The 56,177-nt window shown below is 62.7% G+C and carries 54 protein-coding genes and 1 pseudogene (1 of these 55 running past the window's edge); 23 read left to right on the top strand and 32 right to left on the bottom strand.

The annotated features are described in order from the left end of the window. Window positions 1-326: 326 nt before the first annotated feature. The 3 genes from NKJ94_RS05095 to NKJ94_RS05085 all read left to right on the top strand — a co-directional run bounded on the left by NKJ94_RS05095 (window position 327) and on the right by NKJ94_RS05085 (window position 3,646). Window positions 327-1,991 carry a Na/Pi cotransporter family protein gene (locus tag NKJ94_RS05095; protein WP_352523331.1) on the top strand — a complete coding sequence of 555 codons (1,665 nt, stop codon included), beginning with the start codon at window positions 327-329 and terminating at the stop codon, window positions 1,989-1,991. 135 nt (window positions 1,992-2,126) lie between these two features. Next, window positions 2,127-2,336, top strand: a complete 210-nt coding sequence (locus NKJ94_RS05090) for a DUF2061 domain-containing protein (protein WP_352523330.1) — start codon at window positions 2,127-2,129, stop codon at window positions 2,334-2,336. Between the two features lie 128 nt (window positions 2,337-2,464). Then, complete coding sequence (locus NKJ94_RS05085; protein ID WP_352523329.1) at window positions 2,465-3,646, top strand: MFS transporter; 1,182 nt, start codon at window positions 2,465-2,467, stop codon at window positions 3,644-3,646. 2 nt (window positions 3,647-3,648) lie between these two features. Here the strand turns inward: NKJ94_RS05085 and NKJ94_RS05080 are convergent, their stop codons facing one another. Further along, window positions 3,649-4,206 carry a GNAT family N-acetyltransferase gene (locus tag NKJ94_RS05080; protein WP_352523328.1) on the bottom strand — a complete coding sequence of 186 codons (558 nt, stop codon included), beginning with the start codon at window positions 4,204-4,206 and terminating at the stop codon, window positions 3,649-3,651. A gap of 60 nt (window positions 4,207-4,266) precedes the next feature. Next, entirely contained in the window at window positions 4,267-4,716 is a 450-nt protein-coding gene (locus NKJ94_RS05075; protein WP_292658734.1) for a GatB/YqeY domain-containing protein, read from the bottom strand. Window positions 4,717-4,978: 262 nt separating this feature from the next. Here NKJ94_RS05075 and carA point away from each other — a divergent pair, with 262 nt between their 5' ends. After that, on the top strand, window positions 4,979-6,184 hold the full coding sequence (gene carA / locus NKJ94_RS05070) for a glutamine-hydrolyzing carbamoyl-phosphate synthase small subunit (RefSeq protein WP_352523327.1): 1,206 nt from the start codon (window positions 4,979-4,981) through the stop codon (window positions 6,182-6,184). Between the two features lie 79 nt (window positions 6,185-6,263). On the opposite strand, the pseudogene NKJ94_RS05065 reads toward carA, so the two are convergent. After that, window positions 6,264-7,542, bottom strand: a pseudogene (locus tag NKJ94_RS05065) (TCR/Tet family MFS transporter). 151 nt (window positions 7,543-7,693) lie between these two features. Beyond that, window positions 7,694-8,617, bottom strand: a complete 924-nt coding sequence (ypfJ, locus tag NKJ94_RS05060; RefSeq protein WP_352523326.1) for a KPN_02809 family neutral zinc metallopeptidase — start codon at window positions 8,615-8,617, stop codon at window positions 7,694-7,696. Between the two features lie 228 nt (window positions 8,618-8,845). On the opposite strand from ypfJ, the gene NKJ94_RS05055 reads away from it, so the two are divergent. Then, a complete protein-coding gene (locus NKJ94_RS05055; RefSeq protein ID WP_352523325.1) occupies window positions 8,846-10,873 on the top strand; it encodes a hypothetical protein in 2,028 nt (675 codons plus the stop codon). Window positions 10,874-10,927: 54 nt separating this feature from the next. Here the strand turns inward: NKJ94_RS05055 and NKJ94_RS05050 are convergent, their stop codons facing one another. Further along, on the bottom strand, window positions 10,928-11,116 hold the full coding sequence (locus NKJ94_RS05050; protein WP_352523323.1) for a hypothetical protein: 189 nt from the start codon (window positions 11,114-11,116) through the stop codon (window positions 10,928-10,930). Between the two features lie 104 nt (window positions 11,117-11,220). After that, a complete protein-coding gene (mntR, locus tag NKJ94_RS05045) occupies window positions 11,221-11,676 on the bottom strand; it encodes a manganese-binding transcriptional regulator MntR (protein WP_352523321.1) in 456 nt (151 codons plus the stop codon). Between the two features lie 236 nt (window positions 11,677-11,912). On the opposite strand from mntR, the gene NKJ94_RS05040 reads away from it, so the two are divergent. Beyond that, on the top strand, window positions 11,913-13,280 hold the full coding sequence (locus tag NKJ94_RS05040) for an Nramp family divalent metal transporter (protein WP_352523319.1): 1,368 nt from the start codon (window positions 11,913-11,915) through the stop codon (window positions 13,278-13,280). Between the two features lie 146 nt (window positions 13,281-13,426). Further along, complete coding sequence (locus NKJ94_RS05035) at window positions 13,427-14,080, top strand: dihydrofolate reductase family protein (RefSeq protein ID WP_352523317.1); 654 nt, start codon at window positions 13,427-13,429, stop codon at window positions 14,078-14,080. Window positions 14,081-14,135: 55 nt separating this feature from the next. Here the strand turns inward: NKJ94_RS05035 and NKJ94_RS05030 are convergent, their stop codons facing one another. Continuing rightward, window positions 14,136-15,005 carry a LysR family transcriptional regulator gene (locus NKJ94_RS05030; protein WP_352523404.1) on the bottom strand — a complete coding sequence of 290 codons (870 nt, stop codon included), beginning with the start codon at window positions 15,003-15,005 and terminating at the stop codon, window positions 14,136-14,138. A gap of 92 nt (window positions 15,006-15,097) precedes the next feature. Between NKJ94_RS05030 and NKJ94_RS05025 the strand changes: the two genes are divergently transcribed. After that, window positions 15,098-15,697 (top strand): LysE family translocator, encoded by a 600-nt coding sequence (locus NKJ94_RS05025; RefSeq protein WP_352523315.1) that lies wholly within the window; start codon window positions 15,098-15,100, stop codon window positions 15,695-15,697. Window positions 15,698-15,712: 15 nt separating this feature from the next. Here NKJ94_RS05025 and NKJ94_RS05020 read toward each other — a convergent pair whose 3' ends face one another. Continuing rightward, window positions 15,713-16,504: an SDR family NAD(P)-dependent oxidoreductase gene (locus NKJ94_RS05020; protein WP_352523313.1), complete on the bottom strand. Its 792-nt coding sequence runs from the start codon at window positions 16,502-16,504 to the stop codon at window positions 15,713-15,715. Between the two features lie 190 nt (window positions 16,505-16,694). On the opposite strand from NKJ94_RS05020, the gene NKJ94_RS05015 reads away from it, so the two are divergent. Then, entirely contained in the window at window positions 16,695-17,153 is a 459-nt protein-coding gene (locus tag NKJ94_RS05015) for a MarR family winged helix-turn-helix transcriptional regulator (protein WP_352523311.1), read from the top strand. A 38-nt stretch (window positions 17,154-17,191) separates the two neighbouring features. Here the strand turns inward: NKJ94_RS05015 and NKJ94_RS05010 are convergent, their stop codons facing one another. Beyond that, the gene (locus NKJ94_RS05010) at window positions 17,192-18,370 is read right to left on the bottom strand and encodes an MFS transporter (RefSeq protein WP_352523309.1); all 1,179 of its coding nucleotides are present in this window, start codon (window positions 18,368-18,370) and stop codon (window positions 17,192-17,194) included. 193 nt (window positions 18,371-18,563) lie between these two features. Between NKJ94_RS05010 and NKJ94_RS05005 the strand changes: the two genes are divergently transcribed. Both NKJ94_RS05005 and NKJ94_RS05000 read left to right on the top strand, forming a co-directional pair. Continuing rightward, window positions 18,564-18,920 carry an ArsR/SmtB family transcription factor gene (locus NKJ94_RS05005; RefSeq protein WP_352523307.1) on the top strand — a complete coding sequence of 119 codons (357 nt, stop codon included), beginning with the start codon at window positions 18,564-18,566 and terminating at the stop codon, window positions 18,918-18,920. 94 nt (window positions 18,921-19,014) lie between these two features. After that, a complete protein-coding gene (locus NKJ94_RS05000; RefSeq protein WP_352523305.1) occupies window positions 19,015-19,761 on the top strand; it encodes a metallophosphoesterase family protein in 747 nt (248 codons plus the stop codon). 28 nt (window positions 19,762-19,789) lie between these two features. Here NKJ94_RS05000 and NKJ94_RS04995 read toward each other — a convergent pair whose 3' ends face one another. After that, the gene (locus tag NKJ94_RS04995) at window positions 19,790-22,213 is read right to left on the bottom strand and encodes a DNA/RNA non-specific endonuclease (RefSeq protein ID WP_352523303.1); all 2,424 of its coding nucleotides are present in this window, start codon (window positions 22,211-22,213) and stop codon (window positions 19,790-19,792) included. Between the two features lie 300 nt (window positions 22,214-22,513). Between NKJ94_RS04995 and NKJ94_RS04990 the strand changes: the two genes are divergently transcribed. Together NKJ94_RS04990 and carB are read left to right on the top strand one after the other, a co-directional pair. Continuing rightward, window positions 22,514-23,341: an SH3 domain-containing protein gene (locus tag NKJ94_RS04990; protein ID WP_352523302.1), complete on the top strand. Its 828-nt coding sequence runs from the start codon at window positions 22,514-22,516 to the stop codon at window positions 23,339-23,341. 399 nt (window positions 23,342-23,740) lie between these two features. Continuing rightward, a complete protein-coding gene (gene carB / locus NKJ94_RS04985; protein ID WP_352523301.1) occupies window positions 23,741-27,244 on the top strand; it encodes a carbamoyl-phosphate synthase large subunit in 3,504 nt (1,167 codons plus the stop codon). A 52-nt stretch (window positions 27,245-27,296) separates the two neighbouring features. On the opposite strand, the gene NKJ94_RS04980 is transcribed toward carB, so the two are convergent. From NKJ94_RS04980 to NKJ94_RS04945, 8 genes are all read right to left on the bottom strand, one after another. Then, window positions 27,297-28,271, bottom strand: coding sequence for a hypothetical protein (locus tag NKJ94_RS04980; protein ID WP_352523300.1), 975 nt, complete (start codon window positions 28,269-28,271; stop codon window positions 27,297-27,299). A gap of 9 nt (window positions 28,272-28,280) precedes the next feature. Next, entirely contained in the window at window positions 28,281-28,688 is a 408-nt protein-coding gene (locus NKJ94_RS37550) for an AAA family ATPase (protein ID WP_502904161.1), read from the bottom strand. A gap of 292 nt (window positions 28,689-28,980) precedes the next feature. After that, the gene (locus tag NKJ94_RS04970) at window positions 28,981-29,769 is read right to left on the bottom strand and encodes a hypothetical protein (RefSeq protein ID WP_352523299.1); all 789 of its coding nucleotides are present in this window, start codon (window positions 29,767-29,769) and stop codon (window positions 28,981-28,983) included. 150 nt (window positions 29,770-29,919) lie between these two features. Continuing rightward, window positions 29,920-30,381 carry a hypothetical protein gene (locus NKJ94_RS04965; protein WP_352523298.1) on the bottom strand — a complete coding sequence of 154 codons (462 nt, stop codon included), beginning with the start codon at window positions 30,379-30,381 and terminating at the stop codon, window positions 29,920-29,922. Further along, window positions 30,382-30,771 (bottom strand): DUF6152 family protein, encoded by a 390-nt coding sequence (locus tag NKJ94_RS04960; RefSeq protein ID WP_352523296.1) that lies wholly within the window; start codon window positions 30,769-30,771, stop codon window positions 30,382-30,384. It lies immediately after the preceding gene. 125 nt (window positions 30,772-30,896) lie between these two features. After that, window positions 30,897-31,643: a DUF899 family protein gene (locus tag NKJ94_RS04955; protein ID WP_352523295.1), complete on the bottom strand. Its 747-nt coding sequence runs from the start codon at window positions 31,641-31,643 to the stop codon at window positions 30,897-30,899. 353 nt (window positions 31,644-31,996) lie between these two features. After that, complete coding sequence (locus tag NKJ94_RS04950; RefSeq protein WP_352523293.1) at window positions 31,997-32,485, bottom strand: GNAT family N-acetyltransferase; 489 nt, start codon at window positions 32,483-32,485, stop codon at window positions 31,997-31,999. Continuing rightward, entirely contained in the window at window positions 32,478-33,299 is an 822-nt protein-coding gene (locus tag NKJ94_RS04945; protein WP_352523292.1) for a transglycosylase SLT domain-containing protein, read from the bottom strand. Before NKJ94_RS04945 ends, NKJ94_RS04950 begins: the two co-directional genes overlap by 8 nt. A gap of 160 nt (window positions 33,300-33,459) precedes the next feature. On the opposite strand from NKJ94_RS04945, the gene NKJ94_RS04940 reads away from it, so the two are divergent. Beyond that, window positions 33,460-34,029, top strand: coding sequence for a methylated-DNA--[protein]-cysteine S-methyltransferase (locus NKJ94_RS04940; protein WP_352523290.1), 570 nt, complete (start codon window positions 33,460-33,462; stop codon window positions 34,027-34,029). A gap of 160 nt (window positions 34,030-34,189) precedes the next feature. Here NKJ94_RS04940 and NKJ94_RS04935 read toward each other — a convergent pair whose 3' ends face one another. Then, on the bottom strand, window positions 34,190-34,516 hold the full coding sequence (locus NKJ94_RS04935) for a hypothetical protein (RefSeq protein ID WP_352523289.1): 327 nt from the start codon (window positions 34,514-34,516) through the stop codon (window positions 34,190-34,192). A 298-nt stretch (window positions 34,517-34,814) separates the two neighbouring features. Here NKJ94_RS04935 and NKJ94_RS04930 point away from each other — a divergent pair, with 298 nt between their 5' ends. Next, window positions 34,815-35,027, top strand: a complete 213-nt coding sequence (locus tag NKJ94_RS04930) for a cold-shock protein (protein ID WP_023678332.1) — start codon at window positions 34,815-34,817, stop codon at window positions 35,025-35,027. 472 nt (window positions 35,028-35,499) lie between these two features. Here NKJ94_RS04930 and NKJ94_RS04925 read toward each other — a convergent pair whose 3' ends face one another. The 4 genes from NKJ94_RS04925 to NKJ94_RS04910 all read right to left on the bottom strand — a co-directional run bounded on the left by NKJ94_RS04925 (window position 35,500) and on the right by NKJ94_RS04910 (window position 38,651). Then, entirely contained in the window at window positions 35,500-36,108 is a 609-nt protein-coding gene (locus tag NKJ94_RS04925) for a glutathione S-transferase family protein (protein ID WP_352523287.1), read from the bottom strand. A gap of 190 nt (window positions 36,109-36,298) precedes the next feature. Beyond that, the gene (locus NKJ94_RS04920; protein WP_352523286.1) at window positions 36,299-36,844 is read right to left on the bottom strand and encodes a tetratricopeptide repeat protein; all 546 of its coding nucleotides are present in this window, start codon (window positions 36,842-36,844) and stop codon (window positions 36,299-36,301) included. A 65-nt stretch (window positions 36,845-36,909) separates the two neighbouring features. Beyond that, complete coding sequence (locus NKJ94_RS04915; protein ID WP_352523285.1) at window positions 36,910-37,764, bottom strand: EAL domain-containing protein; 855 nt, start codon at window positions 37,762-37,764, stop codon at window positions 36,910-36,912. Next, window positions 37,761-38,651, bottom strand: a complete 891-nt coding sequence (locus NKJ94_RS04910) for an EAL domain-containing protein (protein WP_352523284.1) — start codon at window positions 38,649-38,651, stop codon at window positions 37,761-37,763. Before NKJ94_RS04910 ends, NKJ94_RS04915 begins: the two co-directional genes overlap by 4 nt. A 208-nt stretch (window positions 38,652-38,859) precedes the next feature. Here NKJ94_RS04910 and NKJ94_RS04905 point away from each other — a divergent pair, with 208 nt between their 5' ends. Next, window positions 38,860-40,062, top strand: a complete 1,203-nt coding sequence (locus NKJ94_RS04905; RefSeq protein ID WP_352523283.1) for a pyridoxal phosphate-dependent aminotransferase — start codon at window positions 38,860-38,862, stop codon at window positions 40,060-40,062. Window positions 40,063-40,123: 61 nt separating this feature from the next. On the opposite strand, the gene NKJ94_RS04900 is transcribed toward NKJ94_RS04905, so the two are convergent. Both NKJ94_RS04900 and NKJ94_RS04895 read right to left on the bottom strand, forming a co-directional pair. Beyond that, window positions 40,124-40,519, bottom strand: coding sequence for a (R)-mandelonitrile lyase (locus NKJ94_RS04900; RefSeq protein ID WP_352523282.1), 396 nt, complete (start codon window positions 40,517-40,519; stop codon window positions 40,124-40,126). A gap of 63 nt (window positions 40,520-40,582) precedes the next feature. After that, window positions 40,583-41,182 carry a methyltransferase family protein gene (locus NKJ94_RS04895; protein WP_352523281.1) on the bottom strand — a complete coding sequence of 200 codons (600 nt, stop codon included), beginning with the start codon at window positions 41,180-41,182 and terminating at the stop codon, window positions 40,583-40,585. Between the two features lie 144 nt (window positions 41,183-41,326). Between NKJ94_RS04895 and NKJ94_RS04890 the strand changes: the two genes are divergently transcribed. The 3 genes from NKJ94_RS04890 (at window position 41,327) to NKJ94_RS04880 (ending at window position 45,734) form a co-directional block, all read left to right on the top strand. Continuing rightward, on the top strand, window positions 41,327-42,193 hold the full coding sequence (locus tag NKJ94_RS04890) for an alpha/beta fold hydrolase (protein ID WP_352523279.1): 867 nt from the start codon (window positions 41,327-41,329) through the stop codon (window positions 42,191-42,193). A 156-nt stretch (window positions 42,194-42,349) separates the two neighbouring features. Then, window positions 42,350-44,401: an elongation factor G gene (locus tag NKJ94_RS04885; RefSeq protein WP_352523278.1), complete on the top strand. Its 2,052-nt coding sequence runs from the start codon at window positions 42,350-42,352 to the stop codon at window positions 44,399-44,401. An 835-nt stretch (window positions 44,402-45,236) separates the two neighbouring features. Further along, window positions 45,237-45,734, top strand: coding sequence for a methyltransferase family protein (locus NKJ94_RS04880; RefSeq protein WP_352523276.1), 498 nt, complete (start codon window positions 45,237-45,239; stop codon window positions 45,732-45,734). A 169-nt stretch (window positions 45,735-45,903) separates the two neighbouring features. Here the strand turns inward: NKJ94_RS04880 and NKJ94_RS04875 are convergent, their stop codons facing one another. Both NKJ94_RS04875 and trxB read right to left on the bottom strand, forming a co-directional pair. After that, a complete protein-coding gene (locus NKJ94_RS04875) occupies window positions 45,904-46,800 on the bottom strand; it encodes a LysR family transcriptional regulator (RefSeq protein WP_352523275.1) in 897 nt (298 codons plus the stop codon). A gap of 98 nt (window positions 46,801-46,898) precedes the next feature. After that, window positions 46,899-47,873, bottom strand: a complete 975-nt coding sequence (gene trxB, locus NKJ94_RS04870; protein WP_352523274.1) for a thioredoxin-disulfide reductase — start codon at window positions 47,871-47,873, stop codon at window positions 46,899-46,901. Between the two features lie 254 nt (window positions 47,874-48,127). Here trxB and NKJ94_RS04865 point away from each other — a divergent pair, with 254 nt between their 5' ends. Then, window positions 48,128-48,604 carry an Lrp/AsnC family transcriptional regulator gene (locus NKJ94_RS04865; RefSeq protein ID WP_352506729.1) on the top strand — a complete coding sequence of 159 codons (477 nt, stop codon included), beginning with the start codon at window positions 48,128-48,130 and terminating at the stop codon, window positions 48,602-48,604. Window positions 48,605-48,953: 349 nt separating this feature from the next. Here NKJ94_RS04865 and NKJ94_RS04860 read toward each other — a convergent pair whose 3' ends face one another. From NKJ94_RS04860 to NKJ94_RS04850, 3 genes are all read right to left on the bottom strand, one after another. Then, complete coding sequence (locus NKJ94_RS04860; protein WP_352523273.1) at window positions 48,954-49,529, bottom strand: D-sedoheptulose-7-phosphate isomerase; 576 nt, start codon at window positions 49,527-49,529, stop codon at window positions 48,954-48,956. A gap of 7 nt (window positions 49,530-49,536) precedes the next feature. Further along, the gene (gene rfaE1, locus NKJ94_RS04855) at window positions 49,537-51,015 is read right to left on the bottom strand and encodes a D-glycero-beta-D-manno-heptose-7-phosphate kinase (RefSeq protein WP_352523271.1); all 1,479 of its coding nucleotides are present in this window, start codon (window positions 51,013-51,015) and stop codon (window positions 49,537-49,539) included. Between the two features lie 139 nt (window positions 51,016-51,154). Beyond that, window positions 51,155-51,787, bottom strand: a complete 633-nt coding sequence (locus tag NKJ94_RS04850) for a LysE family translocator (protein WP_352523270.1) — start codon at window positions 51,785-51,787, stop codon at window positions 51,155-51,157. Between the two features lie 175 nt (window positions 51,788-51,962). Between NKJ94_RS04850 and rfaD the strand changes: the two genes are divergently transcribed. Genes rfaD through waaC form a run of 3 tightly spaced genes read left to right on the top strand, consistent with a single transcriptional unit; the run spans window position 51,963 to window position 54,879 of the window. After that, window positions 51,963-52,913, top strand: a complete 951-nt coding sequence (rfaD, locus tag NKJ94_RS04845; protein WP_352523269.1) for an ADP-glyceromanno-heptose 6-epimerase — start codon at window positions 51,963-51,965, stop codon at window positions 52,911-52,913. Beyond that, window positions 52,886-53,893: a lipopolysaccharide heptosyltransferase II gene (gene waaF / locus NKJ94_RS04840; protein ID WP_352523268.1), complete on the top strand. Its 1,008-nt coding sequence runs from the start codon at window positions 52,886-52,888 to the stop codon at window positions 53,891-53,893. The genes rfaD and waaF overlap by 28 nt, the downstream gene beginning before the upstream one ends. Continuing rightward, window positions 53,890-54,879, top strand: coding sequence for a lipopolysaccharide heptosyltransferase I (waaC, locus tag NKJ94_RS04835; RefSeq protein ID WP_352523267.1), 990 nt, complete (start codon window positions 53,890-53,892; stop codon window positions 54,877-54,879). Before waaF ends, waaC begins: the two co-directional genes overlap by 4 nt. A gap of 220 nt (window positions 54,880-55,099) precedes the next feature. On the opposite strand, the gene greA is transcribed toward waaC, so the two are convergent. Together greA and NKJ94_RS04825 are read right to left on the bottom strand one after the other, a co-directional pair. Then, entirely contained in the window at window positions 55,100-55,573 is a 474-nt protein-coding gene (gene greA, locus NKJ94_RS04830) for a transcription elongation factor GreA (protein WP_023719113.1), read from the bottom strand. Between the two features lie 323 nt (window positions 55,574-55,896). Further along, window positions 55,897-56,177: the 3' portion of a tetratricopeptide repeat protein gene (locus tag NKJ94_RS04825; protein WP_352523266.1), read on the bottom strand. 277 nt of this gene lie beyond the right edge of the window; 281 of the gene's 558 nt are visible here — the last part of the coding sequence; its start codon lies off the right edge, out of view; it ends in the stop codon at window positions 55,897-55,899.

The raw sequence follows: 56,177 nt of genomic DNA, 5'->3' as shown, positions 1-56,177 counted from the left end.
CCGAAACTGAACGCAGGGATTACATTTTCGTAATGATTACTTGCATTTAGAATGCCTAATTCAGTATTACCTTTAGAGCGGGCGTCCGAACTGGGCTGCGTGACCCTCCGCGCCCCCGCAGGCAATGCAACCATTTTGCCAGCCATCCATTTCCGACACGCCCCGTCGCGTGCCAACGCTCGTCCGAACCGGGCAAAATTTATTATTCGGCTAAAATAAATCGGAGTAATATCAACTTCTGCAATGTCCACGATTCGCACCCACTTTTGCCCCTTTGACTTCACGGCGCCCGCGTCGCTGGTACCTGTCGGATTGCGGGGCTGGGCATGAGCGGCTCCGTCGTTTTACTGCACCTTGCCGGCGCGGTCGCACTGATGCTGTTCGCCACCCGTTTGGTGAAGACCGGCGTCGAGCGCGCCTATGGCGACGTGCTGCGCCACAAATTGCGCGCCACCATGCGCAATCCCTTCATGGCGGTTCTGGCCGGCTGCGGCCTGGCGGTCGCGCTGCAGAGCTCGACCGCCGTTACCTTGCTGGTCGGCTCATTCGCCGGCTCCGGCATCGTCAGCGGCATGTCGGGCCAGCTTGCGGTGCGCGGCGCCGAGATCGGCTCGGCGCTGGTGGTCAAGCTGCTCACCTTCGATCTGTCGCTGCTGGTGCCGATCTGCCTGGTCGCCGGCACCGTCATGTTCATGGCCACCGAGCGGCGCGACTGGCGCCAGTTCGGCCGCATCCTGGTCGGCATCGGCCTGCTGCTTCTGTCGCTGGAGATGATCGGCCAGGCGTCGGAGCCACTGCGCCAGAGCACGCTGATGCCGCTCATCGTCGATTACTTCTCCGGCGATCCGGTCACCGCCTATCTTCTGGCGGCGTTGGTCACCTGGCTGTTCCATTCCTCGATCGCCGCCGTGCTGCTGATGGTGACGCTGGCCAGCCGCGGTTTCATCCCGCCCGAACTCGGTATCGTGCTGGTGCTCGGCGTCAATCTCGGCTCTTCGATCATCGCGCCGCTTCTAACCCGCAACGCAGAACCCGGCGTTCGCATCGTGCCGATCGGCAATCTCCTGATGCGCGGCATGGGCTCGCTGATCATGCTGATTCTGTTCCTGACGTTCAAGCCGCCGGTCGCCTTTTTGGGCAGCACCGTGCCCGACCAGATCGTCAATGCTCACATCGTCTTCAACATCCTGATCCTGATCGCCGGCCTGCCGCTGGCGAGCCTAGTCTATCGCGCCTCGGAAAAGATCGTGGCGCTGGGCACCAAGCCGGAGCTGGCCAACGCGCTCGACGTCGTCGAGCTTTCCGCGCTCAACGACAGTGCGCTCGACGTGCCAAGCCAAGCACTCGCCAACGCCACCCGCGAGGTGGTACGGGTCTGCGAGACGGTCGAGATCATGCTGAAGCGGATCATCGAACTCTATGAGAGCGCCGACGCCGACAAGATCAGCGCGCTGGCCGCACTCGACGACCGCGTCGACAGGAAGCACGCGGCGATAAAGCTCTATCTGGCCAAGGTCACCAAGAACCCGCTGAGCGAGGACGAGGCACTGCGCTGCCAGGAGCTGATCGGCGCCTGCGTCAAGCTGGAGCAGGTCGGCGACATCATCGTGCGCAACATGCTGGTCCACGTGAAGAAGAAATTCGAGCGTGGGCTGGAGTTCACGCCGGAAGGCTGGCGCGAGCTTTGCGCCTTCCATGCTTTGGTGCTCGACAACGCCAGGCTTGCCTTCAACGTGCTGGTTTCGCGCGATGCTGAAACAGCTCGCCAGCTGGTGCTGGAAAAGGACCGGCTGCGCGACCGCGAGAAGGAAACCAGCCAGAGCCATTTCGTGCGGCTGCGCGACGGCACCGCCAAGAGCGTCGAGACCAGCTCCATCCACCTCGACACCATCCGCGACCTCAAGCAGATCAACTCGCTGCTCGCCTCGATGGCCTACCCCGTGCTTGAGGAACGCGGCCTGCTCACCGGTTCGCGCCTGAAGGCGGGATAGGTTCGGCTTGCACAACACAGCCCAAACGTCGGCGCGGAAACTGCGTCAAGCCAAACACACGATAATTAACCTTTGCTCCGCCTTCCCGTACGTCGGCTAAGAGATCGGTTCCGATTACTGGGAGATAGTCAATCGATGGATACCCATTCGCGCAGCTTCGCCAAGGCGCTATCCTGGCGTGCCACCGGAACCATCGACACAATGATCATCTCTCTGGTGGTCACGGGAAGCATCAAGCTCGCCGCGGCCATCGGGCTGACCGAAGTCGTCACCAAGTCGCTGCTCTACTATCTCCACGAACGGGCGTGGCTGAAAATTCCCTACGGGAGGAAGACGGCCGCGTAGTTTTTGCCGGCGCGGCAGGCCCCTGGCTGACGATCAAGAAAAGCTAAAGCGGCGTCGACAATTTCTGGATTGCCCGCTGCCCTCATCCATGGTTTGAGGCCATCCTATCCGAGGATCGCCTTCCCGCCATGCTTCCCCTCATTGCCCTGTTCATTGCCGCCTTCGCCTTCGGCACCACCGAATTTGTCATCGCCGGCGTGCTGCCGCAGGTGGCGAATGGACTTGGCGTCTCGATCCCGACCGCCGGCTTCCTCGTCTCCGGCTATGCCGGCGGCATTGCAGTCGGCGGCCCGCTGCTGGCGCTCGCCACCAAGAGGCTCTCCCGCAAGGCCCTGCTGCTTGGACTGACTGCAGCCTTCACCATCGGCCAGGCGGCCTGCGCGCTGGCGCCGGACTTCGCCTCGATGTTGCTGTTACGGATTGCGGTGGCCGTGGCGCACGGCGCCTATTTCGGCGTTGCCATGGTGGTGGCCGTCGGCCTTGTGCGCGAAGACCAGCGCGGGATGGCGGTGGCGCTGATCCTGTCCGGCCTCACAGTATCGAACGTCATCGGCGTGCCGGCCGGCACAGCAATCGGCAACATCTGGGGATGGCGTTCAACGTTCTGGGTGATGTGCGCGCTGGGCGTGGCGGCCTTCGCGGCCATCAGCGCCCTGCTGCCGCGCAAGACGGGATCGTCGAGCCCGTCCGTCAGCCTTGGCAGCGAGGTACGCGTGCTCGCGCGCCAGCAGGTCTGGACCTCGCTCATCATCATGCTGATGCTGATGATCGGCCAGTTCGGCCTGTTCACCTACATAACGCCGACGCTGCTAGAGGTCACCGGCCTCGACGAGAAATGGATACCTTGGGTGCTCTTGCTCAATGGCGTCGGCGCTACGATCGGCGTCTTTGTCGGCGGGCGGCTCGCGGACTGGAAGCTGATGCCGTCGCTTATCGCCATGCTTTTCCTGCAGGCGGTGATGCTTGCCTTAATCTATGCCGTCAGCCCTTATCCACTGCCGATGGTGACGGCGATCATCATATGGGGCGGCCTTAACTTCGCCATCGGCACGCCGATCCAGACCCGCATCCTTACCTGGACCGCGGACGCCTCCAACCTTGCCTCGTCGCTCATTCCATCGGGCTTCAATGTCGGCATCGCGCTCGCCGCATCGCTCGGAGCGGCCATGCTCAATGCCGGCTACGGCTACCGCAGCCTGCCGGTGGTTGGCGCGATCGCCATGCTGGTCGCGGTCGCGGTCGCGATTGCCTCGCATGTCTGGGAATGGCGCAGCAGGGCTGCGCCGCCGCTGCCGACTGCCGCCGAATAGGGCTACAGATCGATCCTGTAGCGCAGGCTTTCGGCGCCGCCATAGGCGGCGTCCTCGAAGAAACGCCCGACAAGCCGGCCACCATTGCCCAGAACAACCTTCTGCGAGGGCACATTGTGCGGCTTGCAGGTGATCTCGACGAAGGGCAGGCCAACCGCCCTCGCCTCGCCCAACATCAGCCGCAGCGCCTCGGTCGCATAGCCGCGTCCCCGTCTCCACGGCACCACCGCGTAGCCGATGTGGCCGAGCACGTGCGGCGGCAAAGCCGCGGTGCCGGGCTGCCAGCGCAAGCCGATCGAGCCTGCGACTTCCCCGTTCCATATCCAGCGCCGGAATCCAGGCAGCCGCGGCATTTTCGTGCCGTCCGGCAAAGCGATCGGCGGCCCTTTGGCGCCGGGATCATCGAGATCGGCAAGAAAAGCCGTCGGATCCCTTTCGATAGCCGCAAGCTGCTCGCGTGTAGCCTCACGCAGCCGCACATTGTCCGGCGACCAGCCGCGCTCGAGGGCCGCCTTGTAGGACGGCAGGTGTTCAAACGCCGGTTTGACGAGTTCGATCATGATGCACGAGCGATTGGCTGCCGCCAGATTTGCGGGCAGGACAGCAAGGCCTTCCGCAGCCTACTGAAGCAGGCTCTTGACGATGCCGCTCGCCTTGGAGAAATCCATCTGGCCGGCGTATTTTTCCTTGAGCGCCGCCATCACCTTGCCCATGTCCTTGACACCGCTGGCGCCGGTCTCGGCGATGGCGGAACGGACGGCGCTTTCCGTCTCGGCCTGGCCCAGTTGCGTCGGCAAAAAATCGCGAATGATGGCCATCTCGTCGCGCTCCTGCGCTGCAAGCTCCGGCCGCTTGCCGTCGTCGAACGCCTTGGCCGATTCCTCGCGCTGCTTCACCATCTTGGCCAGGATCTGCAGGATTTCGTCATCGCTGGCCGGCTCCTTGCCGGCGCCGCGATTGGCGATGTCGCGATCATGAATGGCCGCCTGGATCAGCCGCAATGTCGGCAGCCGGCGCTTGTCCTGCGACTTCATCGCGCTCTTCAGGGATTCGGCGATTTTGCCTCGCATGGTGCTTTCTCCTTCGAATGCGGCGGACAATAGCCGTGCCGAAAGCCCAAGGCAAACTCGATAGCGTCCGGCAAACCGCTGATATTGTTCCACGAAATAAATCCAGACTCGTACGGCGCGGCATCATTGACCGCCTTGGCGCCTTCCCCTATGTACTGGGCCTTGCATGAACTGAATTTTTGTTGCGCGCCGAGGCTGTGAGATTGCCGCTTCGCGCCTTTTGTTGCGCCGATTGAGGGGCGCAGCCTTTAGGAGTGCCGCCATGGCAACGATGACCGCCCCTTGGGCCACCGAGAAGCCGACCGCCCTGCTGGTGCTGGCCGACGGCACCGTCATCGAGGGCCGCGGTCTGGGCGCCACCGGCTCCTCCGTCGCTGAGGTCTGCTTCAACACTGCGCTTACGGGCTATCAGGAGATCCTTACCGACCCCTCCTATGCCGGCCAGATCGTCACCTTCACCTTCCCGCATATCGGCAATATCGGCACCAATGACGAGGATATCGAGGACCTCAACCCGCTGGCCCGCGCCGGTGCCGTCGGTGCCGTCTTCAAGGCCGATGTCACCAACTCGTCGAATTATCGCGCCGCAACCGGCCTCGACCAATGGCTGAAAAAACGCGGCATCGTCGCACTTTCGGGCATCGATACCCGCGCGCTGACCGCGCTGATCCGCGAAAAGGGCATGCCCAACGCCGTCATCGCGCACGCCCCCGACGGTATCTTCGACGTCGACGATCTCCAGCGCCGCGCCGCCGCATGGTCGGGCCTTATCGGGCTTGACCTGGCCAAGGAGGTCACCTCCGGCCAATCCTCGGTCTGGCGCGAGACGCCCTGGATTTGGAACGAGGGCTTTGGCGAACAGGCCGATCCATCGATGCACGTCGTTGCCATCGATTACGGCGTCAAGCGCAACATATTGCGCCTGCTTGCCGGCCTCGGCGCCAAGGTCACCGTGGTGCCGGCCAAGACCGGCGCCGAGGAAATCCTGGCGATGCGGCCGGACGGCATTTTTCTGTCCAACGGCCCCGGCGATCCGGAAGCCACCGGCGACTACGCCGTTCCGATCATCCAGGATCTGTTGAAGACCGATATCCCGCTGTTCGGCATCTGCCTCGGCCACCAGATGCTGGCGCTGGCGCTGGGCGGCAAGACCGCAAAAATGCATCAGGGCCATCACGGCGCCAACCATCCAGTCAAGGACCACACCACCGGCAAGGTCGAAATCGTCTCTATGAATCACGGCTTTGCCGTCGATGCCGACTCATTGCCGAGCGGCGTCGAGGAAACCCATGTCTCGCTATTCGACGGCTCGAATTGCGGCATCGCGCTCACCGGAAAGCCGGTCTTCTCGGTCCAGCATCATCCGGAAGCCTCGCCCGGCCCGCAGGATTCGCACTATCTGTTCCGCCGCTTCGTCAACCTGATCCGCGAAAAGCGTGGCGAGCCGGCACTGGCCGAGCGCTGCTAGAACATTGTGTCAAAACGCATTCGGCTGACGATGCCGGCGAGGCAGAACGCCACGTTTCATTTTCCGGTCCTAGCGCAGATCAAGCCTCGTCCGTCACCGCTTCCACCGCTTCCTGCGCATGCATGCGTTTGACTTCCTTCGGCGTCGGCTTGGCCACTTTTGTGACGAACGCGATGAGCGCCAGTGTCAGGAAAATCGCGCCAAGCAGATAGGGAGCCCCGCCGAAAACCACCGGCGCGTCCGAACCGGTGAACCAGGAAAAGATCGCCGTATAAAGCAGCGGGGTGATGATCGACGTGATCGAGAAGATCGAGGTCATCGCGCCCTGGAGTTCGCCCTGCGCTGAAGGCGGCACCTTGGCGGCCGCCAAGCTTCTGAGCGGCGGGTCGGCCAACGCCTCGAGACATCCGACAACGATCACTGCATAGATCATCCAGCCTTGCGACGCGAACGCATAGCCGAAGGCGCTGAGTGCCGTAAATGCCAGACCGATCACCGCCGTCCTCCACTCGCCGAGCTTGGGGATCACGCGCGGCAGGACCGTCGCCATGACGATAGCCCCGCACAGGCCGAAGGCGCCGAGCGAGAAGCCGATCTGCTGTTCGCTCCAGCCATAGCGGTAATTGGAGACGAACGACCAGACCGCGGGATACATCATGTGTCCAAGCGTCATCAGAAAGAAGACAAGCCCGATCCAGCCGATGCCTTCGTAGTTGCGCATCTGGATGAGCGTGCCGACCGGGTTCGCGCGTTTCCACTCGAAGCGGCGACGATGCTTGCTATCAAGCGTTTCCGGCAACAGAAACAGCGCGATCAAAAAGTTTACGAAAGCAAGCCCGGCGGCGAAATAGAACGGAACGCGCGGCCCGAACGTGCCGAGCAACCCGCCCAGAACCGGACCGATAACGAAGCCGACGCCGAAAGCGATGCCGAGCAGGCCGAAATTCTTCGCACGGTTTTCGTCGGTCGAGATGTCGGCAATGAACGCCGACGTCGTGGAATAGCTGGCGCCGGAAACGCCGGCCAGCACGCGGCCGATGAACAGCATCGGATAGGACCAGGCGATGGCGCAGATCAGAGGTGTCGATAGCGAACGTCAGCACCGAGGCGAGCAGAATCGGCCGCCGCCCGAACCGGTCGCTCAACCCGCCCATCACCGGTGCGAAAACGAACTGCATCGCCGCATAGACGAAGAACAGCCAGCCGCCCTCGATAGCCGCCTCACTGATGCCGACGCCGGTCAATTCCCTGAGATAGGCCGGCAGCACCGGCATAATGATGCCGAAGCCGATGATGTCGAGCAGCAGGGTGGTGAAAACAAGCGCAAGGCCCCGCCTGGCGGTTTTGGGATCGATCATGATGGTATCTCCTCGAGCCGCCCGGGCGAAGGCGGAGGCACCTTATAGGCGAGCACATCGCTTGGAACAATGAGGGAACGAGCAGGATGTTTCCATCCTGACATCCCCTGACTGCAATCCAGTCTCTCAGATTAGCAAGAAAACCGCCGCTTCATATCGGGTTGTTGAACGTATCGCAGTCCGAAAGCTTGCCGTTCTGGAAGCCGCGCGCCAGCCAGGTCTGCCGCTGCTGTGACGTGCCATGGTTGAAGCTTTCCGGCACAACGTAACCCTGCATCTTCTTCTGCAGCGTGTCGTCGCCGATCTGCTTGGCGGCGTTCAGTGCCTCAGCCATATCGCCCTGTTCCAGGATGCCCTTCTGACCGGTGAAATGTGCCCAGATGCCGGCAAAGCAATCGGCCTGGAGCTCGACCTGCACCGACATGTGGTTGGCGTCGGCTTCGCCCATGTTCTGCCGCATCTGGTTGAATTTGGGCAGGATGCCGACGAGGTTCTGCACGTGGTGGCCGACCTCATGCGCGATCACATAGGCCTGTGCGAAGTCGCCCGAGGCGCCGAACTGCTGGTCGAGCTGCTGGAAGAAGGTGGTGTCGAGATAGACCTTGCGGTCGCTGGGACAGTAGAACGGCCCGGCCGCCGACGTGGCAGAGCCGCAAGCAGAGCCGATCCGTCCGCTGAACAGGACCAGTTTTGGATCCTGATAGGTCAGGCCCTCGGACTGAAAAATACCGGTCCAGGTGTCCTCGGTCTCGGCCAGCACAGTCGACACGAACTGCTTCATGTCGTCGGAGGCCGGCGCACCGGTGCCGCCGCCTTGCGCACCGCTATTGTCGGTGATCTGGCCGCCGCCGCCCGGCACCAAGCTGCCGTCGCCACCACCCAGGATCTGCGACGGATCGAAGCCGAAGTACCATCCGGCGAGGACAACCAGAACTATGATAAAGATGCTCGAACCACCGCCGGCGCGGCCGCCGATCGGGATGCGGAACTGGCCGGGGCTGCCGCCGCCAACCCCGCCGCTCTGGCCGCGCTCGTCCTCGACATTGTCACTTTGACGACGGCCCTTCCAGAGCATGGCAATCCCCCGTGATGCACGTTTCCAGTCAACCCGCCGATGTCCTGGCCGGTTCCGACCCAGCAAACAATTATCCCAATGGCTACGCCAAGTCACAGTATTTTTCGCGTGAACAAGCAATGCTTGCTGGCGCCCCGTCTACTCTGGCCGAGACGTCGCAAGGTCTGTAGCATCCGTCCTGCTTGTGGAAGCGAGGGGCGCTTGCGGACGATCGCACGATTTCTGTTCTTGTTTACGGCATTATTGTGCCTAGGCCGCGGGCCGGCTGGCGCCGTTACCCTCGATTCCAGTGTCGCCATCACCGATCCCGAGACCTTGCAGGCGCTCGAGCGCGGCGGCCTATCGATCAGCCGTCTGCTTGGGCCAGCGCTCGGACTGACACGCGACGTCGACAATCGCGGGCTGTTTTCGGTGCGCGCGCTGACCCCGGTGCGCAACGCCGTCAAACAGCAGATCGTCGACGAGCCGAAAAACAGCCCCGACCCTTATGTCGCCGCTCTGGAGAAGTCGAAAGACAGCAGCCAGAAATTCAATCCGAACTACGTTGACGACGACGGCTCGACACTGGACCTGACCGGCGTCGTCAACCGCATGGATCGTGGCTATCTCGGCCACACCGAGTGCGGCGAGATCAGGCTGGTCTACCGCTTCCACTATTCGGTCGAGGAGAAGCCTGGGCAACGCATTTCGTCGCGCCTGCCGCTGACCATGAGCCTGGTCTTCAACGCCATGCCGACTTCGGTGGAGACTCGCGCCTCGAAGGACCGTCCGCGCTCGGCCAACGGTTCCTGCGCGGACGTGGCGAAGCGCTGGCTTGCCGCCGGGCAGAAGAACCTCGAGCCGGATCAACTGGCGGCGTGGCTGCGCTCGGACGAAGGCCCGCTCTCCAACGCCATGCTGAATTCATCGCAGATCATGCGGCTCGAGCTCAACATGCAGGTCGTGCGCCTGTCGGCTTCGAGCCGGCGCGACTTCGGCGGCCACGCCGAATATCTGTTGAAGATCTTCAAATGGGATCCTGCCGAAGCCATCTTCCAGGAAGCGAAGATGGAGAACCAGATCGACCGCCAACTGGTGCTGGCCGACAGCCAGGCGTTTGCAAAATGGCTGCTCACCGACCGCAATATCTATGACCTCGACCGCGGCCGCCTGGTGATCGACGAGAAATTCCTCGCGACCAGCGCCGTTTCGGTAGCGCCCGGCGGCATGGGCCGGTCGCAAAACAATCTGGCCTATGGGCTGCTCGACGAAGACGCCATCGACAAGGCGCTCAGGGACTATGTCGCCAGGGGCAACACGCTTCGCACCGTCAAATCGGTGGCGGGCTTCAATCTGCGCCTCAACGAGATGACCTGCACCGGCTGTCACCAGACGCACGGCATCGCCGGCTTCCATTACACCGGCGCCGACCCGGCCAGCGAACCGCGCCGCAACGCGGTGTTCGTGCCGGGCTCGGCGGTGTTTTTCGCCGACCTGCCGCGCCGCCGTGCCATCGTCGAGGCGTTCGCCGCCGGCGCGCACCCGGATTTCAGCCGCGGCTTTGCCGCCCGTCCGGAGGCAAAATACGCCGAAGCGCTTAGGGGTACCGATCTCTACAATGGCTGGGGCTCGATCTGCTATCGCGGCACCGACGCCAGTTTTGTGGACTGGACCTGCGGCAAAGGCCTGCGTTGCGCCGGGGTCCACGAAACCGTCATCCATCCGGGCTTCGGCACCTGCGTCAGCGAGGCCGGCACCGCGGTCGGCGATCCGGTGGAGTTCGGCGAGATCAAGATGTCGAAATGGGGCAACGACCAATATTGCCGTCTGTCACCGGCAACCGCGAAGGCCTGCGCCATCGACCCGGCCAGGGATAGAAAACCGCCGATAAAGCTGGCCGGCTACGGCGCGGCGCGCCAGCGCTACGACAATCCCGAGCAGAAGACCGGCGGCTTTCCTGGCGGCATGCTGCGCAAGGCGAACTGCGAGAAGCTGCCCGACGAGGCAAGCTGCGGCCGCCTCGCCAAGACTGGCTTCAACGACTGCATAGCCTCCGGCAAGGATCACAAATTCTGCACCAGGGAATTCACCAAGACCGCTGGCCTGCGTGCTTGCGACAAGGCCCATCCCTGCCGCGAGGATTATATCTGCACCGCCGGTTATGACGATGTGCCGGAAGCAAAGCCCGGCAAGGGAACTTGCATCCCGCCCTATTTCATCTTCCAGTTCCGCGTCGATGGCCATCCGCGCAACTGGCTGCAGGATACACAGGAGTAAGCTGCGACGAGGACAGCCTGCCGGCGCCTTCTAACCCTGGGGCGCGGATTACCCTCAAATCTTCTGCTTGGCGCCGGCGCTCTTGCCGTCGGAGCTTTTCGAGCGCTCTTCGAAGCGCGCCGCACCTTTTTTCAGCGGATGGCCGGTTTCCGCTTCGGTCCTCCGTTCGTCCTTCGCCGCCGCCTGCTTCAATCCACTGGCTGCTTGCTTGCCCTTCGCGGTCGGTGCCTGTTCGACGCCCATGATATCCTCCTCGGTCTCGCGACAATCGCGCGGCATGACTCAAACGCGTCGTGCGGTGCGGCGGTTCCGCTGTCGGCATAGGGAGGCGTTGGCGAAGGAGGGAGCTAGCGGGCGGCGATTATCGCCTTGCGAAAGGCTTCGAGCGTCTCGGCGCTGACATGATGTTCGATGCCTTCGGCGTCGATGCGCGCCGTCTCGGCGCTAACGCCCAGCGAGCGCAGGAACGCCTCCACCGTCTGGTGGCGAATACGGCTCTCTTCCGCGACCTTGCGGCCGGCATCGGTCAGGAACACGCCGCGATAGGGCTTTCTGGAAACCAGCCCGTCGGCGCACAGCCGCGTCAGCATTTTCGCCACCGTCGGCTGGGCGACGCCGAGCCGCGCCGCGATATCGACCTGGCGCGCTTCGTTGCCGTCCTCGATCAAGTCGGCGATGAGCTCGACATAGTCCTCGACCAGCGCGCTGCGGCGCGCCTCACGCGTTTGCCGGAACCCTTTCGAGTGGATTTCGGCGTCAGGCAGCGGCTTTTCGCGAGGAACCGGTCTTTTCTTCAGCGCCAATACGCGCTCCTCCCGGCAGTTTGAATCGACATTGCAGTCATAACACGGAACCCTGTTCGTTCTGGCCGTTTATTTCCATTCAGTGGCCGGCGCAACCGGCGTTCACTGCCGTTCCGGTCGCACCGTCAAGCGGCCACACGAAAAAGCACGGACAATGAAATATAGCATATTGCATAATGTTCAGCCGTGGCATAGATAAGGAGAGAACATCGATCGCTCCAGTAGAAAGCCGTTTCATGTCGGAAGCCGAAGCCACCTCAGCCCCCCGATCCATGTGGCGATTTGCCCGCCCGGAGGAGGACGAGCAGCCCAGCCTTCGCGAAGTCAACGCCACGATCGCGGTGCCGCACTCGGGGATTTGGTTTCGCCGGCTGTTCGCCTTCGTGGGGCCTGGCTACATGGTTTCGGTCGGCTACATGGATCCGGGCAATTGGGCGACCGACCTCGCCGGCGGTGCCCAGTTCGGTTACACGCTGCTGTTCATCATTATGTTGTCGAACCTGATGGCGATTCTGCTGCAGGCGCTCGCCGCCCGGCTCGGCATCGCCACCGGCCGTGACCTTGCGCAGGCGTGCCGCGCCTATTACCCGCGGCCGGTCAATTTCATGCTGTGGGTCGCGTGCGAACTGGCCATCATCGCCTGCGACCTGGCCGAGGTCATCGGCACGGCGATCGCCTTGCAACTGCTGTTCGGCATTCCGCTGATCGGCGGCGCCATCATCACCGCGCTCGATGCCTTCCTGCTGCTATTGCTGATGAACAAGGGCTTCCGTTTCCTCGAGGCCTTCATCATAGCGCTTTTGATTATCATCTTCGGCTGCTTCGCCATCCAGATCTTTGCCGCCGCGCCGCCGGTGGGCTCGATCCTGCATGCGATGTTCGTGCCGTCGTCCGAGATCGTCACCAATCCGGCCATGCTTTACATCGCCATTGGCATCATCGGCGCCACGGTGATGCCGCACAATCTCTATCTGCACTCCTCGATCGTGCAGACCCGCGCCTATGAGCGCACCGATCGCGGCAAGCGCGACGCCATCAAATGGGCCACGACCGACTCGACCATCGCGCTGATACTGGCGCTGTTCGTCAATGCCTCCATCCTGATCGTGTCGGCGGTGGCGTTCCACGGCACCGGTCATGATGACGTGGCCGAGATCGGCCAGGCCTTCGAGCTTCTGTCGCCGCTGCTCGGCCTCGGCATCGCTTCCATCCTGTTTGCCGTAGCGCTGCTTGCCTCCGGCCTGAACTCGACCGTGACGGCGACGCTCGCTGGCCAGATCGTGATGGAAGGCTTCTTGCGGCTGCGCATCCCGCAATGGGCGCGCCGCCTGCTGACGCGCGGCATCGCCATCGTTCCGGTGGTGGTCGTCACCGCACTTTATGGCGAGAAGGGCACCGGCCAGTTGCTCGTCTTCAGCCAGGTGATCCTGTCGATGCAGCTTCCCTTCGCGGTCGTCCCGCTGGTGCAGTTCGTCTCGGACAAGCGCAAGATGGGCAATTTCGCCATTTCCCGCGCCGTCGCGGTGCTGGCCTGGGTGGTCGCCGGGCTCATCCTGGTGCTCAACTTCAAGCTGCTCTACGATACGGTCGTCGGTCTGGGCTGATAGCGTTTCTCTGCTCCAAACAGACCCGGCAATCGGCAGTCATCCGGCCCTTGCCGTAGAAGTGCCGCCGGTCGTGTCGGGCAGGCGCCCGCGTCCTTGGGCCGAAGTCCGGCCATGACGGCACGGATCAGGGAAAGGGAGCTCCAATGAGGAAGATCATCGCCGCAACATTCGTCAGCCTCGACGGCGTCATGCAAGCGCCCGGCGGGCCGGAAGAGGACCCGGTCGGCGGCTTCAAATTCGGCGGCTGGACGTTCCACTACTGGGACGATGTGATGGGCGCCGCCATGGGCGAGACGTTTTCAAAACCGTTCGCGCTGCTTCTGGGCCGCAAGACCTACGACATCTTCGCCGCCCATTGGCCTTATCAGAAGAACGACCCGATCGCCGACAGTTTCAACGCCGTCACTAAATATGTGGCGACGCACAGGCCCGACACACTGTCCTGGCAAAACAGCCAGCCACTCGGCGGCGACGTCGTGGCGACATTGCGCCGGATGAAGGAGGAGGACGGCCCGGACCTGCTCATCCAGGGATCGAGCGAGCTGATCCAGACCTTGCTCGCCAATGACCTGATCGACGAGATCAGCCTGCTGATTTTCCCGCTGGTGCTGGGCAAGGGCAAAAAACTGTTCGGCAGCGGCACAATACCCGCCGCCTTCAAGCTGACCCGTTCGCAGGCATCGACCACCGGTGTCATCATGGCGAGCTATGAACGCTCCGGTGAGATCAAGACCGGGTCCTTTGCCACGGAAGAGCCTTCCGACGCCGAGATGGAGAGGCGCAAGAACTGGAAATAGACGCTGTGGAGGCGATCAAGGACGGCTGAACACCGGCCGTCCTTTTTGCTGTTTTCTAAGCCGCCTGTTGCCGCCGTGCCAACCCAGCGCGGATATGGGCGGCAAACGCCAGTGCTGCCGGCCCGATACCATGCTTGGGCAAGTGCAGATTGATCGAAAAATTCGGCAGCGACGGCAGCTCCGGATCGTTGGCCAAAACATCGAGATCGGCAGGTACTGTCGAGGCCAACCAGGTGGTGATGGCAAGGTCCGAGCGCACCGTCGCCGTCGTCGCGTCGATGCTGCCGTTTTCGAACACGGTGCGCCATTCCAGCCCGCGCTCGTTGAGCGCCTCCAGGACCACCGGGCGGAACGCGCAGGTCTCGGCAACCATCGATACCGGCAAAGGGCGCTTGCTGCGGGCGCCGCCGCCTTTAGCGCCGACCCAGACCAGCCGGTCCAAAACAAGGCATTCGCCGATCGACCGACCGACCGGCTCCTCGATCACCGCAAGCTCTATCGTGCCGGCCGCCAAGGCCGCAGCCAGCTCCGGCGACGAGGCGCAGACAAGCGAGATCTCGACCTGCGGATAGGTCTCGGCATAGACCTTGAGCACCGGCGCAAGCAAGGTGCCGACAAGGTCGTACGGCGCGCCAAGCCGCACCTGACCGGCAACCGCGTGGCCCGCCATCTCCGCCAAGATCTCGTCATTGAGGGAAAGCAGGCGCTTGCCCTTGCCGAACAATTGCTCGCCGGAGCGGGTCAGCCGCAGTCCGCGCCGGTCGCGCTCGAACAGGCTGCAGCCGAGAACCTCTTCCAAGCGCTTGATCTGCTGGCTGACGGCGCCTTGCGTCAAATGCAGTGCGTTGGCCGCCGCCGTCATGCTTGCCTTGTCGGCAACGGTGACGAAGGTTCGAACCAAGGCAGTATCGAGGTTGCGGAGCATCACGCCATTATATTTGCTAATGCAGATCATAGCAAACATTGCATTTACTGATGAGTCCAAAAGCCTATCGTGCTGGCTTCAAAGGAAGCAGCATGCTTGAAACCGTCCTTCCCCTCGTCCTGTTCGCGCTGGTCTCAACCTCCACGCCCGGCATGGCCACCACATTGTCGACGGCGTCCGGCGCGCAATTCGGCTTTCGCCGCTCTATCCCGCTGATGGCCGGAAGTGCAGCCGGCCTGGCCACCGTGGCTGCGGCAGGTGCTGCCGGGCTCGCCGGCCTGCTGGCCGCCGCCCCTTCCCTGCAACTGGCAATGAAAATAGCCGGATCGCTCTATCTGGTTTGGCTTGCCCTCACGATCGGCCGCAGCGGCCCGCCCAATCCGGACGTGGCCATGGCAAAGCCGAACAGCTTTTTCGGCGGCGCCGGTCTGCAATGGATGAACCCCAAGGGCTGGGCCATGGGATTGGGAGCGGCTGCATCTTTTGCCGCGCTCGCCAACGGGCCACTGCAGCTCGCCTTGCTGCTCGGCACGGTCTTCGGGCTTGCAGCGGCTCTATCGCTGGCGGCGTGGTGCGTAGCCGGCACGCTGCTCGCCCGGTTGCTGAAAACCGAGCGGCAGTGGCGTATGCTCAATATCATGCTTGGCCTGTTTCTCGCCGCCTCGATCATTCCGATGTGGCGGACGGCGTGAGACCAGCGTTAGTATTCAGGCAGCGTAACGCGCCGCCGGCTTGCCGGCCAGCAGGCTGCCGAAGAAGCCTTGCCGCGCACCAAGATAGGTTTCCAATCCAGCCGGATCGGAGAGGCCGGGCGCGGTGACGGTTTCGCCCTTGGCCAGGCCGGCAAGCGCTGCATCGACCAGATCGTCGGCCGTCATGACGATCTCTTGCGGCATGTTGGCAATATCGCTTCCGGCAACTTCCCAGAACTCGGTCCGGGTGGCCCCCGGCAGCACGACCTGTACAGCTACCTTGCTATCGGCGACTTCCCGCTGCAAGGCCTCGGTGAAGTTGACGACATAGGCTTTGGTGCCGCTGTAGATGCCGCCGAACGAGGTATCGAAGGCCAGCACCGAGGCGATGTTGACGATGGTGCCGCGGTTGCGGGACAGCAGTCCCGGCAGCACCGCGCGCGTCAACCGAGTCAGCGCCACGACATTGACCTTGATCATGCGCTCGGCCACATCGGCGTCGGCCGTTGCCACCACCTGCGCGCCGCCAAGGCCGGCATTGTTGACCAGCAGCGTCACGCTGTCGTCGGTTGATATCGCCTGCTCGACCCGTCGCAGATCGGCGTCGTCGGCCAGGTCGGCGCTGATGACACCGACCTTGCGGCCATACGCATAGCGGAGCGTCTCCGCCAATTCCTCCAGCCGGTCGGCGCGCCGCGCCACCAGCACCAGATCATAACCTTGGCCGGCGAGCCGGTCCGCATAGACTGCGCCGATGCCGGAGGAGGCGCCGGTGACGACCGCCGTGCCTTTGTCCTGTTTGCTCATTGTCTTGTTCCTTCTGGTTCGATTCCAAATGCCAGTGCCGCAGGGCAACGCCCTTGCTTCGACTGGCAGACTAATTAATGGTATATGCCAGAACGTAGGCATATGCCATCATCTTGTCAATCCGCCGAGCAAGGACTATTTCTGGTTCGCATCGAGGGTCCCTTCCGGTCCCCTCATCGGAAATCCGCCAATGTCCCAAACCACCCTGCCCGGCCTGGCGCTTTGCAACAACGCGATGCTGCGCCGCGCGACCCGAAAACTCGGCCAGTTCTATGACGATGTGCTCGCACCCTCCGGCCTGAAGGCCACGCAGCAGGGCCTGCTCTACCAGATCCACATCGGCAACGAACCGGCGATGGGTGCCATTGCCGCAGCTCTCGTTATGGATCTGTCGGCCCTCGGTCACACGCTCAAGCCGCTGATCCGCGACGGTTATATCGAGACTTTCGCCGACCCGGCCGACCGCCGCGTCAAGCGCGTCAGACTGACACCGCAGGGCCGGACCAAGCTCGAAGAAGCCCTGAAGCTGTGGCACGTCGCTCAGCAGCGCTTCGAAGACATCGTTGGAAAAGAGCAGGCGGCAAGCCTGCGAGCGGCGCTGGACGAAATCGCCGCGCTGGATTTTGACGCACCGCCGGCCGCGACTTGAATTATCGGCGGCCGGCAGCCAGGCTCTGCTAACAAGCCTTATTCGGCCGGCATCGCCACCGGACGCGCCGCCAGGTGGCTCGCCAGCACCACGCCCAGACCAATGATCGGGAATGCCGCCGCGACCACGCCGAGGTCGGCCGGTGCGCCATAGCGCAGCACCGCAGCGCCGACCACGGCACCCAGTGCGACGCCGAGATAGAGTGCCGAAGCGTTCAGCGACAGCACGATGGGCGCGGCATCGGGCGCCAGCTTGATGATGCGGCTGGCCTGCGCCGGTGGGAATGCCCAGCCGACGATGCCCCACGGCACCATCATGGCCATCAGCGCCGGCCCGGCGATCTCGCGCGGCAGGAATATCGGGATCAGCGAAAACGTGACCAGCATGGCGGCACTCAGCGCCAGCGACCAGCAGACGGTGCGCGTCGCGCCGAAACGGTCGGCGGCCTGCCCGCCGCCGATGTTGCCGATGACCGCGCCAACGCCGAAGGCGAGCAGCATTCCGGGTAGCGCGATCGGGCTCAGTCCGCCGCCTTCGATGGCGAGCGGCGCGACAAAGGCAAAGACGGTGAAGGCGCCGATCAGCGCCAGGATCGTCGTCACCAGGATCGGCATGACGCCGGGGCGAAGTGCCGCTGCCAGCCGCATCCGGAGCGGCAACCTGGTGCCGACGATGCCGCGCGGCAACCGGTACCACAGGATCGCGCCGGCGAGCGCACCAAGACCGGCAATGGCGAAGAACGTGCCGCGCCAGCCGGCAACCGTCGCAACAAGCGCGCCGAGCGGCGCGCCGACCGCCACCGCCACGGTCGTGCCGCCGACGACCACGGCAATGGCGCGGGCGCGGTGATGATCGTCGACAAGCGCCACGGCTGTTCCCTGTGCGGTCGCCGCGAACAGGCCTGACGACAGCGCCATGACGATGCGCGCGATCAGCAGCAATTCGAAGGAGGAACTCAGCGCCGCGGCGACGTTGCCCAACACGAAGAACACCAGCGTCCACAGAATGACGCGGCGACGGTCCCATTCGCCGGTCAGCGTTGCCAGGATCGGCGTGCCGATCGCATAGGCGAGCGCAAACGCTGTGATCAGCGTGCCGGCGAGCGGAACGGAGATGGCGGCATCCTTTGCAATGTCGGGCAAAAGGCTGGAGATGACGAAACCTTCGGTCGAAATCGTGAACGATCCGAGCGCAAGCCAGATGAGGCGCTTATCCATGGCAATTTCCTTTAGTTCAAAGGTTATTGAACAATTGGACTAACAGGGCATGATGTCAATAAAGGCGCTGCAAAATAGCCGAACCATCCTGACAGCCCGGTGTCAGGACGGGGCGACGGGACGAAACTATGTGTCGATCAGTCACGAGAGGAGATGCGTTGAAATCGGCTCCGAATGTGCTTAATTCCTGGGCATGACCTTGCCCCATCCCAGCGCCGACCAGATCAGCCTGCCGAACGTGCTTGCCGTGCTCGGCGACCCGACGCGACTGGCCATCGTGCGCTATCTCGCCAGCAAAGAGGGCGTGCCGCTGAATTGCAGCCGGTTCCTCGATCTCTGCTCGAAGACCAATCTGAGCTACCATTTGGCCAAGCTGCGTGAGGCTGGCGTCACCCGCACCGAAGCAGTTGGCACCAGCCGGCTGATCACGCTGCGCCGTGACGATCTCGACCGCCGCTTCCCGGGCCTGCTCGACAGCGTGATTGCCGCGGCCGGCGACGACGCATCGTTGCCGGCGGTCGGCGGCCACGAGATCGAAGTCCGCGCCTGAACGGCCCGAAGCTGGGTTCCGCTCTCGCCCGCTTCGCGAGACGAGCAAAGTAGCTTCACCTGCCCTCCAGCCATTCCAATTAACGGAGCCTCCCATGCGCATTGCCGTCCTCGCCGACATCCACGGCAATGTCCTGGCGCTCGACGCCGTGCTCGACGATCTGCGGCGACGCGGCGGCGCCGACCTCATCGTCAATCTCGGCGATTGCGTTTCCGGCCCGCTGTGGCCGCGCGAGACCATGGAGCGGCTCGAGGCTCTCGAGCTGCCGACGGTGCGCGGCAACCACGACCGCCGCGTTGCCCGCGACCCGCTCGACGACCAGATGTGGCCTTCCGACCGCTACGCGCAGGAACGGCTGACGGCAGCCCAGCGCGAGGCGCTGTTCGCGCTGCCGCTCACGTTGGAGGTCGCGCCCGGCGTGATCGCCTTCCATGCCCGGCCCGACCACGATGAAAAATACCTGACTGACGCGATAGTCGACGGCCGGCTGGTGCGCGCCCCTCTGGCCGCCATCGAGCGGCGGCTCGGCGCAATTGATCCGGCCTGCCGCATCATGCTTTGCGGTCACAGCCACCGCAGCGAGCTGATCCGCATTCCCGGCGGTCCGGTCATCTTCAACCCGGGCAGCATCGGCTGCCCGGCCTATGACGATTCGACCCCGCCGGCGCATGTCTCCGAGCAGGGTTCTCCGCACGCCCGCTATGGCATCATCGAATTGCACCCAGATCGCTTCGAAGCCATCGCCGTCGACTATGACCACGAGGCGGCGGCGCGTCAGGCCGAGCAGGCGGGACGGCCGGAATGGGCTCACGCGCTGCGCACCGGCTTTATGCCGGGTTGAGCAGCGGAATCCGCGACCGGTCCAATCTTCAGTTGTCAGACGCGTATCGCTTCGATCGCTTGGCAGGACGTCGGGTGCTGGCCGCCGAAGTCTTGAACGTCGAAGTCTTGGGCGTCGAAGTCTTGGGCGATGAAGCCTTTGGCCGCGACGTGTTGGGCGCCAGTTGCGTTGGGTTGAAAGTCTGTGCCGGAACCGATTCGGAACCGGCCCGAATGTCAGCGTCGCGCACCTGCTGGCCGAAGTTCAGGCCGGTCAGCCGTTCAATCTCGGCCACCGTCGAAAGGAACTCCGATACCCTGGCAATTTCAAGCGGGTCATCGAATGCCTCGGCACGCCCACCGAACGCTTCGGGCATCACTTCCAAGACCGGCTTCTGGTCTGCAAGCAGCGCGATGGCGCGCAGGCCAGCTTGATCGGACCACAGCGCGATCTTCCAGAACTTCAGCGGAACATGGCTTTCGAAGCGGTAAGGAGGATCGTCCCCGCGGAACACTGGACCGGCAAACACCGTGATACGGCCTCGCGCCGTATAGGCATTGCGCAGCACATAAGTTTCCACGGCGCGCCATCTCAGTTTTCCCTTGGAGCCGGGATGGTCAAGCGAGCTTCCCTGATTGAAGAAGCCGACTTGCGGCGCAGCATTGGTATAGAAGAACGTGTCCCGTTCTGCGGCGACCGCCTCCTGATCCACCCCCCACGCAGGGTCGCCGCGAAGCGTAATATGGCCCTTCTGGAACATTCGAGCTATTCGTTCCTTGGATCTTGGGTCGGGAAACCCAGGCACATTCTGGCTCGAATAAAATTCCTGGGTCATCTGCTCGCCAGGATCGATGCGGCGATCGGGCCGGAAAGCGTCACTGGCTTCCGAACCGGAAATCGACTCTACCCCCAATTCGACAAGCGACGGGTTGTCGATGACGGTCTTGTCCGCACGATTGACCGCCTTGGTGCGGGATCCATCGATATTGCAGGCGGTGACGAAGGCAAGCCTGCGATCGGCGTTCATCAAGACCGAAAAATGATGATAGCGCAATTCGTGTGGATCCTCGCCCGGTTTGGCAAGAAGGTTTTTGGCCAACCGGTAGGGTGAATCGGCGACCGTCGGCATTGGCAGGACAAAGCCCGGTATGAAGCCGGGCTCATACCCTCCACGATCATCGAAATCCTCTGTCTTCCAACCTGCTGCCTCGGCGATGGCCACGACCTTGGCGGGCTCGCTTGCTGGGCCTTTGCCGTCGTTTCGTCGCGCATCGCCTCCGTCGATCAACGGCGCCCGGACATTTATCTCGACGGGAAAAGTCCACGTGACCGAGCCATCGGCGTTGTGTCTCGTCGCCGGCGGATTGCGATCCGGTTCCGGTCGCTGCACCGCCTTGTCCAGCACATCTTCGCGAACGTCGGCGTTCAGCCGAACTGTCTCATCCATCATGCGCGGCGTGCCGGCCCAAATCGCCAGAGCTTCCGAAACCGCCGATGCCGAGGAGCCCGGCAGCCTAGACTTTCTAGCACCCAGATCGTCAACGATGGCGCTGATCCGTATGCCTTCGTTGATCTCGCGCGCAAGCGCATAGCCACCTATGCCCGTCACCTCGTGGAACGGGCCGGCCCAATGATGCAGGGCAATAGGCTCCCATTCGTTGTTGAAAACCGGCGACCCGGACGAACCCTGTTCGGTATCGGCAACATAGTGCAGCACTTGAACCGTTTCGTCGCGGGCCACCAGCCGGTTTTCACGCAGCACCAGTTCCTTGAAGCGGCCATCGGGGTGCTGAACGATGTTGGCGATTTCGCCAAGCATATGCTTGTCGCGCGCGTCCGACAGCGAAATAAAACCGAACTCTCCCAGTTCCTTTGGACCGGAACGCCGCTCACCGACCCCGATCAGCGTATAGTCCAGACCCTCTATGCTGTCGGTCACGAAACAGAATTCAGGATCGAACAGGAACGTCGTCGGCGTACGCACGGCATTCACGCCGTCCTGCTCATAGTCGAACTGGACCTGGAAGCGCCGGGATTCCGCCGGCGACGAAATCACATGGTTGTTTGTGAGGAACAGACTTGGCCCAACCAGAAAACCCGATCCCTGTGGATTGCCGTTGAGAAAGGCAACTCGGCCGACCGCATCGGCCGCACGGCGCCCACGCTCCAGGAATGCGACCCCGATGAAGTCGAGCGTTGGGCCGAGAATTGCCTCCGGTCCTGGCTGCTTAGCGGCGGCCTTTCTTTCACCGGCAGACCTCATGTCGATCGCTGCCGATATCATCTCCGCTTCGGTGCGGCTGAGCGACGCCTTTACCTGCAGCCTGTCGAGGCGCCTGGAGATGGTCTGTTCGGCGGCCAGCGGATTGCCGTTGGCGATGTGACCAAGTGAAGCCTCAATCTCGGCGCGCGTTTTCTTGACACGCTGGCGAACTATGTTTTCCACCTGCGCCAATATTTCAAGATCGACCATATTTCCCTCCTCCGGCTTACTTGAGAGAGTGCATATTTACATGAAATGTGCAATATTTTGCCGGCTTCTAGCTTACGGAAGTGGCCTGGTCGCGATTCAACACGCGGCACCTTACTCATTTTCGGGCTTACACAGCGCCGCCTCGTCGCCTATAAAAACCGGCTGGCGTGCGATGGCGTTTCTGTGCCTGGCCGCGCCTTCGGCAATTGAACCTACCGCCCATGGCAGATGATTAGGCGCACAGTAACACTCCCGACGATGCTGCTTGCGGTGATTGCGGCTCCGCTGATGCTGGCGGGGTTGCCGGCCAAGGGCCAGGAGCCGGAGCCCATCATCTCCATTGTGACGGGTCTCGCTCCGGGTGATCTCCTGAACGTGCGCGCCACGGCATCGGCCATGGGCAAGATCGAGGCGCGGCTGCCGAGTGGTTCGAGCGTGAAAAATCTCGGCTGCGGTGACGTCAGCGGCCATCGGTGGTGCAAGGTTGAAGACATTGACGACCCGAAGATGAGCGGATGGGCTCCCGCGCGCTACCTCGACCCTATCAATCCCCAGCAAGTGACACCCCAAGCGGCGGCCAATACGGAGAGCCCTGCCTCTAACCCGCTGCCGGATCTGACAGCGCGCCTGGGCGCGGCCGGTCCCGAAACGACGCTGAACTCCGCTGACGCAATCGGCAGGGTGGCGATCGAGGATGCTTACCGCCTGGCCCTGGCCGGTGGAAACCCCTCGACTGGACAGGTTGATGGATCGGCGCCCGCGATTGATCCCGTCCAGAATTTCGGCGCGATCAATGCAGCGCCTCCGGCCGATGCACAAACCGTTGCACGGCTGCAGCCGCCGGGGACACCAGTCCCAGGTGCCGGGAACGTCATTCCTTGCGCGCGCTATGTCGGCCAGCCAATGACCAGCTGCAAGGCGGCGGTCGTGCGCACCGGCGACAAGATCGACGTGTCCGTGACATGGCCCGATGGCGGCACGCGCATCATCACCTTCCAAGCAGGCAAGCCGGCCGGTTCGAATGCGCCCGGCGAATTCCGCTTCACGCGCGAGGGCAGCCTCAACATCATCCGCGTCGGCGTTTCCGAACGCTTCGAGATTACCAACGCCCTGGCGAGCGGAGGATAGAGAGAGTGGACTGGTGTAATTGTAGGAATCAGCGCCGCCCCTCATCGCCCTGCCGGGCACTTCTCCCCGTATAGTGACGGGGAGAAGGGGCTGGCCGCAGCGTCGGCGCCCTTCTTGCAATGCTGGCGAGTGGCGAAATCGTCCATGAGAGCGCCCCTCTCCCCGTCACTATACGGGGAGAGGATGCCGGTAGGCAGGTGAGGGGCAGCACCGGCATCTAAACCTGAAGCGATTGCCCAGCTAGTGGACCCGCACACAAAGCCGCATTTTAGGGGGTTACATCCGGCAAAACTCTTCCCTATAAGGCCCTCCTAGCCTGATACCAGAATCGCGAGCATAACCGGCCGGGTCATCCCGTCCGGCTTTTTGTGCAAGCCGCCCGCCGAACGGACCCTCGACATGCCAAGACGCACCGACATCAAGTCGATCCTGATCATCGGGGCCGGCCCCATTGTCATCGGCCAGGCCTGCGAGTTCGACTATTCCGGCACCCAGGCCTGCAAGGCGCTGAAGGAAGAGGGGTTTCGCGTCATCCTGGTCAACTCCAATCCGGCCACCATCATGACCGACCCGGAGCTGGCCGACGCCACCTATATCGAGCCGATCACGCCCGAAGTGGTGGCCAAGATCATCGCCAAGGAGCGGCCGGACGCGCTGCTGCCGACCATGGGCGGCCAGACCGCGCTGAACACCGCCCTGTCGCTGCGCCGCATGGGCGTGCTCGACCGCTACAATGTCGAGATGATCGGCGCCGATGCCACGGCCATCGACAAGGCCGAGGACCGCGCGCTGTTTCGCGAGGCGATGAACAAGATCGGCCTGGAAACACCGAAGTCGATGCTGGCCAATGCCACCGACGTCAAGAATGCCGACCGCAAGACGCACGAGGCCGAGCGCGCCGAGTTGAAGGCCGAGAAGCCCGAAAATCTCGATGCCGCGCTCGACGCGCTGGAAACAAGCTGGAACCTCGGCGAAGGCGACCGCAAGCAGCGCTATATCAGCCACGCCATGGCGATAGCCGCACAGGCGCTCGACCATGTCGGCCTTCCCGCCATCATCCGCCCGTCCTTCACCATGGGCGGCACCGGCGGCGGCATCGCCTACAATCGCGCCGAATTCTACGAGATCGTCCAGTCCGGCCTCGACGCCTCGCCGACCACCGAAGTGCTGATCGAGGAGAGCGTGCTCGGCTGGAAAGAGTACGAGATGGAGGTTGTCCGCGACAAGGCCGACAATTGCATCATCGTCTGCTCGATCGAGAACATCGACCCGATGGGCGTGCATACCGGCGATTCGATCACCGTCGCCCCGGCGCTGACGCTGACCGACAAAGAATACCAGATGATGCGCAACGCCTCGATCGCGGTGCTGCGCGAGATCGGCGTCGAGACCGGCGGCTCCAACGTGCAGTTCGCCGTCAACCCGGCCGATGGCCGCCTGGTGGTCATCGAGATGAACCCGCGCGTCTCGCGCTCGTCTGCGCTGGCCTCCAAGGCGACAGGCTTCCCGATCGCCAAGATCGCCGCCAAGCTCGCCGTCGGCTACACGCTGGACGAGCTCGAGAACGACATCACCGGCGGCGCGACGCCGGCCTCGTTCGAGCCGAGCATTGACTATGTCGTCACCAAAATCCCGCGCTTTGCCTTCGAGAAATTCCCCGGCGCCGAGCCGGTGCTGACCACCTCGATGAAGTCGGTCGGCGAGGTCATGGCCATCGGCCGCACTTTCCAGGAATCGCTGCAGAAAGCGCTGCGCGGGCTGGAGACCGGCCTGACTGGTCTGGACGAAATCGAGATCCCCGGCATCGGCCATGGCAGCACGGCCGCCAGCCACGTCGACGACCGCAACGCCGTTCGCGCCGCACTCGGTACGCCAACGCCGGACCGGCTGCGCATGGTGGCGCAGGCGATCCGCATGGGCACCTCGCTGGAAGACGTGCACGCCATGTGCAAGATCGACCCGTGGTTCCTCGAACAGATCGCCGGCATCCTCGACATGGAGGCACGCATCCGCGAGCACGGCATTCCCGAGGACGCCGCCAATCTGCGCATGCTGAAGGCGATGGGTTTCTCCGATGCCCGCCTCGCCTCCCTGGTCAGGAAGGACGTTGAAGAGATCCAGAAGATTCGCGAAAAACTTGACGTTCATCCGGTTTACAAGCGCATCGACACCTGCGCGGCCGAGTTCGCCTCGCCCACCGCCTATATGTACTCCACTTATGAAGTGCCGTTTGCCGGCGCGCTCGCCAACGAGGCTCAGGTATCGTCGCGCAAAAAGGTCGTTATCCTCGGCGGCGGCCCCAACCGCATCGGCCAGGGCATCGAGTTCGACTATTGCTGCTGCCACGCCGCCTTCGCGCTGCGCGATGCCGGCTTCGAGGCGATCATGATCAACTGCAATCCCGAGACCGTCTCGACCGACTACGACACCTCCGACCGGCTCTATTTCGAGCCGCTGACGCCGGAGGACGTGCTGGAGATCCTGCGCGCCGAACAGGCGTCCGGCGAGCTGGTCGGCGTCATCGTCCAGTTCGGCGGCCAGACGCCGCTGAAGCTCGCCGACGCGCTGGAGAAGGCCGGCATCCCGATCCTCGGCACCTCGCCCGACATGATCGATCTCGCCGAGGACCGCGACCGCTTCCAGAAGCTGTTGCACAAGCTCGGCCTCAGCCAGCCGAAGAACGGCATCGCCTATTCGGTCGAGCAGGCCCGCCTCGTTGCCGGCGAGCTCGGCTTCCCGCTGGTGGTGCGCCCGTCCTATGTGCTCGGCGGCCGCGCCATGCAGATCATCCACGATGAGAGCATGCTGCAATCCTACCTGCTCGACACCGTACCCGGCCTGGTGCCGGAGGACATCAAGCAGAAATACCCCAACGACAAGACCGGCCAGATCAACACGCTGCTCGGCAAGAACCCGCTTCTGTTCGACACCTATCTGTCGGGCGCCATCGAGGTCGACGTCGATTGCCTGTGCGACGGCAAGTCGACCTACGTCTCCGGCATATTGGAGCATATTGAGGAGGCCGGCATCCATTCCGGTGACAGCGCCTGCTCGCTGCCGGTGCATTCGCTGCCCTCGGAGCTCGTCGACGAGCTGGAGCGCCAAACGGCAGCGCTTGCCCGCGCGCTCAATGTCGGCGGGCTGATGAACGTGCAGTACGCGATCAAGGACGGCACCGTCTATGTGCTGGAGGTCAACCCGCGAGCGTCGCGCACCGTGCCCTTCGTCGCCAAGACCATCGGGCGGCCGATTGCCAAGATTGCCGCCCGCATCATGGCCGGCGAAAGCCTGGAAGACGCCTTCGCCCATTACGGCGCCATGCCCGACCCACGCAACCCCGGCCACATCGCCGTCAAGGAAGCGGTATTCCCGTTCGCCCGCTTCCCCGGCGTCGACATCTTGCTCGGCCCGGAAATGCGCTCGACCGGCGAGGTCATGGGCCTCGACCGCGACTTCGCGCTCGCCTTCGCCAAGAGCCAGTTAGGCGCCGGCGTCGACCTGCCGCGCTCCGGCACGCTGTTCGTCTCGGTGCGCGACGAGGACAAGAAGGGCATCCTGCCGGCGGTCAAGCGCCTCGCCGGCCAGGGTTTTAAAGTGCTCGCCACCTCCGGCACGGCGCGCTTCCTCGCCGAAAACGGCGTCGCGGCCGAGAAAATCAACAAGGTGCTGGAAGGCCGCCCGCACATCGAGGACGCCATCCGCAACCGCCAGGTGCAGATCGTCTTCAACACCACGGACGGCCAGAAGGCGGTGTCGGACTCCAAATCGCTGCGCAGGGCGACGCTGATGCAGAAAGTGCCGTATTACACGACGCTTTCGGGCGCGGCCGCGGTGGCTGAGGCCATTGCTGCGCTGAAGGCGGGGAGTTTGGAAGTGAGGCCGCTGCAGGAGTATTTTGCGTAGTTTCAGCTTGAGTTTGAGCGAGACCGTTTAGGTCGAATGCCAGCTTCGCGATCTATTTCTCATCGAGTTCCTCATTGACGCCCGAGATCGAGAAAACCGATATGCTTTTAATGAGGTCTTTCATCTCGACTGAAATTTCCTCATTCCGCATTGCGTCTATTATGGCGGTTGGAGTCACACTTATCTTATATTCATCTTGCAGGGCCTTATTTACGCAACTTAAGGCGTCCTTCCCGGGAACAAGCCCCATTCTCAAATCCGCGCTGTCCCAAAATTTATCAAACTCATTCATTGCATCTTCGCTCACCGTCGCGTCGTTCAAACTTGGAGAATTCTGTCTCTCAAATCGCCGGCGATTAGAAAGATACTGACCAGCCACGTAATTTTTTTTCTCTAATGAGAACTTATTCAGCACAGCATCTGCGATTGGAACGTATGTCTTGGCGCTGCCGCCGCGACGCAGCACCTCTGAAACCTTGTTGGCGGCCGCTCTATCTATCGCGGCAGGGACCAGTAAAAAGTTCTCAATTTCCTTCCTGCGATGGAGTGCCACCAACTCCGAAAACTTCCCACAAGCTTCCTTAATAGCCGCGCATTCGTTCTCGCTTCGATAGTCCCGATCAAAAACGATTGCCGATGATATCTTCCCACCCAAGGTCAGTTCCATGCCGGCCTTGATATTTTTGGCTCTCTCCGGGTTAAAGCCCTCCACCGGTATGACTGCAAAATTTCCGCGATTACCTACTTCTGCAAATCCAAGTTTGCTGGCAAATTTCCCGAGTATCTGAAAATCTTTTCCTTCAACAAAAAGCGCTCGCCGCGTTTTCGCCAGTTGAGTAAGGATAGGGTTTAAATTCGAACCCAAAGATGAGAAGACATCTCCCAATTGCGAAGGGTTTTTCACACGCTGTGCCTGTTTTCTGTTTTTGTTGATTACTACGATATCATCCGCCTCTGCCTCAGTTATTATCTCAGTCGAATGAGTGGCAATCAGTATATCTGGAGCGATATTTCTAAGTAAAGTCAATAGCTGTCGTTATAATTCTGAGTGCAGATAGATATCAGGCTCATCAATAAGAAATAGAGAATTGTTGCTCGACTGTATCAAATGCGTCAACATTTGGCACCATACTTGAAAGCCAAAACCTGCCCAAAAAATCTCTCTCGGAATCCTTGATTCCGGGCAGAACATATATAGCCTGGCGTTTTTGTGGGAGTAGTCGACTATTGGCTTTTCAATATCCATGCCGGGCCAAGTTCGGCTCAGGACTTCGCGAAACTCTTCGAACTTGTCAGGATAGTGATACCAAATATTTCTGAAATTCCTAGCGGACCTGTAGTTAAAAAGCGCTAACCGTGCAGCTTCCTTTTCATAAAGTACTTCGTTATGGTCAACTGGACCCAATATGGGGACAAACCCAATTGGGCAATTAAAATGCTTCATAAATTCTTTTGGAGAGTGAGGCGTCTTCCCATTATTGTTTATTGCTATTAAGTGGCACGACCCGGCCTCTGGGAAAAACAACAATAGCTCATTTTTGTTAGATAAATTAAACCGAATTGAGGCTGGCTGGCTGTCGTCATAGTTATAGAATATATTCTCTTCTGCGATCGATATCGCGCCAAGATCGACAATGTATCCATAAACAGACCGCTACGACTAGATCGATCGCAAGATCTGGTCGAGCGCTGTTGGTCGAGTTCGAAGGTGACGGCCTGCTTCAAGGGGGCTTATGTCAGTTCGCAACCTCAGCGATGTCTACCTTCGCTGCCTTGGCCTTGGCCCTTTCAAGCTTATTCACAGCCTTTCGCATTCTGGCGACCGCCTCTTTCGCCTTGTCGCCTTCGATTGTGTCCCGCTTGATCACTTCATTTTCGACCAACTGCGACAGGTTTTCGTTGCCGACCTTGATGTCGGGAAAGAGTCTTCGGATTTCCCTGCGCACTACAGAAATCACCGGCTCCGACCGGATGATCGCCGACACCGTAAACTTGTTGAATAGCTGGGCCTGTTGATGAAAGGCATCCATCGCATCGATTGTCAGCCCTTCCTTGGCAAACAGGAAAAGACACTGCAAATGGTCCTCATTCTTTGGATTCATGTCGGCGAAGCCGATGCGGCACACTTCCTCGTGGCTAATCTGATTTGCAACGTAGATCCGAACCAGCCGCCATTCGACCGCATTCGTCAGGATCACCCAGTGGATACCTTGATGAGCGCCGTAGTCGATAACTTGTCTCAGGTGATTATCCGCGAGCCCGCTACCCGCTGATTTGACCTCGACAAGCAATCTCAGCTTTCCACCGATCTTTATCGCGAGGTCGCAATATGTGGCCTTAATCTGATGCTCTGACGTAAGCTCATCATATTTATCATAGCCAAACACGTCGGCCAGGATGTCCTTGATCAAGGTAACCGTGTCGGCTTCCGCGACATCAGACTTTTGCTGAGCCAGGGTAATCCGTTGATATTTCTTTAGATTCGACGCAATTCGTTCGACGAATTTCTTTGGTAATTTATTCAATGACTCGCCCTCCCTATCCCCGGCGGGATTTGAGGACGAGTCTACTTGAAAGACAAGCGGAAATTGTCGCCTGTCTCTCCCTCCCGTGCGATCCCTGTCTGTATACAAGGGAAGCCGGCAGACGTGTAAGGCAGCGCCAGCTCGGTCTAGTCAGAGAAACCCAATAAACCGTCCGGCGAAAAGCACGGACGTCCAGAGAATCATCGAAAGCACAGCCAGCACGGTCACGGTCCCGCCAGCCGGCTCGTCACCGCCTCTTGCGCGGCGCATGAAGGCAAGGAAGTTGGCGCCGGCAAGCAGGATGAGCGTCATCTTGGCGAGGAAGATCGGCATCGCCGCATACTCCCTCGCCCTGACTGAAAAGAGCAGCGACCCCGTGACGAGCGCACCGGCGAACGCGCCCAATGCGATGCAGCGCAGCAGCGCGACGAACGCCGGCTGCGGCAGCGCGCTGAAGGCGCCCAGGATCTTGAGATCCATGAGCCAGACGCTGGTCAGCAGCGCGCCGATCGACATGATGTGCAGCGCATTGACGATGGGGTAGGCGAGGAAGGATGACTTCAGCCCCCGCACGAAAGCGACTTGCTCGATGCCGGCGAGGAACCCGTCCATTCAGGCCGGCGGCACGCGGTCGGGATAGACATCATAGGTCTTGCCGCCGACGACGACACGAACTGCCTTCATGCGCTTTTCGCTCTCGTCTTGCGAGCGGTTGCCGATCGCGGTCACCTCGTCGCCGACCTTGGCAACGTCCTCGGTGAAGCCGGCGGCGATCGTGCGGGACGGCGGTGCCATCTCCACCCGCCAGGCCTCTCCCTTCGCGTCGACGTCCAGCGTGGCGTGCGGGTTGCCGATATAGATGGCCGTGATCTTGCCCCGGAGTTCGAAAAACCCGTCCTGGGTCCACGACCAGCCGTGATGGGCATAGGCCGCGGTTGCGGCGGCAAGCATCACCGCCGCCGTCAGCGTGACGCCCCGAACCCCGTTGAAAGGTGACTGCATCGCTCGTCTCCTCGGTTCGGCATTCGAGAGTAGGTCACGGCGCGGCAACGTCAAATCACATAAGGCCCTTGGTATCGGGAGGATTTCGATTCCCGATACGCCAATAGGAGATATCCTTGCCAAGCTCAGTGGCAGCACCCTTCCCCATACTGCAGCTGCTCCTGCCAGCTCTGCGCCCTGCCCTCGGGCGTGAAATCCATCAGGTTCCACAGGATCTCGCAGGTGCCGATGGCGCGCGGGTCCTGACCGGGTTCGGGCGGCGCGAAGCCGAGTTCGGAGCTCCAGAAGTGGCGGATGCCGTCGCCGTCGCGGTGGAACACCGAAAGCACCGGAAGCTGCGCGCCGTCCTTGGCCTCGGCCTGGTAGTCGCGCTTGAAGCTGTTGCCGGCCGAGGAAACCAGCCGCATGTTGGTCCAGCCGCGGTCACGGCCAAGCGTCAGCAGGTTTTCCAGCGCGGTCTTGGCCACGACAGCGAAATTGTAGCCGGCAGCCTCGAGATGCCCAATGGCGCCGTCGAACTGGTCGAGCAGCGCCGTGCAGGATGGGCACGGCTGGTCCTGTCTCGGCAGCTTCGCCGTGCCGCCGCTGGTCGCCACGTCGCGCGTCTCCTGCGGATGGCGCGGAAACATCATCGAATAGACGATCAGCGTGTCCTTGCCGGGCGCAAACAGCTCCGACAGTTTTATACGGGCCGGCTTGCCGTCGGCGCCAAGCCCGTCGAAGACATAATTCTGCGGCACCAGCCCGCCGGGCGGCAGCGCGCGGCGGGCGACGGCGACATCCTCCATGGCGCGGCGCAGTTCGATTTCCTTCTGCAGCAGCTCGTCGCGGGCGGCGCGATATTCCTGGGATTCATTGGGAAAGCTGATCATCGTCATCTCCATCTGCCGGGGCGGCGCGTGGCGGGAGGCGCCTTGCCTCCCAAGGACGCATCGCCAAAGACGGTTCCGACATTTTTTGCTGCGCCGTTGCCGCTCACTCTTGCCCATTCCGGGCGCTGGCGCCGCCCCTCATTGCCCTGCCGGGCATTTCTCCCCGTATAGTGACGGGGAGAAAGGTGCCTTCGCCGACGGTTTCGCCAATCTCCGGCGTGGCAGAGGGCGTGCCGGCGTTGCGGCCAGCCCCTTCTACCCGTCACTATACGGGGAGAAGGTGGCGGCAGCCGGATGAGGGGCAGCGCCGACTTCGCCAAATGGCGATCAGCTTCGCTGAGGCAAACCTATGCTCACCCCGCCCAATCCACCTCGACCATTCCCAGCCGCTGATAGAGCCTGACCGCGGCGGCGTTCTCGACCGTATTGGTCTTGAGATCGACATGCGCAGCACCCCTCGCACGAAACACCGCAAAGGCGTGGCGCATCAGCGCTTCGGCTATGCCCTTGTCGCGCGCCTCGGGGTGGACGGCAAGGTCCTTGACGAAAGCCCGCGTCCAGCAGAGCGCCGCACCCGCCAGACGGCCTTTGCGGTCGATGACCAGGAAACACAAACCGGGGTCGAATTCGGCGTCGCCCGAAACGCGCGGCCACCATTGGTCGAACGGCCCATCGGCGCCGTCGTCGAACACCGCGGTCAACAGCGTATGCAAAGCGAGTGCATCGGCGGCTTCGAAGCCGCGCATGAAAAACCCTTCCGGCCAGCGCGGCGCCAGAAGCGTGTCGTCGAGGACCTTGCGCAGTCTTATTTCGTTTGGCGCCGGCGGACGCGGCTCAGGCATCGGGCTGCATGCGGCGACGCAAGCGGTCGCTGTCAAGGCCGGTTTCGCCCAGCATACCCCTGCGCTTGGCGTCGTAATAATAGCCGCTCTGGTAGAGCCGGTCGGCGCGCTTGGGATTGCCGCCGCTGACCAGCCAGGCGCCGCGCAGATATTTCACCGCATATTTCAGGTTGGTCTCGGCGTCGAACAGGCCGCTCGCCGGCCCGTCATAGCCCATGCCGCGCGCCGTTGCGTGCTTGATCTGCATTAGCCCCCAATGGCCGTGATTGTAGGCTTTCGGGTTGAAGGTGCTCTCGCGGTTGACGACACTGCGCACCAGATCGACCGGCACCTGGTAGAGCGCGGAATATTTCTCGATCAGCCGCTCGATCTCGCTGCGGCCGCCGGCGTTCGACTGCCCCTCTGCCGGGTCGGTCGCGGCCAGGGCGGCCGGGTTCTGCGGCACAGTATAAGAAACCGGCTGAACGCCGGGCATGGCAGCGGTCTGTTCGGTGACCGGCATGGCGACAGCGGCCGTCACGGCGGCTGGCTGGGCGTTGGCCGTCATGACGCTGGGCGCAGAAGCCGCCAGCGGCGTCGGCCCGGCAAAGGCGGCGGCCGGCTCGACCGGCAGTGCAGCCGCCTGGGCGACGCCGGATGGTTCCGGCAGGACCGAAACCGTGTCGGGCAGCGCCAGCGTGAAACCGGCATCGGCAGTGGTGTTATTTTCAGTGAAGGCGGACGCCGGGGTCGACGGCGAAGTCGAGGTGCAGCCGCTGAGAGCGGTCAGAGCCAACACCGCCGCAAGGACGGGAAAGAGGAATTTTGCTGGCAAGCGGCGCTCGGGTCCGGTTCGTCGGGTGTTAAGAAGTCCTTACACCAGCATCTTTCCCCGGGCAATCCGCGGTACCCGGTGGTTTTCGGGTGGCGAGCCGGGCCGGGAAATGCGATATTGTTCTGGATTTGTACTTCGATTTTTCGGAAAGGAGCACGCCATGCACGCCCCTCATGCCACCATCGGCCACGCGGTCTTCGAAACCGTGCTCGGCTTCATGGGCATCGCCTGGAGCGAAGCCGGGCTGACCCGGCTCTGCCTGCCGCAGCGCAGCCGCGACGCGGTGGAGCGCCGGCTGTTGCGCCATGCTGCCGCCGAGCAGCCTGCGCAGCCCGAACCGCAATGGGTTACCGAGCTGATCGCGTCGATCAAGGCCTACGCCGCCGGCGAGGACGTCAATTTCTCCGGCGTGCCGGTCGATCTCAGCGGCGTCGACGAGTTCCGCCTGGCGATCTATGATGCCGCGCGAAAACTCGCCTTCGGCGAAACCACCACCTATGGCGAACTGGCCAAACGCGCCGGCCATGCCGGGCTCGCGCGTGAGACGGGCGCCGCGCTCGGCGCCAACCCGGTGCCGCTGGTCATCCCTTGCCACCGCATCCTTGCCGCCGGCGGCAAGATCGGCGGCTTTTCCGCCCCCGGCGGCTCGGCCACCAAGGAAAAGATGCTGGCAATGGAAGGCGTACGCGTCGGCCCGCCGCCGGCGGCGCAGGTGTCGTTCGGGTTCTAGGTATGTTGATATTCAGGTGATGCCGGCCTGCAAATGGCGGCTTCCTGCGCTTCCGGTGCTCACGTACCCAAAGTACGCTCCGCTCCGGTTCTCGGAATCCACCATTTTCAGCTCGGCCTGACCTGAATCTCAACACACCCCGGCGCATCATCTCGAAGACCTAATCCGGAAGCAGGCGCCGGCGGAAGCGTCGGTCGATCTCCACACGCTTGCATTTGTAGACGGTGCAGGAATTCGTATCGGCGCTCGGCACCGAAGCCCGCGCCCTAACCTCGCCCATATCGCAGAATTGCTGGCTCCGCACGTAGCGGTCGTAGAGCGCCAGCCCCGGCACGCGCGCCGATCTGTAGCGCAGGATGACCGCGCCCTCGCGCGCGATCGTCGCCTGCACCTTGCCGCAGCTCATGCGGGTCGGGTCGTAGCGCGAGACCGCCTGCGCCTCGGCGGCCACCAGCGTCAGGCAAGCGGCAAGCAGAACGATTTTCATGGCCCTCTCCCCAAACCCGGCCGCGCCCGAAGCCGGCGCGATCCTGCCGCGTCAGGCGCGCAACAACGACGCTCTCACGCGATTGGGGCGGCCGTTGGGCAGCGTTGCCGCGGCGCCATTTTCCGCCCCGTCTTGTTTTTTGCGCGAAAGCATATTATATGCGGTCCATTGATATTTCGGCCGATCGATCCGGGCCTCGCGATATTCGCGTTTGCTGACGTTCTATCTCCAAAATCTCGATACAAATCGGCTGGGTTTCGGCCCAGTCAAACCAAAGCAAACGTAAAGGACTATCGAAATGGCAACAGGTACGGTCAAGTGGTTTAATTCCACCAAGGGTTTCGGCTTCATTCAGCCTGACAGCGGCGGCGCGGACGTTTTCGTCCACATCTCTGCAGTCGAGCGCGCTGGACTGTCGACCCTGGTTGAAGGCCAGAAGATCAACTTCGAGATCGAGCAGGACCGCCGCACTGGCAAATCGTCCGCTGGATCTCTGAGCAAGGCAGCCTGATTTTGCGAATGGCGCGCGCCGGGCGATAGCCCGGGGCGTGCGGCAAGTCACGGATGTACTGGCGGTCGCGCGAGAAGCGCGCCGGAGCGAAAGACCCCGACAAGCCGAAGCAGCAGATTGCTGCCGGCCCGGCCAAAGCGCTCCCGATCAGGCTACCAAGCATGGGAAGGCGGGATTTTGTCCCGCCTTTTTGCTGTCTGGATTTCAGACGCCGACAATTGGCGAAACCGGCAACACGGCGTCCTTCTCCCCGTCACTATACCGGGAGAAGTGCCCGGCAGGGCGATGAGGGGCAGCGCGACGCATCAGACCTACTAATCGCACTGCCAAGCACGACATTACGACAAAGGGCTGGCGCCGCCCCTCATCTGGCTGCCGCCATCTTCTCCCCGTATAGTGACGGGGAGAAGGACGCTTTCGCCGAAGATTTCGCTAACCGCCAACGTTGCTCAGCAAGGTCGGCGAGTTGCACTCAACCCACCCACTCCAGCGGCACGTGCCCCGGATCGGCCTCGACCCGTTTCAGCCAGGCGGCGACCGCCGGATAAGCGTCCAGCTGAAAGCCGCCCATCTCGGCCGCATGCGTATAGGCATAGAGCGCGATGTCGGCGACGCTGAGCGCCTCGCCGGCGAAGAATCGGCTCTCGGCCAGGCGCTTGTCCATGACGCCAAGCGCCTTGTTGCCGCGCTCCAGCGTCAGCGCCAGCCGCTCCGGCGTCGCATCCCTGGCCCGTTCGGGAAAGGTCAGCAGCGCCCTGCGAACGGCGATATAAGGCTCGTGGCTGTATTGCTCGAAGAAAAGCCACTGATAGGTCAGCGCGCGTTCATATCTGTCCGCCGGCAGGAACCGCGTGCCTTCGGCGAGATAGAGCAGGATGGCGTTGGATTCGGCAAGCCGCCGGCCATCGTCGAGTTCGAGCAGCGGCACCATGGCGTTCGGGTTCTTGGCGACATAGTCGGGCTTGCGCGTGTCGCCAGTATGCGAGCTGACCTCGACGTTGGTGAAAGGGATGCCGAGCTTGGCCATCAAGAGGCGCGGCTTGTAGCAATTGCCGCTGTCGATCATTCCGTAGAGTATCATTGGCGCTCCCTTTGCTCCTGCGACGACAGCGTCGAGGCTCGATGAGCCGACCGGCTTTATCGCGACAACGGCGGCTTCATCCAGTGATTTGTTTTGGCGTATCGATCAGCGCCGCTGATGCATCGGGATGTGTCGAGATTGCCGGCATCACCGGGATATCGGCATGGCCCGAAAGGAATTATCTAAAAGTCTATTGGTACAATATCTCATTTTTCTCTGCGGCTGCCGTTTTAATTTCATGGAATAATTTAACAATACCAAACGCAGAGGTAAACATTCGTCTTATCCCCTTCTTGCCCTTCAATCCTTCTATTAGGATGTCCCTTTTTGCAAGGACGTGCCCCTGAGATGCTGCTTTGTCTCGAAATATTTCGACCTGCGGATCGGACGGGTTAACGTCCTTTATCAACCTATAACACCAATACGCCGCCGACGGGTTGCTGTCCGAAATTCTCTTAAATCTTTCTATCGCTTCGACAAAATTGCCAGATCTCTGTTGTACCCCTGCAATTCTATATGTTGCGATGTCACTACCTAGAGAATAATACTCCACAGCCAAGTCTGTGTTTTGAAAGGCGCTGTCCATATCGTAGGCTATACCCAGTGAGTACGCTGCCGCTGCTTTCTTACCCTCATACTTCATTGCATCTAAGAGAATCGATGTTGCCGCCTGCATATCACCTCTCTGGAGAGCCTGCTTAGCCTGCAACAATTGAAGATCATCCTCGTCAGACATACGTTTCTCTCTCATTTCGGTCGTCTGCGATCCGGTATCGTGACTTGATTTGGGCCGGCACCATGCTAGCCGAATAAAGGCACGACGTTGTTGTCCATGCCAAGCAGCCTGTCGATAGGCAGCGGTTCTTCATCGAAGACCATGCCGGCCAGCGCCGGCCGCGCCAGATGATAACCCTGCAAAAGGTCGACGCCGCCATCCAGCGCGACGCGCAAACGAGTGGCATTCTCGATTCCTTCGACCAGCACCTTGGTGCCGCGGTCGTGCAGCGCCGAAACCAGCGGCCGGAAGAACCGTTCGGCGGCGGCATGGCGGCAGAATTCGGCGAACCAGGTGCCGTCGATCTTGACGATGTCGGGCTGCACGAGGGCGACCCTTTCTTCCGTCGAATGCCCGGTGCCGAAATCGTCGATGGCGATGCGGATGCCGTCGCGCCGCATCTCACGCGCCAGCCTGACAAGCAGCTTGTCGCCGGCCGCCTGCTCGGTGATCTCGCAAACCAACATGCCGGGATGCAGGCCGAAATCCGCCAGATGCCTGGTCATCAGCCTGATTTCGGCCAGTGCCCGTGCGGGATCATCATTGATCAGCGGATTGTAGTTGAAGAACAGGTCGAGCCCGTCGAGGCCGATGTTGCGGAAATTGCGCAAATGCAGCACCCGGCACATGGTTTCGACAAACAGGCGATCCGCTGCCGGCACGCCTTCGAAGAACATTTGCGGCGCCACCGGCCTGCCGGCACGATGCGGCTCGATCAGTCCCTCCACCGCGACGGCGGCGAGAAACCTGCCGCGCGGCGCGAAGACCGGCTGGTAGGCGCTCCTCAGCCGGAATGTGCCGTAGACGCCGTATTCGATGCCGACCTCGTCGGCAAAGATCGCCTCGCCGACCTTGCGCCGCATGTCGGCTTGCCCGGTCACGATGCCACCCTGCGGCCGAAGGCCCGCATCCGTCGCCGCGGCGGAACGGCCGCAGGCACCTTCTCCATGTCCGGCGACTCCGCGGCCGCCTGCCCGCTCTTGTCGAAGACGTGAAAGCTGGTCGGCGCAAGCTCAGGGCGCGCCAGCACGTAGCCCTGCACCATCGAGGCGCCCGACTTTTCGGCGAGCTCTAGCTGCCAGCCCGTCTCGATGCCCTCGAATACCGTTCGGATGCCTTGTTCTTCGAAGCTTGTCACCATGGCGGTCAGCAAAGCGAAGCCGGCACCGGACTCCATCAGTGTCATGATCCAGTCGGCGTCGAACTTGACGATGTCTGGCCTGAGCTCCTTGATGCGATTGATGTCGGACTCGTCGGCGCCGTAATCGTCGACGGCAATGCGCAAACCATTGCCCCTGAGCGCCTCGACGAAATTGTAGAGCGTTTCCTGCGATGCCGATTTCTGCTCGGTGACCTCGCAGACGACGCGGCGCGGATCGATGTCCGCCTCGTGCAACACCAGCCGCATGTCGCGCAGCGCCTTATCGGCAATGCTGCGATCGGTGAACACCGACGGATCGAAATTGATGAAGATCGAGGCGTCTCGCGGCAGGCAGGCGCCGGCGTTCAGAAGGTGCAGCGTTCTTGTCAGCGCCTCGATGTGCAGGCGGTCGACAGCGGGACAGCTGTTGAAGAAACTCATCGGCGGCTGCGGCTCGCCGTCGCGGAACGGCCGGATCAGCCCCTCGAAGGCGACGACGGAAAGCTTGCCCTTGTTGAAGGCGAAGATCGGCTGGAAAGCGCTTTGCAGCGTATAGGCGGCCCAGACACCGCTGGCGGTGCCGTCATTGTGGCGGATGATATGGGCGAGCCCGATGCTGCGCGTCACGGTTCCTCGCTATGCGAGACTTGGCGGACCGGGTTGCGATCCCTGCCATTCAAACTTTTACCGGCTGTTGATGAATTTATTGTTGCCGGGATTTGCGGGCTGGCTCATCCGACAATGCTTGCGCCCGGGCTTGCGCTTGACAAGATGATACGACATGAGAGGCGCCGCGGCGCCTTCGCCGCGCCGGTCCTTTCTGGAGATACCTGTCATGGCCTTTCTTGCCGACGCCCTGTCCCGCGTGAAGCCTTCCGCGACCATCGCGGTGACGCAGAAAGCGCGCGAGCTGAAAAACGCCGGCCGGGACGTGATCGGGCTGGGCGCCGGCGAACCGGACTTCGACACGCCCGACAATATCAAGAACGCCGCAATCGAGGCCATCCGCCGCGGTGAGACGAAATATCCGCCGGTATCCGGCATCGTGTCGCTGCGCGAGGCGATCGCGAAAAAGTTCAAGCGCGAGAATAATCTCGACTACCGGCCGGAGCAGACCATCGTCGGCACCGGCGGCAAGCAGATCCTGTTCAACGCCTTCATGGCGACGCTGAACCCCGGCGACGAGGTGATCATCCCGCGGCCCTATTGGGTGAGTTATCCCGAAATGGTGGCGATCTGCGGCGGCACGTCGGCCTTTGCCGACACCTCCATCGACAACGGCTTCAAGCTGACCCCGGCGGCGCTGGAGAAGGCGATCACGCCGCGCACCAAATGGCTGTTGATGAACTCGCCGTCCAATCCGTCGGGCGCCGCCTATGCCGAAGCGGAGCTCAAGGGCCTGGCCGACGTGCTGTTGAGACATCCCCATGTCTGGGTGCTGACCGACGACATGTACGAGCATCTGATCTATGGCGACTTCGTCTTCAAGACCATCGCCGAGGTCGAGCCGAAACTCTATGAGCGCACGCTGACTATGAACGGGGTGTCGAAGGCCTATGCCATGACTGGCTGGCGCATCGGCTATGCGGCAGGCCCGGTGCCGCTGATCAAGGCGATGGACATGATCCAGGGCCAGCAGACCTCCGGCGCCTGCACCATCGCCCAATGGGCGGCGGTCGAAGCGCTGAACGGGCCGCAGGATTTCATCCCGAAGAACAAGGCGATCTTCCAGGGCCGGCGCGATCTCGTCGTCTCGATGCTCAACCAGGCGCGCGGCATCACCTGCCCGTCGCCGGAGGGTGCGTTCTACGTCTATCCCTCCTGTGCCCAGCTGATCGGCAGGAAGACCAAGAGCGGCAAGGTGATCGACGGCGACGAAACCTTCTGCTCGGAACTGCTCGATGCCGAGGGCGTGGCGGTTGTTTTCGGCTCGGCCTTTGGCCTCGGCCCGAACTTCCGCATCTCCTACGCCACGTCGGAGGCATTGCTCGAAGAGGCCTGCACGCGCATCCAGCGTTTCACCGCCTCGCTGATCTGATCGGGCATATTGCTGCCAAAGAAAAACCCGGCGCAAGCCGGGTTTTTCAGCCCAGAACCTTTCAGCCGCCATACTGCTCGTCGTTCACCTTCTCCAGCCAGTCGACATGCACACCCTCGAGCGCTTCCTGCATGGCGATATGCGTCATCGCCGATTTGGGCGCGGCGCCGTGCCAGTGCTTTTCGCCGGCCGCGAAGGAGACGACGTCGCCGGCCCGGATCTCCTGTATCGGCCCGCCCCAGCTTTGCGCGAGGCCGGCGCCGGACGTGACATAGAGCGTCTGGCCGAGCGGATGCGTGTGCCAGTGGGTGCGGGCGCCGGGCTCGAAGCTGACCGTGGTGGCCCTGAGCCGCGCCGGCGCTTCCTTCTCGATGATCGGCGTCTGCAACACCCGGCCGGTGAAGTATTTGTCCGGCGCAATGATCGTCGGCACGCTGCCGCAGGCAATGATCTTCATCGTCGCAAATCCTCGCTCTAGTTCTAATGTGGTGGGCGGTCCGGCAACGGCCGTTCCTTCTGTCTAGACCCTACCACTTTCGTCCGATGCCGGCTGCATGCCCTGCCGGCCGCGGACAAGGCGCGGCCAAAACAGGCCGGTGCGTCCGCGGTAGGCGTTGTAGGCACCGGCCAGCCTTGTCCGCGAAAATTTTCGCTCTTCGTCCAATGCTGCGATCGCGTAGATCGCAACGATGCCGGCGACCGGCACCACCGCCCAGACCGACCAGGTCGCGATACCCCACCCTATCCAGAAGATGATGTAGGACGTGTAGAACGGATGGCGGACGTGGAAATACGGGCCTTCGGTCACCAGGCTGTCGGGAGTTTCGGGGTCGAATGCGAAACGCAGCCGCGCCTTGCGGGAGACCGAGATCGCCCACCAGAACAGCGCCGAGCTTGCCAGCTCGATGGCGAGCCCGCCGATCTTCGCCGTCCCCGGCTGCCGCTCGATCCACAGGAGCGCAAGAAAGAACAGCGCCGTGCCGACGACGACAGCCGAAATGACCATGGCGCCTGGAGACATGGTCGGCGACTGGAAATGCGCGCGCATGGACCAGGCATATTGGCCGAGCGTGGCGATGCTGCTGATCGAGACGAGAAGGTCGAGAGTGGATTCCATCATCAGGGTCCCGGGGTTAGCTGTGGTGGATTCGCTGCATCATACCCGGCAGAAGCCGAGAAATCATTTCTTAACCACCACTCTAAACAACATGGTGACCTCGGCATGCAATGTTGACGTTGAGACAATTCGAAGGTCCAACACGCTATGGCCGTTTCCCATCGCACGATCCGCACACCGCAAGCGGATTTGCGCCTCAGCCAGTCGTCGGGACCCGGCGTCCCGCTTGTCCTGATCCATGGGTCGGGCAGTTCGCGCGCCGTATTCGCCCGTCAGTTCGACAGCCCCTTGGCCGCTGCCCATCGGTTGATTGCCTTCGACCTGCCCGGTCACGGAGAATCGTCGGACGCCCGCGATCCGGCGACGGACTACACCATCGCCGGTCTTGCCCAATCGGCGGCTCAGCTTCTCGATGGCTTGGGGATCGACCGCGCCGTCGTCTTCGGCTGGTCGCTCGGCGGACACGTGGCGATCGAGCTCGCGAGTCTCCACCCGGCGGTCGGCGGACTGATGCTGACCGGCGCACCGCCGGTATCGAAGGGCCCTTTCGGCATGCTGCGCGGCTTCCATGCTCATTGGGATATGCTGCTGGCCTCCAAGAAGACGTATTCCGAACGCGATGCCGAGCGCTTCGAAACGCTCTGCTTCGGCGACACCGCCGACCCGTCGTTCCGCAAAACCATCCTGCGCACCGACGGCCGGCTGCGCGCCGCGGTGACGCGCGGCATGCTCACCGGCAAGGGCGCCGACCAGAGACAGGTGGTCGAGCAAGCCGCGTTTCCGGTCGCCATCGTCAATGGCGAGAACGACCCGTTCGTCCGGCTCGGCTATTTTGAAACGCTCGCCTGCGGCTCGTTGTGGGAGCAGTGCCACATTATTTCCGGTGCCGGGCATTCGCCTTTCTGGGAGCGTGCGGACCTGTTCAATCCGTTGCTCGCGCGCTTTGCCGAGGCGGTCGTGGCGCAGCGCGTGGACGGAACTCCGCTGGCGTCGCGCCAAGCCGGCACCGGCTGAACCCGGCCCCCGAACTTCAACCTCAAATCCCTTGCCCTCCCGGCCTGCCCGTGGGACGATGCCGCTTGGGTAGGTGGCAAATTGAAAAAAGCCTCGCCCGCGACGGCCGACAGGCCGGCCGCCGCTCACAGGGAAACGCCTGAGTGGAGGTCAGCCATGGGTACTCGCGCCGGAGGACGACGCACGGGACCGAAATGCATTGCCATAGTCGGTCCCTTCGCAAGCGGTAAGACGACACTTCTCGAAGCCATACTTGCCCGTACAGGCGCCATTCCCCGCCAGAATCCCGTTTCGTCGGGAAATACCGTTTCCGATCATTCGCCCGAGGCGCGCGCTCATGCCATGAGCGTCGAGGCGACCTTCGCCACCACCGAATTCATGGGCGAGCCGTTCACCTTCGTCGATTGCCCCGGCTCCATCGAATTCTCCTTCGAAGCCGAGCCGGTGCTGGCCGCCTGCGATGTCGCCGTGGTCGTCGCCGAAGCCGACGAGAAGAAGATCCCTGCCCTGCAGCTGATCATCCGCAAGCTCGACGATCTCGGCGTGCCGCGCATCCTGTTCCTGAACAAGGTCGACAAGGCGATATCCGGAGTGCGCGACACGCTGAAGATGCTGCAGCCGGCGAGCTCGGTGCCTCTGCTGCTGCGCCAGATCCCGCTGCGCAAGGACGGCGTCGTTATCGGCTCGATCGACCTCGCTTTGGAGCGGGCCTACATCTATCGCGAATATGCCGAGAGCGAGGTCGCCCAGATCCCGAGCGACGACAAGGCGCGCGAGCTCGAGGCGCGCTTTTCCATGCTGGAGACGCTCGCCGACCATGACGACCAGCTGATGGAGCAATTGCTGGACGAGATCGAACCGCCGAAGGATGCGATCTTCGACGATCTCGCCGCCGACCTGCGCGACGGCACGGTGACGCCGGTGCTGATCGGCACCGCCGAGAAGGGCAATGGCGTGCTGCGCCTGTTGAAGGCGATCCGTCACGACGCACCCAATATAGAGGCGACACGCAAGCGCCTCGGCGCTTCCGATGGCGATGCCACCGCAGTCCAGGTGATGAAGACCATCCACACCCCGCATGGCGGCAAGCTGTCGGTATCGCGCATCCTGTCCGGCCAGGTCGCCGATGCCGCCGAGCTGTTCCTTTCCAGCGGCGAAACGGCAAAGGTCTCCGGCATCTACAAGATGCTCGGCAAGGACCAGTTCAAGCTGAGTTCGGCCAAGGCCGGCGACACGGTCGCGCTCGGCAAGCTGGACGCCGTCAGGACGGGCCAGACGCTGAGCTCGACCAAGGGCGGCATCAAGCCGCTGGCCACGCTGGCACCGCCGCAACCGGTCTTCGCCTTCGCGCTGCGGCCGAAAGAGCGCAAGGACGAGGTGAAGATGTCGGCGGCCATCCAGCGCCTGGCCGAGGAAGATCCCTCGCTCAACCTGCATCACAACCAGGATTCCGCCGAAACCGTGCTGTCCGGGCATGGCGAGATGCATCTGCGCGTCGTGCGCGAGCGGCTGGAAGGCAAGAACCAGATCCCGGTCGAAGGCCATGTGCCGGCCGTGCCCTACCGCGAGACGATCCGCAAAGCGACGCAGCAGCGCGGCCGCCACAAGAAACAATCGGGTGGCCACGGCCAGTTCGGCGACGTGGTGATCGAGATCAAACCGCTGCCGCGCGGTTCAGGCTTCCAGTTCACCGATACGATCACCGGCGGCGTCGTGCCGAAGACCTACATCCAGTCGGTCGAGACCGGCGTGCGCGATTACCTGAAATCCGGCCCGCTCGGCTTCCCGGTCGTCGATGTTGCCGTCAACCTTTCCGACGGCTCCTACCATGCGGTCGATTCCTCCGACATGGCCTTCCAGATGGCGGCGAAGCTGGCGATGAAGGAAGGCATGGCCGCGTGCTCGCCGGTATTGCTTGAGCCGGTGATGAAGGTCGAGATCGTCACGCCGTCCGACGCGACGTCGAAGATCATCGCGCTGATCCCGCAGCGGCGCGGCCAGATCCTCGGCTACGACGCGCGGCCCGGTTGGCCCGGATGGGACGTCGTCGAGGCGACCATGCCGCAAGCCGAGATCGGCGACCTCATCATCGAGCTGCGCTCGGCCACGGCGGGTGTCGCCAGCTACCGGGCCGTCTTCGACCACATGGCCGAACTCACCGGCCGGTTGGCCGACGAAGCGCTGAACGCCAACGGCAAGGCCGCCTGAAACAGCAGCTGGCCGCCAGGGTACAAGGAAACGGCGCCCGGATCATGGGGGCGCCGTTTCATTGCGGACCGTCTTCGTGGGAGGCGAAACGGCAGGTCCGCCGCATGCTTGCCGCCGGTGCTTGGCGGAGGAAGGTTCGGACGCGGTAGCCGCCTGAGCCCGGGTCGTCCGAGTGATGCCCCCATCCCCCGGACGAGCCACACCGCGTCCTATGCTCTGCTTAGTCGATTTGGCGCGCCTGCGGCATGTTACCCGAGGTTACATGTCACTGTTACGCGCCAGTTCCGGCCAATTTTCCGTCGATGCGGCTTGATTTCAGGCAACAAAAAAGCCGGATCAATGAAGACCCGGCTGAGTTTGATTGGAAGTGCCTGTTAAGGCTAACCTCCAGAGGGGAACACTCGAGAGCGCTAATGGGAGGAGAACGCGCTCAGGAGATGATCTATATATCTGCTCTTCATGCCCAAGAAACAAGCATCTATTTTGCAACACACACATGCAAAAAGGCGCCGGCTGTGGTCTAATCCGTCCCGAAGCGCAATAGGACCAGTTGAATCGCCGAAATGCGGCGTGCGGCAAGGCAAAAATCGATCCGTAGCCGCGAAACAGCAGCGATTCTTGCTCGGAAGAGCGAAAAACGCAGGATGACGTGGAATCGGGCAGCACGCGTTTATTTTTGCGGCAGCCTGACCGTGCTGGTGCATGTCGCCCAAAAGCCCGCCCTCGGGCTTGACCCGAGGGTGCAGCGGTTTGGGATAACGACATGCACAAGAATAAAGCCTGGAGCGCGTCGCAAGAGACCGTTCAAGGGTGCGCTTTGGGTAAGGAGACCTCCATGCGGGCCGTTTCGGCGATCGCCGGCAGCGCTCTGTTCCTTGTTGCGGCGCCCGGCGTTGTCGCCGGACTGCTGCCTTGGCTGCTGACCGATCGCTATCGCCTGCCCTGGTCGAGCCTGCCCGGTTTCGTTCCGGTCGGCTGGCTGCTGGTTATCGCCGGCACAGCCGTACTGCTGCACGCCTTCGCCCGGTTTGCCGTGGAGGGTTTGGGCACGCCCGCCCCGGTCGCGCCGACCGAGAGGCTGGTCGTCGGCGGCATCTACCGCCACGTCCGCAACCCGATGTATGTCGCTGTGCTGTCGATCATCCTCGGCCAGGCGCTGCTGTTTTCGAGCTGGACGGTGGCCGCCTATCTAGTCATCGCCGCGGCCGCCATGATCTCCTTCGTCAAGTTGCATGAGGAGCCGACGCTTGCCCGCCGCTACGGCGCCGAATACGAGGCCTACCGTCGCGCCGTGCCCGGCTGGCTGCCCCGCCTGACGCCTTGGCGTGGATGACTCGGGAAATGGAGCGGCGCCGTCTCAGGGTGTGTTGAGATTCAGGTCAGGCCGAGCCGAGAAAGGTGGGTTCCGAGAACCGGAACGGAGCGTACTTTTGGATACGTGAGTACCGGAAGCGGAGGAAGCCGCCGTTCGCAGGCCGGCCTCACCTGAATATCGACATACCCTAGAACGACCAGCTTCGGGCCTTGGCGATGATGAAATCGCGAAAGACATGCAGCTTCGCCTGGTTCTTCATCGCGTCGGGATAGGCGAAATAGGTGTCGAAGGACGGCACTTCGGTCTCGGGCAGCAACTGCACCAGCCCGGAATCCTTGCTGACCACGTAATCGGGCAGCATCGCGATGCCGGCACCGCCCTGCACCGCCCGCTTGATCGACAATATGTCGTTGATCTGCAGCGTCGGCACCCTTTGCCCGCCTTCGAAATCGCCGACCGTCTCCAGCCAGTTCAGTTCCGACAGATGCGCCGGCACCGGCACGCCGAAGGTGACGATGCGATGGGCCTTCAGCTCGGCGATGGAATTCGGCTTGCCGTATTTGTTCACATAGGAGGGCGCCGCGTAGAGATGGAAATGCACGGTGAACAGGCGGCGCTGGATGAGGTCGGGCTGCTGCGGCTGGCGCAGCCGGATGGCACAGTCGGCCTGGCGCATGGTGAGGTCGAGCTCCTCATTGGCCAGGATGAGCTGCAGGCTGATCTCGGGATAGAGCTCGATGAACTCCTGTACGCGCTCGGTCAGCCAGCCGGCGCCGAGGCCGACCGTGGTCGTCACCCTGAGCACGCCGGAGGGCCGGTCCTTGGTTTCGGTCAGCCGCGACTTGATGGTTTCGAGCTTCATCAGCACGTCGTGCGCCGTGCGGAACAGCATCTCACCCTGCTCGGTCAGCACCAGGCCGCGGGCGTGGCGGTTGAACAGCGGCACGCCGACGTCATGCTCGAGAGCGCTGACCTGCCGCGAGATCGCCGATTGCGACAAATGCAGTGTTTCCGCAGCATGGGTGAACGACCCCGCTTCCGCTGCGGCGTGAAACACGCGTAGCTTGTCCCAATCCAACGCCATGATTTCCCCTCGTCCTGTTTTCTGGCGTCCGCCTGTTTTTGGCGTCTGAATGAAAAATCAGGCTTTTGCGCGGCTTTTCTCAGCCGCTTGTTCAACAATCACTCCGCCGCTTCGCGGTGAACCTCGATCCCGGCGAGATATTTTTCCGCCTCGAGCGCGGCCATGCAGCCGAGCCCGGCCGCCGTCACCGCCTGACGGTAGATATCGTCGGTCACGTCGCCGGCGGCGAACACGCCCGGCATGTCGGTGCGGGTCGAATCCGGCGCCGTCCACAGATAACCGTTCGGCTTCTGCTTCAGCTTGCCGGCAAACAGCTCGACCGCCGGCGCATGGCCGATCGCCACGAACACGCCGTCGACCACCAGATGCATCTCCTGGCCGGTCACCACATTGCGCAGCTTCAGCCCTTCGATCGACGGCGGCAGCGGCGCCTTGCCGGGCCGGCCGGTGATCTCATCGACCACCGTGTCCCAGATGACGCGGACATTTTCTTTCTGGAGCAGCCGCTCGCGCAGGATGCGCTCGGCGCGGAAATCGCTGCGCCGGTGAATGACGGTGACGCTCTTGGCCAGGTTGGAAAGATAGAGCGCTTCCTCCACCGCCGAATTGCCGCCGCCGATCACCGCGACATCCTTGCCGCGATAGAAGAAACCGTCGCAGGTGGCGCAGGCCGAGACGCCAAACCCCATGAAGGTGTGTTCGCTCGGGATGCCCAGCCACTTCGCCTGCGCGCCGGTGGCGATGATCAGCGCATCGGCGGTATAGGTCGTGCCGGAATCGCCCTTGGCGCGGAACGGCCGCACGTTCAGGTCGACCTCGGTGATGATGTCGTTGACGATGTCGGTGCCGACATGCTCGGCCTGCTTGAGCATTTCGCTCATCAGCCATGGACCCTGGATCGGGTCGGCGAAGCCCGGATAATTTTCAACGTCGGTGGTGATCATCAGCTGTCCGCCCTGCTGCAGGCCGGCGACCAGCATCGGCTTGAGCATGGCGCGGGCGGCATAGATCGCCGCCGTATAGCCGGCAGGGCCGGAGCCGATGATGAGAACAGGCGCGTGCTTGGTGATCATGAAAAGCCTCTGCGGGGAGCAGCCGTGGATTGCGGCATGAACTCTCGTCGATTGTTGCGCGTAATGTAAGTGTTGCCTGCGATGCCAGCAAGGCAAGTTGCCGTTCGTCCCCGGAAAGCTTTGGCGCGACGGTGGCGGCAAGCAACCCGCGGCAAGACGATGCGAAAATCCTCGATCCACCGGATGGAATGGACAGCAAAGTCGTTTAACTACAAAGTCGCGAAAGATTCTTTCGCGTGACCACGGAAGCTGCCATGCCGATCAAGGCCGATCTCGATGCCATCGACTGGAAGATCCTGCGCGAGCTTCAGCAGGACGGGCGTATGACCAATGTCGAACTGTCGAGCCGCGTCGGCATTTCGGCGCCGCCATGCCTGCGCCGCGTCAGGCGGCTGGAGGAGGCCGGCGTCATCCGCGGCTATCGCGCTCTGCTCAATGCGCCGGCGCTCGGCCTCGACGTCGTCGCCTTCTGCCTGATCGGCCTGCATCATCAGGCCGACGCCGAGCTCAAGACCTTCGCCGAGCGCACCCGCGGCTGGCCGATCGTGCGCGATGCCTGGATGGTGTCGGGCGAGTCCGACTTCCTGCTGCATTGCGTGGCAAGCGACCTCGGTACCTTCCAGACCTTCGTCATCGAGGAACTGGCCTCGGCACCCAATGTCGACACTGTGCGAACCGCGCTGACCATCCGCCGGGTCAAGGACGAAGGCCTGGTGGCGTTTTCGGCTTAAGTGGGTACGATCCCAGGCAAAGCGCCTGAGAAATAAAAAACCCGCCTCGGCGGCGGGTCGTCGGCGCGAATCAGCACCATAGCTAGATTAGTAGCATAGCTGCCGGCACAAAGCAAGAACAAAGTTGCCGGCCTTCATTCCAGCTTGGGTTCCTCGCCCCACGAAAGTGGGGAGAGGTGGCTCGGCAAAGCCGAGACGGAGAGGGGAACCGCGCTCTACGAAAGCCCCTCTCCGGCCGCTTCGCGGCCACCTCTCCCCCGCTTCGCGGTGGGCGAGGAACCCAGGTCTTGAGAAGTCGGCGGGACAGCACCCCCTGCCGGCCATCTGCCCCTGCAAGGGGAACGCGCGATCACCCCGCGTCGCAGAGGCGCGTTTCGACTATTTCGCACAAATGGTGATAAAGGCACAAATGCCCCTGCTGGATGATCGGCGTCGAGGTCGAGGGCACGTTGAGCAGGATGTCCGACAATGGCTTCAGCTTGCCGCCGGTGTCGCCGGTCAGGCTGATCACCGTCATGTCCATCAAGCGCGCCTGCTCTGCGGCGGCGAGGATGCTTGGCGAATTGCCGCTGGTCGAAATGGCGAGCAGCACCGCACCCGCCGAGCCGTGCGCCTCGACCTGGCGCGCAAACACCGTGTCGAAGCCGTAATCATTGCCCCAGGCGGTCAGCACCGCCGCATTGGCCGGCAGCGCGATGACGTTGTAGGCCTTGCGCTCCCTGAGGAAGCGGCCGACCAGCTCGCCGGCGATGTGGATGGCATCGCTGGCCGAGCCGCCATTGCCGGCTATCAGCAGTGCCTTTCCTTGCGAAAGCGCCGCGACCACGGCGCTCACCGCCCGCTCCATCTCACTGGCAAGGTCGCGCTCGATCATCGCCGAAATCGCGGCCGCCGAGCGGACCAGGTATTCGTTCAGTTCGGACATGAAACCCTCAGTTGCCGGCGCGCAATCTGCCGATGGTGCCGGTCGTGCTTTTGCCGGCGACGAGGTCGACCAGCACGACGCGCCCGCCCGCCTTCTGCACCACATCGGCGCCGACCACCTGATCGACCGTATAGTCGGCGCCCTTGACCAGTATGTCGGGGCTCAGCGCTTCGATCAGCGAAAGCGGCGTATCCTCCTCGAAGATGACAACGGCGTCGACCGAGGCTAGCGCGGCCAGCACGCAGGCGCGGTCATGCTGGTCGTTGACCGGGCGCCCCGGCCCTTTCAGCCGGCGCACCGAGGCGTCGCTGTTGAGGCCGAGCACCAGCCGGTCGCATTGGCTGCGCGCCGCATGCAACAGGCTGACATGGCCGGCATGCAGGATGTCGAAACAGCCATTGGTGAAGCCGACGCTCAAGCCCTCGTCCTTCCAGGCCGCCACCAGCCGTGCTGCGGCGGCGGCATCGAGGATCGCATCCTTGTGGGCAACCGGACCATGCGAGCGAAACAGCGCACCGGTGAGTTCCTCAATCGTCAGCCGCGCGGTGCCGCGCTTGCCCACCACCACGCCGCCGGCGGCGTTGGCGATGGACCCGGCCATGACGCGGTCGGCGCCTGCTGCCAGCGACAGTGCGAATGTCGCGATCACCGTGTCGCCGGCGCCCGAAACGTCGAACACTTCGCGCGCTTGCGTGGCGACATGGCGGGCGTCGTCCGGACCGACGACGCTCATGCCCTTTTCGCTGCGCGTCGCGACCACGAAATCCAAACCGTGCGCCGAAATCAGCTGGCGCGCCGCCGCCTCGATCTCGTCGTCGGCGAACACTGCGCGGCCGACCGCCTCGCCGAGCTCCTTGCGGTTGGGCGTGATTGCCGTCGCGCCAGCGTAGCGCGCATAATCGCTGCCTTTCGGATCGACCAGCACCGGCTTGCCCGCCGCGCGGCAGATCGAGATCAGCTCGCCGGCGACGCCGTCGAGCAGCACGCCCTTGCCATAGTCGGACAGGATGACGATGTCGGCCCGCGCCAGCGCTTCGCGGAAGCGCCCGACCAGCATCGCGCGCTCGGCATTGCCCAAAGGCTTGATTTCCTCTTCGTCGAAACGCAGCACCTGCTGGTTGAGCGCGCTGAAGCGGCTTTTGGACGAGGTCATGCGATCGGCATCCTGTGCCAGCCCGCCGATGTCGACGCCAAATTCGCCGAGCATGCGCATGAGGTTTTTGCCGGCCTCGTCAGCGCCGATCACCGAGACCGGTATCGCGGCAGCGCCGAGCGAAACGATATTGGCGACGACATTGCCGGCGCCGCCCATCGCCAGCGTTTCGCCGCGCCCGTGCAGCACGGGGATCGGCGCTTCCGGCGAAATGCGCTCGATCACGCCATTGACGAAACGGTCGAGGATTAAGTCGCCGACCACCAGCACGGTGGCGTTGCCGAACCGCGAGATGGCGCGGTGAAGAGGTTCGGGAGGAGGCAGCTTGATCATGTCAACGCGCGGGAGAGCCGATTTCAGTGACAGGGAGACTCGATTGGCAGGGCCGACCATTCATGGCGATGCCGATATACCGCAATTTCAGCCAACGCAACGGCAGGGCAGCGGCAGATCGCGGCGGCGAGACAGTCCGTCAGCTTTTCTGCAACGCGACATGCACGCCTAGCCCGACGAGCACCGCACCGCCGGCGCGTCGCATCAGGCGCTGCGCCCGGCTCGAGCGCCGCAGCCTGGCGATCACCGCGCCGGCCAGCACCACGCAAACGATGTCGGCCGACGAGAACATCAGGTTGACGATCGTTCCAAGCACGACGAACTGCAGCCAGACCGGAAACGCTGCCGAGGCGTCGATGAATTGCGGCAGGAACGCCATGAAGAAAATCGCCGTCTTGGGATTGAGCACCTCGACGGCAACGCTCTCGAAAAAGGCACGGCGGGCGGATTTCGGCTGAATTCCCGGCAAGACGGCATCGCCTTGCGCCTTGGCGCGAAACAGCGAAACACCGAGCCAGATCAGATAGAGCGCACCCACCAGCTTGACCGCCATGTAAAGCACCGGCACGGCATGGAAAAGCACCGACAGGCCGACAGCGGCGGCGAAGACATGCACATAGCCGCCGAGATGGATGCCGAGCGCCGCCATCAGGCCGGACCAGCGGCCGCGCGCCATGGTTTGCGCGGCGGCATAGAGCATGGCCGGGCCGGGGATATAGGCGAAGATCGCCGTGGTGGCGAAAAAGGCGACAAGCAGTTCGGTTGACGGCATTACCTTGCTCCTGTCGCCGATCGGCCGGCAGGCCGACTGAAACGAGACCTTTGCGGCGCCACTATGGCGCTCACCCGGCCGCCCCGCCACCTCTTTGTCGACAGCCCGGCCCGCCTCCCCTATAAGGCCAGAATCCCACAAGGGCTACAATCGGCACAAGATACCAGAGGCTTTCATGATCATCGTCACGGGCGGCGCCGGCATGATCGGTTCCAACATCGTCGCCGCGCTCAACGCCGACGGTTTCAGCGACATCCTCGTCGTCGACGACCTCACCGACGGCCACAAGATCACCAACCTCGCCGACCTCGAGATCGCCGATTATCTCGACAAGGACGATTTCCTGGCGCGGATGGAGGCCGGGGACCTCGGCCGCATCGAGGCCGTCTTCCACCAGGGCGCCTGCTCGACCACCACCGAATGGAACGGCAAGTTCATGATGGAGGTCAACTACGCCTATTCGAAGCGGCTGCTGCACGCCTGCCTGGCGCTGCGCGTGCCCTTCCTCTATGCCTCCTCGGCTTCCGTCTATGGCGGCGGCGCCGAGTTCCGCGAGGAGCCGGAATGCGAACGGCCGCTCAACGTCTATGCCTATTCGAAAAAGCTGTTCGACGACTATGTCCGCCGCACCGTTTTCGATACCGACCATCCGCCGGTGGCGGGCCTGCGTTATTTCAACGTCTACGGGCCGCGCGAGGCGCATAAGGGCGCCATGGCCTCGGTCGCCTTCCATTTGTTCAACCAGGTCGAACGCGGCGAAAACCCGAAGCTGTTCGGCGCCTATGACGGTTTCGGGCCCGGCGAGCAGAGCCGCGACTTCATCCATGTCGGCGATGTCGCCGACGTCAATCTGTGGCTATGGAAACGCGGCTCGAGCGGCATTTTCAACTGCGGCACCGGCAAGGCCCAGCCGTTCCGCGCCATTGCCGAGACGGTGATCGAGGCGCTCGGTAAGGGCCAGATCGAATTCATCGAGTTTCCCGACCACCTCAAGGGCAGCTACCAGAGCTTTACGCAAGCTGATATGTCCCGCTTGCGCGCAGCCGGTTACAATGGCCAGTTCCGCACAGTGGAAACCGGCGTCAGAGACTATGTCGAATGGCTGAAAGCCCAACGATCCTCGTGATCGGCCCACGCTGGGTGGGCGACATGGTGATGGCGCAGTGCCTGTTCCAGGCGCTGAGGGAGCTTCATCCGGATGCCGCCATCGACGTGCTGGCGCCGGCCTGGGCAGCGCCGCTGGTCAAGCGCATGCCCGAAATCCGCCAGCAGATCGACCTGCCGCTGCAATCCGGCGCGTTCGAATTCCGCGTCCGAAGGCGCTTCGGCCGCCTGCTGCGCGGCCGCTACGACATGGCCTTTGTCCTGCCGGGAAGCTGGAAGTCGGCGCTGATCCCGTTCTTTGCCGGCATTCCACGCCGTGTCGGCCATCTCAAGGAAATGCGCTACGGGCTGCTGACCGACATCGTGCCGTTGCCCGATCGCCTGAAACGGCGCACCGCGCAGGCCTATTTCAGCCTTGCCCGGGGCGGCGCGTTCCAGGCGCCGAAGCTTGCCGTCGATCAAGCCAACCAGGCGGCATTGTTCGGCCGTTTCGGGCTGACGGCGGGGAAATTCGTGGCGCTCATGCCCGGCGCCGAATTCGGCCCGGCCAAGCGCTGGCCGAGCGAACACTATGCCGGGCTCGCCCGCGAGATGATGGCGAAAGGGTTTGGCGTGGCACTGTTCGGATCGAAGAACGACGCTGGGGTGACGGCGGAAATCGCCGCGCTGGCTCCGGGCGCCGTCGATCTTGCCGGCCAGACGCGGCTCGAGGATGCCATCGACCTGATCGCGGCGGCGAGGCTCGCCGTCTCCAACGACAGCGGGCTGATGCATGTCGCCGCCGCCGTCGGCACGCCGGTCGTCGCCGTCTACGGCTCGACCTCGCCGCAGAACACGCCGCCGCTCGCCGAGCGCCGCGAACTGCTCTGGCTCGGCCTGTCCTGTTCGCCCTGCCACAAAAAAATCTGCCCGCTCGGTCATCTCAACTGCCTGAAGACGCTGGAGGTCGAACGCGTCGTGGCGGCGGCGGAGCGGCTGCTGGAAATGCCGGCCGCCGCATGAAAGTGCTGATCGTCAAGACATCGTCCATGGGCGACGTCATCCACACCTTTCCGGCAGTCAAGGATGCGCGCCGCGGCCGACCGGATATCTCCTTCGACTGGTGCGTGGAAGAGGCCTTTGCCGGCATCGTCGCCTTGCATCCAGCCATCCAAACCATCCACAGCGTGGCGATCCGGCGCTGGCGCAGGAAGCTGCTTCAGCCCGGCACATGGCAGGAAGTGATCGGCTTGCGCCGCGCCTTGCGCGATTGTCGCTACGACCTCGTTCTCGATGCGCAAGGCCTGCTGAAATCGGCGCTGGTGGCGCGGCTGGCGGCAGCGCCGATCGCCGGTTTCGACCGTTCGAGCGCCCGCGAGCCTTCGGCGAGCCTGTTTTATGGCCATCGCTACGCCGTGCCGCGCGGCCTGCACGCCATCGAGCGCACGAGACGGCTGTTCGGGCTGGCGCTCGGCTACGAGCCGGATTTTTCCCGGCTTGACTCCGGCATCGCGCCGCCGGCCGCAAGATCGACTTTTGCCGGTGAAAAGACAGCCTTCCTGCTGCACGGCACCAGCCGCGAGGACAAGAAATGGCCGGTCGGTGACTGGATCGAAACCGCTCGCCTGCTGGTGGACAAGGGAATGACGCCGGTCACCACCTGGTCGGACGACCGGGAACAGGCGGTTGCCGAAGCGATCGCCGGCGCCGTTTCGCAAACCGTGGTGGTTCCCAGGTCGCCGCTTGCCGAGATCGTCGCCGTCATCGGCGGCTCGACGCTGGTCATCGGCGCCGACACCGGCCTCACCCATCTCGCCAGCGCTTTCGGCCTGCCGACGGTGGCGGTATTCCTCGCCACCGAGCCCGGCCTGACCGGCCCGCGCGGACCATTCTCATCGACGCTCCTGGCCGCGCCTGGGCGCATCGTCACGCCGGCGGAGGTAGTGGCGGAAGCCGAAAGGTTGCTGGCGCTTCGGGAGACTGGTCCGATCAATGTTGGTAGGGGCTGACCGGCAAGATTAGCGCTGCCCCTCATCTGGCTGCCGCCATCTTCTCCCCGTATGTATAGGGACGGGGAGAAGGACGCCTTCACCGAGGATTTCGCCAATCAGCAACGTTGCAGAAACAGCACCGACGTTGCGGCCAGCCCCTTCTCCCCGTCACTATACGGGGAGAAGTGCCCGGCAGGGCGATGAGGGGCAGCGCTAGCTGATGGAATTAAAGGCGCCCTTAAATGAACTGCACCTGGACGATCTCATACCCGCGCGCGCCGCCCGGTGCGTTGACCTCGATGGCGTCGCCGACTTCCTTGCCGATCAGGGCGCGCGCGATCGGCGACGAAATCGAGATGCGGCCGGACTTCACGTCCGCTTCCTGGTCGCCGACAATCTGGTAGGTCTTTTTCTCCTCGGTATCCTCGTCGACCAGCACCACGGTGGCGCCGAACTTGACCTTGTCGCCGCTGAGCTTGGTGACGTCGATCACCTCGGCTCGCGCGATCAGGTCCTCGAGTTCGTTGACCCGGCCCTCATTGAGGCTCTGTGCCTCTTTTGCCGCGTGATATTCGGCATTTTCGGAGAGGTCGCCATGCGAGCGCGCTTCGGAAATCGCCTCGATGATACGCGGCCGCTCCTGTTGCTGGCGCCAGCGCAGTTCTTCCTTCAATGACGCGAACCCCTCGCCTGTCATCGGGACCTTGTTCATAATGCCTGACCTTTCCTGCCGCCGCCCCCGCAATCGGGAGCGACCTTGTCGATGGTACAAAAAGAAAACGGTCCGGCAGCCTCGGGCTAACGGAACCGTCTCACCACAATTTCGCAAGATATAGCAATCTTCGCGGGTTTTTCACGTCCAAAAAGTCGGTTTTTGAAAAATCATCCACCGATGGCACGGTTGACCCAACGTCAAGCGGCGCTTCCAACATTACCGTGATGCCAAATCCCGGTTGGGGGCCAACATGTGCAGCCCAGCAAAAAACCGGCTGCGATTGCTCACAGCCGGTTATGAGGAGCGTTTCGGGGGTCGAATCAACTCCTCATGAAATGATCGATCTGCTCCGACAGCATGCCGTATTCGCGTGATCCCTTGCCCGCGCGCTTCTCGATCTCGCGGAGCTGTTCCTGGGCGCCGGCAAGATCGCCGATCTGCAGGTGCGCCTCGCCGAGATATTCGCGCACCAGCGTGTAATTCGGGTCGATGCGCAGCGCTTCCTCGTAATAGCCGAGGCCGACGGTGACGCGGCCGGAATGGCGGTGCGAATAGCCGAGATAATTGAGGATGCGCGGATCCTGCTTGTTGGCGGCGAGGC

Source organism: Mesorhizobium sp. M0060 (genome assembly GCF_040323155.1).
Taxonomy (GTDB): domain Bacteria; phylum Pseudomonadota; class Alphaproteobacteria; order Rhizobiales; family Rhizobiaceae; genus Mesorhizobium.
This window is presented reverse-complemented; position numbering and strand designations above follow the sequence as displayed.

Coding starts and splice junctions, on each gene's coding strand:
- NKJ94_RS05095 (WP_352523331.1), top strand. CDS start 327: ATGAGCGGCTCCGTCGTTTTACTGCACCTTGCCGGCGCGGTCGCACTG.
- NKJ94_RS05090 (WP_352523330.1), top strand. CDS start 2,127: ATGGATACCCATTCGCGCAGCTTCGCCAAGGCGCTATCCTGGCGTGCC.
- NKJ94_RS05085 (WP_352523329.1), top strand. CDS start 2,465: ATGCTTCCCCTCATTGCCCTGTTCATTGCCGCCTTCGCCTTCGGCACC.
- NKJ94_RS05080 (WP_352523328.1), bottom strand. CDS start 4,206: ATGATCGAACTCGTCAAACCGGCGTTTGAACACCTGCCGTCCTACAAG.
- NKJ94_RS05075 (WP_292658734.1), bottom strand. CDS start 4,716: ATGCGAGGCAAAATCGCCGAATCCCTGAAGAGCGCGATGAAGTCGCAG.
- carA (WP_352523327.1), top strand. CDS start 4,979: ATGGCAACGATGACCGCCCCTTGGGCCACCGAGAAGCCGACCGCCCTG.
- ypfJ (WP_352523326.1), bottom strand. CDS start 8,617: ATGCTCTGGAAGGGCCGTCGTCAAAGTGACAATGTCGAGGACGAGCGC.
- NKJ94_RS05050 (WP_352523323.1), bottom strand. CDS start 11,116: ATGGGCGTCGAACAGGCACCGACCGCGAAGGGCAAGCAAGCAGCCAGT.
- NKJ94_RS05040 (WP_352523319.1), top strand. CDS start 11,913: ATGTCGGAAGCCGAAGCCACCTCAGCCCCCCGATCCATGTGGCGATTT.
- NKJ94_RS05035 (WP_352523317.1), top strand. CDS start 13,427: ATGAGGAAGATCATCGCCGCAACATTCGTCAGCCTCGACGGCGTCATG.
- NKJ94_RS05030 (WP_352523404.1), bottom strand. CDS start 15,005: ATGCTCCGCAACCTCGATACTGCCTTGGTTCGAACCTTCGTCACCGTT.
- NKJ94_RS05025 (WP_352523315.1), top strand. CDS start 15,098: ATGCTTGAAACCGTCCTTCCCCTCGTCCTGTTCGCGCTGGTCTCAACC.
- NKJ94_RS05020 (WP_352523313.1), bottom strand. CDS start 16,504: ATGAGCAAACAGGACAAAGGCACGGCGGTCGTCACCGGCGCCTCCTCC.
- NKJ94_RS05015 (WP_352523311.1), top strand. CDS start 16,695: ATGTCCCAAACCACCCTGCCCGGCCTGGCGCTTTGCAACAACGCGATG.
- NKJ94_RS05010 (WP_352523309.1), bottom strand. CDS start 18,370: ATGGATAAGCGCCTCATCTGGCTTGCGCTCGGATCGTTCACGATTTCG.
- NKJ94_RS05005 (WP_352523307.1), top strand. CDS start 18,564: ATGACCTTGCCCCATCCCAGCGCCGACCAGATCAGCCTGCCGAACGTG.
- NKJ94_RS05000 (WP_352523305.1), top strand. CDS start 19,015: ATGCGCATTGCCGTCCTCGCCGACATCCACGGCAATGTCCTGGCGCTC.
- NKJ94_RS04995 (WP_352523303.1), bottom strand. CDS start 22,213: ATGGTCGATCTTGAAATATTGGCGCAGGTGGAAAACATAGTTCGCCAG.
- carB (WP_352523301.1), top strand. CDS start 23,741: ATGCCAAGACGCACCGACATCAAGTCGATCCTGATCATCGGGGCCGGC.
- NKJ94_RS37550 (WP_502904161.1), bottom strand. CDS start 28,688: ATGAAGCATTTTAATTGCCCAATTGGGTTTGTCCCCATATTGGGTCCA.
- NKJ94_RS04965 (WP_352523298.1), bottom strand. CDS start 30,381: ATGGACGGGTTCCTCGCCGGCATCGAGCAAGTCGCTTTCGTGCGGGGG.
- NKJ94_RS04960 (WP_352523296.1), bottom strand. CDS start 30,771: ATGCAGTCACCTTTCAACGGGGTTCGGGGCGTCACGCTGACGGCGGCG.
- NKJ94_RS04955 (WP_352523295.1), bottom strand. CDS start 31,643: ATGATCAGCTTTCCCAATGAATCCCAGGAATATCGCGCCGCCCGCGAC.
- NKJ94_RS04950 (WP_352523293.1), bottom strand. CDS start 32,485: ATGCCTGAGCCGCGTCCGCCGGCGCCAAACGAAATAAGACTGCGCAAG.
- NKJ94_RS04940 (WP_352523290.1), top strand. CDS start 33,460: ATGCACGCCCCTCATGCCACCATCGGCCACGCGGTCTTCGAAACCGTG.
- NKJ94_RS04935 (WP_352523289.1), bottom strand. CDS start 34,516: ATGAAAATCGTTCTGCTTGCCGCTTGCCTGACGCTGGTGGCCGCCGAG.
- NKJ94_RS04930 (WP_023678332.1), top strand. CDS start 34,815: ATGGCAACAGGTACGGTCAAGTGGTTTAATTCCACCAAGGGTTTCGGC.
- NKJ94_RS04925 (WP_352523287.1), bottom strand. CDS start 36,108: ATGATACTCTACGGAATGATCGACAGCGGCAATTGCTACAAGCCGCGC.
- NKJ94_RS04920 (WP_352523286.1), bottom strand. CDS start 36,844: ATGTCTGACGAGGATGATCTTCAATTGTTGCAGGCTAAGCAGGCTCTC.
- NKJ94_RS04905 (WP_352523283.1), top strand. CDS start 38,860: ATGGCCTTTCTTGCCGACGCCCTGTCCCGCGTGAAGCCTTCCGCGACC.
- NKJ94_RS04900 (WP_352523282.1), bottom strand. CDS start 40,519: ATGAAGATCATTGCCTGCGGCAGCGTGCCGACGATCATTGCGCCGGAC.
- NKJ94_RS04895 (WP_352523281.1), bottom strand. CDS start 41,182: ATGATGGAATCCACTCTCGACCTTCTCGTCTCGATCAGCAGCATCGCC.
- NKJ94_RS04890 (WP_352523279.1), top strand. CDS start 41,327: ATGGCCGTTTCCCATCGCACGATCCGCACACCGCAAGCGGATTTGCGC.
- NKJ94_RS04885 (WP_352523278.1), top strand. CDS start 42,350: ATGGGTACTCGCGCCGGAGGACGACGCACGGGACCGAAATGCATTGCC.
- NKJ94_RS04880 (WP_352523276.1), top strand. CDS start 45,237: ATGCGGGCCGTTTCGGCGATCGCCGGCAGCGCTCTGTTCCTTGTTGCG.
- NKJ94_RS04875 (WP_352523275.1), bottom strand. CDS start 46,800: ATGGCGTTGGATTGGGACAAGCTACGCGTGTTTCACGCCGCAGCGGAA.
- trxB (WP_352523274.1), bottom strand. CDS start 47,873: ATGATCACCAAGCACGCGCCTGTTCTCATCATCGGCTCCGGCCCTGCC.
- NKJ94_RS04865 (WP_352506729.1), top strand. CDS start 48,128: ATGCCGATCAAGGCCGATCTCGATGCCATCGACTGGAAGATCCTGCGC.
- NKJ94_RS04860 (WP_352523273.1), bottom strand. CDS start 49,529: ATGTCCGAACTGAACGAATACCTGGTCCGCTCGGCGGCCGCGATTTCG.
- rfaE1 (WP_352523271.1), bottom strand. CDS start 51,015: ATGATCAAGCTGCCTCCTCCCGAACCTCTTCACCGCGCCATCTCGCGG.
- NKJ94_RS04850 (WP_352523270.1), bottom strand. CDS start 51,787: ATGCCGTCAACCGAACTGCTTGTCGCCTTTTTCGCCACCACGGCGATC.
- rfaD (WP_352523269.1), top strand. CDS start 51,963: ATGATCATCGTCACGGGCGGCGCCGGCATGATCGGTTCCAACATCGTC.
- waaF (WP_352523268.1), top strand. CDS start 52,886: ATGGCTGAAAGCCCAACGATCCTCGTGATCGGCCCACGCTGGGTGGGC.
- waaC (WP_352523267.1), top strand. CDS start 53,890: ATGAAAGTGCTGATCGTCAAGACATCGTCCATGGGCGACGTCATCCAC.
- greA (WP_023719113.1), bottom strand. CDS start 55,573: ATGAACAAGGTCCCGATGACAGGCGAGGGGTTCGCGTCATTGAAGGAA.